Genomic DNA, 56,294 nt, shown 5'->3' on the forward strand with positions numbered 1-56,294 from the left:
GTACCGTCGGTGTAGGGATCAGGCTTGCCAACGCGCGCACCATCGGTGTACGGGTCGAAGCTGCGCGACGGTTGGGCCGAAACACCGCTGCGGTCCAGGCCGGCTACCGTGCGGGCACCGTCGGTGTAGGGATCAGGCTTGCCAACGCGGGCACCATCGGTGTACGGGTCGAAGCTGCGCGACGGTTGGGCCGAGACACCGCTGCGGTCCAGGCCCGCTACCGTGCGGGCACCGTCGGTGTAGGGATCAGCCTTGCCAACGCGGGCACCATCGGTGTAGGGATCGGCCTTGCCAACGCGCGCGCCTTCGGTGAACGGATCAAACTTGCCGGTGCGGGCGCCTTCCGTGAAGGTGTCGAACTTGCCGGTGCGGAAGGTGTAGCCGTACTTGTCGCCGGTGAAGGTGCTGTCCTGCACGCTGGCCGCTTGCGCAACACCGCCCGCGAGCGCGGCGGCAAGGGTGGCGGCGGTAATCAGGGTCTTGGTGATCTTGGTCATGATGGGCTCCAGGGTGCGATGTTTCGGGATCGCGTCAATTCGGTATCAGTGGCTGTGGCAGATCGTTTTTTTCGATCCCGCATCTACTAGTAGATAGATACTCGGCCTCGAAAAAATGACCGCCTCCGGTCATGCAATGGGACCGCCACGTTTTCGCCTTGTCTTGCTTGTTGCCGGCGGTGCAGCGCTTCCATGAGTCAAATACTATCTACTACTAGGTAGATAGTCAAGGAAAAACATTTCTATCGGCCCGATAGCCTATGCCTTTTCTGGCTCTATCTCGTTGTTTTAAAAGCGATTATCACCGATTCCGAAGCGCCGGCGGCCGACCGGCTGTCTGCAAATAAAAAAGCCGCCATGCAGCTTGCGCCACATGACGGCTTCAGACGCGCCACTGATATTGCGCGAAAACCTTAGCCGGCGACGGCGGCCATCAGCGTATCCGCAGCGGCTTCCACCCGGTCGGAGGTCCCGAACAGGCGTGCCGCAATCAGCCCGCTCTGCAGCGAGCCAAACACAACCTGTGCCAGCCGCGCCGGCGGCACCGGGAACGGCGTGCTGCGCTGCGGCTGAGCCCGCTCCAGCAGGCCGGCCAGCCATTGTTCGTTCATCAGGAAGAAACCCTGCAGCAGCTTGTGCACGGACTCCGGCAGGCACAGCGTCTCGGTCGACAACATGCCGCACAGGCAGATCTGGTCCGAGCCGCAGCTGGCGCGGAACGGCGCCAGGTAGATGGCCGCCTGCTCGGTGACCGGCAGGCTGGTGTCGATGGAGCGGATGCGCTCGGCCAGGCGGGCGCTGTATTCCTTCACCGCCTCCAGTACCAGGTCCTCTTTGGACGGGAAGTAATAGTGGATGCTGGAGGTCTTGACCCCCACCAGTTCCGCCAGGTCGCGGTAGCTGAAGCCGTTGAAGCCGCGGCGGCGGATCAGGACGAGGGTGTGCTCGAGCAGTTGCTCGCGTACTGATTGCGTTTTCATGAAAGCAGTTTATCTACGCGAAGATAGGCGCTCAAGCCTAAATGCCCCGGGGCTGGGGTAATTCCCTAGCCCCGGGGCATCTAAGGCATGTGCTTTAACCAGGCAGGACCTGCGCGGCGAAGGTAATCATCGAGCCACTCGTCACGCAAAGCACCAGCCATCCGCCAAGCAGCAGGATACTGTCACGCAAACTCATGATGGACTCCATCGGACGGCAGTCAGCGTGACCGCCGCCGTAAAGTTGTTGGCCGCCGGCCTCAGCCGGCAGCAATCAAGCCAGGGCGCCGTCGGTGTAGGGGTCAGCCTTGCCGACGCGCGCGCCGTCCGTGTACGGGTCGAAGCTGCGGGCCGGCCCGGCCGACACGCCACTACGGTCCAGGCCAGCTACGGTGCGGTACCCGTCCGTGTAGGGATCGGTCTTGCCGACGCGGGCGCCGTCGGTGTACGGATCAAACTTGCCGACGCGGGCGCCTTCCGTGAACGGGTCGAACTTGCCGGTGCGGGCACCTTCCGTGAAGGTGTCGAACTTGCCGGCGCGGTAGCTGTAGCCGTACTTGTCGCCAGCCGAGGTGTTGTCTTGCACGCTGGCGGCTTGCGCCACGCCACCTGCCAGTGCGGCGGCAAGGGTGGCGGCGGTGATCAGGGTCTTGGCGAACTTGGCATTCATGATGGGCTCCTGGGTGCGATGTTTCGGGATCGCGTCAATTCGGTATCAGTGGCTGTGGCAGGGTCACTCTTTCGAGCCGCATCTACCAGTAGATAGATGACAGGTGCTAAAAAAATGACCATGCCGGTCTTGCGATGGGATCGCCACTTTTCCGCCCGTTCTTGCTTGCTTCCGGCGGTGCAGCGGTGCCATGGACTCAATGCTATCTACTACTAGGTAGATAGTCAAGGCAAAAGTTTTCTATCGGGCCGATAGCTGCCTGCCGACGCTGCACGATATGGCTGCGAATCCACTTAAGGCATGCGTGCGAATGAACTTTTCTTCACCCGGACGCCGATGGCCTGCTAGCCTGAAGGGAACGCCATCCCGAAACTCGCCATGCCTGAAGGCCCCCGCCCCGCTCAGCCGGAATCCCGCCACCGCTGGCTCGCCACCGCCGCGGCACTCGCCGTGGCCGCGGGTGTTGCGCGGCATCTACTGTTTCGTGCGGTGGAACGCAAAGCCTTTGTCACGCCGACGGATGAAACAAAGGACGCGGCAGCACCCGACATTTCAGCCCTGACGGTGCGCCCTGCCACGTTCGCCAGCGGCAATCGCATGCTGCACGCCGCCTTCATGCCGGCCGCGGACCCCGAAGCGCCAGCGCTGATGGTGTGCCACGGCGACAATGAGAGCCTGCCCGACTGGGCCCCGGTCCAGGCCATGCTGGCGGGCGCGGGCATCGCCTCCTACGTCTTCGACTACAGCGGCTACGGCCGCAGCAGCGGGCGGCCAAGCGTGCGCCGCCTGCGCGAGGATGCGCTGGCCGCCTACCGGCAATTCCTGGCAGCCACGCCGCAGGCAAAACGGCGCGTGGTGCTGGGGCATTCGCTGGGATCCGGCATCCTGCTGGAGGTGGCGCAGCGCTTCGATCCGCAGCCCGACGGCTATGTCATTGCGGCGGGCTTCAGTTCGGCGCGCCTGGCCGCAGTGCAGACCGGGCGCATACCCGCATGGGCCGCGTGGCTGCTGCCGGATCCGTGGAACAACGCTGCGCGTGCCAGCCGGCTGGAGCGGCCGCTGCTGGTGGTGCACAGCCGGGACGACGCGGTGATCGTCCCACCCCACGCGGAACGCGTGGCCCGTGCGGCCAGGCATCTGCATGCGCTGGTGATGCTGGACGCCATGCCGCATGACGCAGCCATCCTGCCAGAACATATCGAGGCATTCTGGCCGCCGATCCTGCGCTTTGTGCGCGCGCAGGACGGCGATGCCATGCAGGCACTGTTGGCAGGAAACGACGCGAGAGATATGAAGGCGACCCGCCGGGCAACACGGGTCAGGCAGGCACACTGAGGGATTGCACGGGCTCGTTGGCCACAGCAAGTGGCGAGCGCGGGCACCAGGGTCCCGGTACGGCCGACCCTGGGCGGCCAATCTACCGCAGACTTCCGCCACCAGCAATCATCCTTGTGGGCGAGGCGCCACGGCGAGATGCCCGAGAGACTTTTTGCCGGTTTCTTGTCTATATTGGACCCCATGGCACGAGCATCGCAATTTCGCCATTGACAGCACTGGAGGTACTGCCATGCGTTGGCTTGCAAACCTGTTCAGTCCGCCGACCCCGGAGAAAATCGCCGAGAGGGAACTGCAAGACATGAGGCTGACGCTGTTCCAGGCCGAAAGGCGCTTGCTCGAAGCGCAGATGCAGGTGGCCTACTACCGCGACATGGTGGCGTTCCTGGAAGACGTCGCGGCCAAGGGCGTGGAAGACGTGGTCGACAAGCGCCGCGCCACGCCGCCTGCGATGCCGGAGCTGCCGGCACGCACGCCTGGCCTCACCACGGTCCCTATCGTTCCGTCCGCGGCCTGACGCAGCCGGGACAGGCCCCGACCTGTGCGATACTCGCGCTGCCTGGCGCCCGTGCGGCGCGCAGGCGCATATCCACAGGAACCAGCCCCATGAGCGAACTGCTGCCCGCGATCGAATTCGAAACCGCGCCCAATCCCGCCTGCGCCGTCATCTGGATGCATGGGCTGGGCGCCGACGGCAGCGATTTCGCCCCGGTCGTGCCTGAGCTGCGCCTGCCCGCAGCGCCCGGCGTGCGCTTTATCTTCCCGCACGCGCCGGCTATCCCCGTGACCTGCAACGGCGGTTATGTCATGCCGGCCTGGTATGACATTTATTCCCTCGATGAATCCGGGCGACGCGCCGATGAAGCCGGCATCCGCGCCTCTTGCGAAGCCATTCGCGCACTGATTGCGCGCGAGAACGCCCGTGGCATCCCCACGCACCGCATCGTGCTGGCAGGCTTCTCGCAGGGCGGCGCGATTGCCTACACCGCCGGGCTGAGCCATGCCGAGACGCTGGCCGGCATCGTCGCGCTGTCCACCTACATCCCTGCGCCGAAAGCGCTGGCGGCCGAGGTCAGCGCCGCCAACGCCACCACGCCCGTGTTCGCCGCCCATGGCACGCAGGACGACGTGGTGCCGCTGCAGCTGGGCGTCGCCGCCCGCGATTTCGTGCAGGCGCGGCAGCACCCGGTGACCTGGAACACCTATCCGATGGGCCATTCGGTCTGCCTGGAAGAGATCGCTGCCATCGGCGCCTGGCTGGCAGCGCGCTTTGCGCAGGCAGCCACCGCGCAGTCCTGATCCGCTCCCCGACAAGATGATTGCCGGCCGCTGCGCCGCGCATCGCACCACGCCGCAAGCATGACCCTCGCCCCACTCCCCAGGATCGATTTCAATACCCGCAAGGCACTGCTGTTCGCACTCGCTGCCGAACGGCTGTCGGCCTACTATGAACACCGCCAGTGGATGACCGACGCCCAGGGTGCGACGCTGGCCGGCGAATGGCTGTCGCGCTCGAAGCTGCAGTTGCCGCTGTCCGAGCGGCGCCTGTTGTCGGAACTGAGCGACCAGTTTGCACGCCAGCTGGCTGAGACCCTGTCACGCGAGGCCGGCCTGTACGCCGCGCACGAAATGATGGAAGCCCTCGATCCCAACTACCAGTCTGCGTTTGCCTACGACATGCTGGAAGAATGCGAGCGGCTGCTGCATGAAAACGGCGTGACGGAATAGCGGGCCGGACGGCGGCCGGCGTTTGCAAAGATTGACAATTGCATTGCGCGCGGGCGCGTAAACTTCGCGCACTGATGACGCCCCCCTCCCGCCTACCATGGAACGCAAGCACTGCCTGGCCTGGATCGCGCTGAGCATGATCGCAGCAGCCTTGCTGACACTGCTGTGCCTGATCCTGAATGACCACGCCGAGACCCAGGCCGCCAAAAGGGTCGAGCAAATGGCCGTCCGGGTGAAGCCCGCCGGCGCAGGCCTGATCCAGACCCACGCTGCGTCCCCGGCCGCTCAACAGCCGGAGCGGCTGTCGCAGGCCCTGGGCGCGCGGCGCTGAGCCGCATCGGGTGCGCCCCGGCCCGTAACTTCAGAACGACGACCAGTGGTTAAGAAGAACAACAGCACGGGCCGGGGCGCGGGCTTGAGTGTAGGCGCGGTGCCCACCGACGACTGCAAAGAATTGATAAGAGCGCGGTAGCCGCCTACGCGGCTGCCTCTGCAGGGCCTGTGCCGCCACAAACGCCCCGCAGCAGCGCATCGTGCTGCCGCACCGCCTGGCGCAGGGTGGCCTAAGCCCCTGGCAATGCCGGCCACGCCACGCCGGCCAGCGCGGCGAGCGCCGAGTAGGACGTCGCCAGGTGGTACGGCGAGGTCGAAGGCATTTCGGCGCGTACCACGCTGCCCGAGCGCGCCAGGCATTCATGCCAGCCGTGATCGTGCAGGAAGCGGCTGCGGAACTGCTGCGTCCAGGCTTCCAGCGCCGCCAGCGACTCCGGCGCGCCATGCACGGCGAGCGCGCGCGCATATTCGGTCTGCGCCCAGATGCGCTGGGTATCGTCCAGCATGGAGCCATCGGCGTTCAGTGCCGCGCTGACGCCCTGCGTCGACGGCACCACGCCGTGCCGCTGCGCAAAGGCAAAGGCCTGGCGCAGCGTATCGGCCAGCGGCAGGTCGCCGAGCAGCGCCGGCCTGCCTGCCACCAGCGAGAACCACTCGAACTGGTGGCCCGGCTCGATGCGGTTGCCGGGGCTGCCTTGGGGCAGCTCGGCAATGCAGCCGCTGGCCGGATCGACAAAGCGCTCATGCACCGCCATCGCGATCTCGCGCAGGCGTTCCGCATACCATTCGTCCCCGGTCGCATCCAGCGCGGCCAGGTAGGCCTCGGTCAGGTGCATGATGGGGTTCTGCAGCACGCCGGCACCCTTGGGCCGGAAATGCTCGGTAAGCGCGGCGTGGTACAGGCCCTGTTCGTCGCCGAAGAGGTCCTCGACGACATCGACGGTTTCATCGAGCACGTCGAGCGCATCGGGATTGCCGCGCCGCGCATGATAGTTGGCGCAGGCGAAGATCACGAAGGCATGCGTATAGAGGTCGCGCGTGGCATCGAGCGGCGTGCCGGCCGGGTCGACGCTGTAGAGCCACGCGCCCTCGCCATTGCCGAAGTAGGCCTGCAGCGAGCCGAACAGCGTATCGGCATGCGCATGGTTGCCGGCCAGCGAGAACACATAGAGCTGGCGGGCGCATGCCATGGCGCGATAGCGGGCCGGCGCCAACGGCGCGGCACTGGCGCCGTCGAGTGCCTCGTAGGGCAGCAGCAGGTCGCCGTTCCAGCCGCTGGCGGTCCACAGCGGCAGCACGGTGGCATCGTAATGTGCCGTCAGGGCGGCGACCCCTTGGTTGAGCTCAGGCGAGATGGGCATGGTCTGGCGGAAAGTACAGGCGCGGCGAAGGCCGCAAAGGCCGTATCTTGCCATGCCGCGGCCGCAAGACAGTCATGGCATTTGCGGCGACCTCTTGCTAGCATCAATGGCGCCCACCCGCGAACGGGAGACAGCCATGTCGACTTTGCCCCTCACGCTGACTGACGATCACCGCACATTGGTGCTTCACGTCCTTGAAGATGCACCCGGCCAGTTCACCTGGCGCATCGTCATGGAAGAACGCTGTGGCGCCGCCGACGAGGATTGCACCGTCGCAGCGCCATCCACCTACGGTTCCCGCGCAGAGGCCGAGGCCGCCTGCTGGGCCGCCGGCAACGGCATACTGAACGGTCCGCGCGCCGCAGGCGAACTGCACGCCACCTGAAGCCCCCACGGCATCGCGCAACACTTGCACAACGTGCCGCGTGTCCTAGTCTGGAAGCGTGGCAGTGGCAACGCGGGGTATGCATTTACCTGCGGTTTTCCGTTCCGGCCACGCCCGGGCAACGTATGCTGCCCGGGGCGCTTCCTGCCACCTGCCTGTCATATTCCTGGCCTTAACTGACCTGGTCGCCATGCCGCCCCTAGAAACGGGCACGGTGGGCAAGGCCGCAGGAGCATGCAATGGATAAGCCGGTCGTCACTCCCCAGCGCTTCGTTGAACTGATGAACGAGCGCCTCACCAAGCATCCCCTCTTCCGCGAGGGCATGCGCGTCTATGCCATCCCGCAGCACACCGACCATCCGCGCAGCCTGGTCTGCGTGGGGCCGCGCGGCACCGAATGCGTATGCGCCACCATTGAAAACATCGTGCGGGGTGAATGTGAGGTGTTCCCGGACATCGACCAGGACTGGCACCGCCCGCCCAAACCCGGCAACCCCGCCGAGATGCGGGCGCGTTGAGTTGCCCCGGCGCGCCTCACGTCTATGCCCAGTGGATGGCATGACCAGAACGTGACATACCGCGGCCACCGCATCCATGTCGCGGCGCTGCGCTATGGCGGCCAGCATGACGGGTGGTGGACGCTGCGCGCGGAGATCTGGCATCACGGCAGCAAGCTGGCGCTGCCCTGCCCGGCCGCGCAGACGCGCTTTGGCTGCGCCACCGACGCCACGCGCGCGGGCATTGCCTGGGGGCGCGAGGCCATCGACACACACATCGCCGGCCAGCACGATGCCGAAGACGCGGCGCTGCAATAGCGGCGCTGCACCAGCGCCGCTTCAGCCCATCAAACGTCGATCGCCGAATCCGACTTCACCTTGCGGCGCAGCTCGAACTTCTGGATCTTGCCGGTCGAGGTCTTGGGCAGCGGCCCGAAGTAGACCGCCTTGGGCACCTTGAAGCCCGCCAGCAGCGTGCGGCAATGCGCGATCAGTTCTTCCGCGCTGACGCTGGCGCCGTCCTTCAGTTCGACAAACGCGCATGGGGTCTCGCCCCACCTGGCATCGGGCTGCGCCACCACTGCGGCGGCCAGCACCGCGGGATGCCGGTAGAGCGCGTCCTCCACCTCAACGCTGGAGATGTTCTCGCCGCCGGAAATAATGATGTCCTTGCTGCGGTCCTTGATCTTGATATAGCCATCGGGCATGCACACACCCAGGTCGCCGGTATGGAACCAGCCGCCGGCAAAGGCCTCGCGCGTGGCCTTCTCGTTCTTGAGGTAGCCCTTCATGCAGATATTGCCGCGGAACATGATCTCGCCGATGGTCTCGCCATCGGCCGGCACCGGCTGCATGGAATCGGGATCGAGCACCGCCACCTGCGACTGCAGGTGATAGCGCACGCCCTGACGCGCCTTCCTGACCGCGCGGTCTTGCTCGGACAGCGTGCTCCAGTCATCCTGCTCGGCGCAGACCGCGGCCGGGCCGTAGACCTCGGTCAGGCCATAGACATGGGTCAGCTCGAACCCCATCGCCTCCATCTGCGCCAGCACCGCGGCCGGCGGCGGCGCGCCGGCCACCATGCCGCGCACCGGGCCGCGCACGCCCTCGCGCCACGCGGCGGGCGCATTGACCAGCGCGGTATGCACGATCGGCGCGGCGCAGTAGTGGGTCACGCCCTCTTCGCGCATCAGGTCGAATACCAGCCTGGGCTCGAACTTGCGCAGGCACACGTTGACGCCCGCGCGCGCGGCAACGGTCCACGGGAAGCACCAGCCATTGCAGTGGAACATCGGCAGCGTCCACAGGTAGACCGGGTGCTTGGGCAAATCCCACTCGAGGATGTTGGACACGGCATTGATGGCCGCGCCGCGGTGGTGGTAGACCACGCCCTTGGGGTCGCCGGTGGTGCCCGAGGTGTAGTTCAGCGCGATGGCTTCCCACTCGTCGGCCGGCATGTGCCACGCGTAGTCCGGGTCGCCCGAGGCGAGGAAGGCTTCGTAATCGGTGTCGCCGAACGGCGCCTCCTGCGGGCCCAGCACGTCATGCACGGCGATGACCTTCAGGCCGGGGATCTCCAGCGCCATCTGGCGCGCCAGGTCGGCAAACTCGGTATCGGCCAGCAGCACGCGCGCCTCGCCATGGCGCAGCATGAAGACCAGGTTGGCGGCGTCGAGGCGGATATTGAGCGCATTGAGCACGGCGCCCGCCATCGGCACGCCGAAATGCGCCTCCACCATGGCCGGCGTATTGGGCAGCAGCGCGGCCACGGTATCGCCCTTGCCGATGCCGGCACGCGCCAGCGCGCTGGCCAGGCGCCGTGCGCGCGCATAGGTGTCGCGCCAGTTCTGGCGCAGCGGGCCGTGCACGATGGCCAGGCGCTGGCCGTACACCTCGGCGGCGCGGACCAGGAAGTCGATGGGCGTAAGCGGCACGAAGTTGGCCGCGTTGCGGGCCAGGCCGCTGTCGAAATCGGTGGGCATTGCTTGTGTCTCCGCGTATCTGGCGGCGTTGGCGGCAGGGCCGCGCAACAGGCCGCGTGATGCTGTCAATGCGCTGCATGGGTGCAGCGATGTCCGGGGCGAGGTGACCATTGTCCGCGCCATCCGGCGCTGTCACTTTTTCTGGCACAAGGCTATCATCGCACACGCTGGCGCACTGTCGCCGAGACGACAAACCTGCCGCAAACCCGCGCCAGGCAAGGCTTACACGATTCTTACAGGGACCCGGCCCGAGCCGCGCGTCCATGCCATGAGCGAACCTGCAGACCCGATTTCCGCCCCTGCCGCAGTCCTTGCCGGCCATGCCTGGTTCGGTGCCCTGGCGCCGGAACACCAGGCGCTGGCCGCGCGCGAAACGCTGCTCCAGTCCTTTGCCGCGGGCGCCTTCATCGCCCGGCGCGGCGAGCCGTCGCGCCACTGGATCGGGGTGGACAGCGGCCTGATCAAGCTGGCGGTGTACACCCCCGACGGGCGCGGCTGCACCTTCTCCGGCGTGCCCGCCGGCGGCTGGTGCGGCGAAGGCAGCGTGATCAAGCGCGAAGACCGCCGCTATGACGTGATCGCGATCCGTGACTCGCAGGTGCTGCTGGTGCCAGAGCCGGTGTTCAATACGCTGCTGGCGCAGAGCCTGCCGTTCGCCAGCTTTGTCGTGCGCCAGCTCAATGAGCGCATGGGCCAGTTCATCGCCACCGTGCAGAACGACCGCCTGCTGGGCGCCGATGCGCGCGTGGCGCAGGCCATCGCGCAGCTGTTCCACCCGGACCTGTATCCGCGCACCAGCCCCGTGCTGGAGCTGTCGCAGGAAGAGATCGGCCTGCTGACCGGGCTGTCGCGCCAGCGGGTCAACCAGGCGCTGCGCCGGCTGGCCGATGCCGGCATGGTCCACCTGTCCTACCAGAGCATCCGCGTGACCGACCTGCCCCGGCTGCGCCACTTCGGGCTGTCCGAGCTGTAACGCCGCCGTCACCGGGCGCCGTGAACGATCAAACGGACGACGTCCGCGGCCTTGCGCCGCCCGTTGAATCCTGCGACAGTTACCGGCCGCACCCCCGCTCAGCTTCCGGGTTGTCTTCCGCATGCCGCTTGTCAGCCGTCACCACGTCCGCTTTGCCCGCCTGCGCTTCCCCTTTGCCGTGCAGGTACAAGCCCTGCACGGCACGGCCAGCCTGCGCGACGCCAATGCGCGGCGCGAGGTGCGGCCCGGCGACCCGTTCGTGGTCCACGCCTTTGCCCACTTCGACTGCGACCTGCCCGGCACGTGGCAGCACCCTTGCGCCATCGTCCTGAGCGCCGTCCCGGACAGTGAATGCCCGCGCCTGGCCGGCAAGCCCGGCGACAGGCCCTGGTCGCGCCGCTTTGCCGGCCTGGTCTTTTCCCGCCCCGATACCGACTGGAATGTCGAGCGCCTGGCCGCGCAATGGCAGGTGCCGGCCCGCCAGGTGCGCGCCCGGCTCTTCGCCGAAGGCGAGGCGCTGCACCCGCTGCTGCGCGAGCAACGCGCCGCCCATGCCCTGCACGCGCTGGCCGCCGCCGGCCCGGTGTCTTCGCTGGACGTGCTGGCGGCGCATGCCGGCCTGCGTTCCGGCAGCGCGCTGGCGCGCAGCTGGCAGAACTGGTTCGGCATCGATGCGGCGCGCCTGGTGGAAGATTGCCGGGCAGGCAGCCGCACCACAGCGCCCACTGCCACCTGGCCCGGCCTTGTGCCGACGGCTGCCTGACACAGCGGCCTGGGCGTCACATGGCGCGGAGTTTGTCAACCACCGCGCGCAGCAACCAGCAATGCATCGGCAATGATTGCGCTGATCCCGGGCAATACCGCCCTGACCCTCGGCATCGGCGTGAACGGATTGTTCTACGATATTTCGGTCGGCCGCCCGTAACCTCGCCCCCAACCGTGAATCCGGGCACCCCGCGCCCGGACACGAACCAAGCCGGTGCCGCCCTGCGGCACCGGCTTTTCTTTTTTTCCGCCAGACCAATGAATGCAACCACGGCAGCCAGGCACGTGACAGCCATCCTGCAGCGTTGCCGCAGCAGCCTCTGCCCACACACTCCCGACAGTTTGTCAATCGCCTGAACTCGGGTTGGCCCCATCCCCCCTATCACGCAGACTCGCCTCGCGGGGCGGGTCAGCCACCCTGCGGGCGGGGCCTGCATGAGCCGGATATCGACCACCGCAGGACTCCGCCAGAACAAAAACCATACAGGGCGAAACGGGATGAAAACAAAACAACTGTTCTTGACGGGTCTGGCGACGGCGGTCCTGTCTGCATGCGGAGGCGGCGATGGCGGTTCGACCGCGCCGACCACCACCACGGCGGCACCTGCCGCCACCAGGATCAGTGGCACCGCCGCAGTTGGCGCCGCACTGGGCAATGCCGCCGTGCAGGCCAAGTGCGCATCGGGCAGCGGCACCGCCACCACCGCGGCGGACGGCAGCTTCACCATCAGCATCGAAGGCGCGGCGCGCCCCTGCGTGCTCAGCGTCACCGCGCCTGACGGCACCACGCTGCATTCCGTGGTCGAAGCCGGCACCGGCACCACCGCGACGGCCAACATCACGCCGCTGACCGAGCTGGTCACCGCTTCACTGGCACAGGGCAACACCGATGCCTTCTTCGAGCAGTTCGATGCGAACGCGCAAGCCAGGCTCACCTCCGACAACGTAACCAGTGCCATCGGCGCCGTGCGCCTGGTGCTGACGGGCGTGGTCGACCTTTCCAGCATCGACCCGGTCAAGGATCCGCTGGTGGCCGCCAACGGCGCCAACGCGGGCAATGCGCAGGACCAGTTGCTGGACCAATTGGGCGATCGCCTGGAGGCATCCAAGACCACGCTGGCTGAGCTTTCTTCGGCAGTCGCTGCCAATGCCGGCGCAGCGGCAGTCCAGACCGCACTGCAACCGGCAGCGGCCACCTGCGCCGGGTTGAAGACCGGCAAGTACCACGTCGTGGAACTGGGCACGCCGATTGGAGAAGCCGGCGAAATGGACGCCGCCACGTTGCAGTTCAAGCTGGGCACCGACGTGACCACCTTCACCGCCGACGCATCGGAAGCCTGCCGCTTCACCGCAGGCACCGACACCGTGCTGGTCACCAAGTCGGGCCTGAGCGTGGTGCTGCCTCCGGCTGGCACGGTCAACCGCCTGCCCGCCCTGCTGATTCCTGCCCAGGCACTGGCCCTGGCCGACCTGGCTGGCGACTGGAATGGTCTTGGCTATGAGCGCGATGGCCCGTCGCCGTACGCGGCGTCGCGCGTGAACTTCAGCCTGGATGCCGCGGGCAAGGTGACCGCCGGCGCAGATTGCTCGGGCCTGGATTCGTGCTCGGCATGGCTGCCGGATGAATTTCCCACCATCACGCTCAACCCCGATGGCGGGCTGAACCTCACCGAACAGGACGGTGGTGTTGAGCGGGCCTACGCGTTCAAGGGCACCGACGGGCAACTGGTCATCGTCTTCACCCACGGTGACGGATTCACGATGGCCACCAGGCGGATCGCCCGTGCGCTGCCTGCCGTGGGCGCGACCAGTTCGTTCTGGGACACGAGCATTCTTCCGGTGGACAGCAACTCCGCCACGGCCGATGGCATCAGCACGACGACGGCCTCCACGGTCAAGGTCACCGCGGTGGATGCCCAGGCAAACACGTACACGCGCGAGCGCGACGACGGACGGGTGGACACCTGGAAGGTGAACACCCCGCTCGACGGGCTGCGCTACCGTGCCCCGACGCCCAACAACAGCGGCGGTAGTGAGGCCATCAGCATGTCGATTGGCAACACGGGCCTGAATGTGGCGATCGGCGTGAATACGGCTCGCCGGTTCTTCAGCATCTCGGTCAACCGTCTGTAACTCCGCTGCAAGTCGCCGGACTGCTGCGTCCGGACAGCGATTCAAGCCGGTGTCGCCTTGCGGCGCCGGCATTTTTTTTGTTGGGCTGCACAACCGGTGCTACCGCAGGACTTGCCGGCAGCGATCGATACGCTGCCGCGCGACTCGATCACGCAGGGCGAAGGCAACCCCGACCGTCAGGCGGCGGCCGCGGTAGAATCAGCAGAACCCCCGCTCAGCCGGGGGCCGGCGGCATCAGCCGCCCGAGTGCAGCGGGGACAGCGAATAGGCGAGCACCAGCCCCGCAACTATCGCCGGGGAACCCAGCCGGATCGCCGTGCTGCGGGACAGCACGCCCAGATACACATACAAACACACCAGCACCATCGCAGTCACATACAGCAGGCTGTCATAGACTTGCATGGATGTCTCCCTTGCCATTGTTCTTATTGCTTTACTTCGGTGGGCTGCCGACGGGGCGTGATGCGGGGGTCTTGCGGGAATGCGTGGGGGCGCTCCGTCGCCAGCATGCTATGGCTGTCTGTTGAAATGATAGTCACCACTTCGACGGAGCGTGGCAATCATGGAAATCCCTTTGCGGCACTGCACCAGTCATGATGCAGCGCCGCAAGGCAAGGCCTTGATAGAAGGAACAGGGCGTGCGCAAGGCGCGCATCGCGCCGGTCCTCAATCCGCGGGCAACATCTCAGGATTCCAGGCGATTTCCCACAGATGCCCGTCGGGATCCTGGAAATAGCCGGCGTACCCGCCCCAGAACGTATCCTGCGCCGGCTTGACCACGCTGGCGCCCGCGGCCAGCGCCTGGGCCATCACCGCATCCACTTCCGCCTTGTCGCCGACGTTATGCGCCAGCGAGAAATCCGTCTGCGCGCGCGGTGTCAGCTGCAGTCCGGTGTCATGCGCAAGACTGGTGCGCGGCCAGACCGCGAGCTTCAATCCGGCCTGCAGGTCGAAGAAGGCCACGGCGCCGTGCTCGAACTGCTCGCCGACAATGCCTGCGGTGGGCAGTCCCAGGCCGTCGCGATAGAAGCGCACCGCACGCTGCAGGTCATCGACACCCAGCGTGATCAGCGTAATCCGGGGTCTCATGGCGGGTTCCTCCTGTATCGACCCGCAGCCTAGCGCTGCCCGAAAGCCGCATCGGCAAACAGGTCTTTCAGTTCGCGCGGCTGCGACCGCCAGTATTGCTTCGGCGCCTGCACGCTTGCGCCCAGCCGCGCGGCCGCATGCCAGGGCCAGCGCGGGTCATACAGCATGGCACGGGCCAGCGACACCGCGTCGGCTTCGTGGTTGGCGATGATGGCTTCGGCCTGCTCCGGCTCAGTAATCAGGCCCACCGCAATCGTCGGCAGGCCAACCTCGGCCTTTACGCGCTGCGCGTACGGCACCTGGTAGCCGGGCCCGAGCTTGATCGCCTGCTGCGGCGACACGCCGCCGGTGGTCACATGGATCGCCGCGCAGCCGCGCGCCTTGAGAGCCTTCGACAACGCCACCGTGCCTTCGATATCCCATCCGCCCGGCACCCAGTCGGTTGCGGAAATACGCATCCACACCGGACGCTCAGCCGGGAACACCTCACGCACCGCGTCGAACACCTCGATCGGGAACCGCATGCGGTTCTCCAGGCTGCCGCCGTATTCGTCGTCACGATGGTTGGCCAGCGGCGACAGGAACTGGTGCAGCAGGTAGCCGTGCGCGGCATGGATCTCGATCCCGTTCAAGCCAAGCCGCGCAGCACGCCTTGCCGCCGCGACAAAGTCGTCGCGCACCTTGTCCATGCCGGCACGGTCCAGCGCGGCAGGCGCGACTTCTTCCGCGCCATGCGGTACCGCGGAAGGCGCCACCGCATGCCAGCCACCAGGCGCATCCGGCGCGATCTGCTGCCCGCCATCCCATGGCGCCTGGCTCGACGCCTTGCGGCCGGCATGCCCCAGCTGGATCGCAATGGCGATCGGCGAATGCGCGCGCATCGCCTTGACCACGCGGCCAAGCGCCGCCTCGTTTTCGTCCGAATACAGGCCCAGGTCCTGCGGCGTGATGCGCCCTTCGGGCGAGACTGCCGTGGCTTCCACGATCAGCATGCCGGCGCCGGACAGCGCCAGCGAACCGAGGTGGATCATGTGCCAGTCGCCGGCATTGCCGTCCTGCGCGGAGTACTGGCACATCGGGGCGATGATGATGCGGTTGGCGAGGGTGAGATCGCCGATGGCGAGCGGTTCGAACAGAAAGCTCATGCGTGCTGCTCCATGCAGGGATCGGACAGGAAATATCAATTCTAGGCCGGCGCCGGAATTGCTGCCGGCCCGGCCGCGCCGCTACGACGCCGCCAACGGATCGCGCGCTGCCAGGCGCAGCCAGCTCGCGATCGCGGCCAGCCCGGCGAAGCCCGCGCCCAGCGCCAGGGCCAACCCCGGCCCGTGGTCCCCGGCAATGCCAAAACACAGCGCCACCAGTGCTGCACCCGTGGCCTGCCCCAGCAACCGCGCCGTGGCCACCACGCCGCTGGCGCCACCGCTGCGCTCGCGCGGGGCGCTCGTCATCAACGCCTTGAGGTTGGGCGACTGGAAGAAGCCGAAACCCGCACCGCAGATGCACATGCGGATGCCGATATCAAGCGCGCTGGGGTCGGCCGGCAGCATGGCCAGCGACAGCATGCCAACGCTAAGCACCGCCAGCCCCACGCCGCCGAGCACGGCCGGCGGGTAGCGGTCAGACAGGCGCCCGGCAAGCGGCCCGATCAGCGCCACCACGACGGACCACGGGGTCAGCAGGAAACCGGTCTCGACCTGCCCGCGCCCGAGCACGTGCTGGAAGTAGAACGGCAGCGAGACGAAGGCGAGGCCTTGCGCGGCGAAGGAGCACACCGCGGTCAGCGTCGACAGCGCGAACATGGGCCGCCGGAACAGGTCCACCGGCAGCATCGGCGCCGGATGGCCGCGCTCGCGCCACAGCAGCAGGCCGAACGTCACCATGAAGATGCCCGCCGCGGCCAGCGACAGATGCAGCGGCGCGCGCTGCGCACCTTCGCCCAGCGCAAGGACCAGCGCGGCAAAGGCAACCACGCTGAGCCCCGCCGCGACGCGGTCGAACCCATGCGCACTGCGCAGCGTCTGCGGCAAGGAGCCGCGCCCGATCGCCAGCGCGAGCAGGCCGATCGGCAGGTTGACGGCGAACAGCCACGGCCACGTGCCGAATGACAGGATCACCGAGGCCACGGTGGGGCCCACCGCGAACGACACGCCCACTACCAGCGCATTGAGCCCCAGCCCGCGCCCGAGCCGGTGCGTGGGGAAGATCGCGCTGATCAGCGCCGTGTTGACGCTCATGATTGCCGCTGCGCCGATGCCTTGCAGCACACGCGCCGCCGCCAGCGTCGGCAGCGACCACGCCAGCGCGCACACCACGGAGGCGGCGGTGAACAGCACCACGCCGCCAAGGTAGATGCGCCGGTGGCCCACCACGCCGCCCAGCGCCGCGAACGGCAGCAGCGTCGACACCATGGCCAGCTGGTAGGCATTGATCACCCACACCGACGCGGCCGGCGTGGCGCGCAGGTCCGCCGCGATCGACGGCAGCGCCGTGTTGGCGATCGCGGTATCCAGGGTGGCAAGGGCGACGGCGATGAGGATGGCGGCCATGCCGCGGCGCTCGCGCGAAGTCATCGCGGCGTCCGCGGTGGAAGCGGATTGGAGGGGTGCTGTGCTGGACACTGTCTTTACCGGTTGCCGCCATGCCGGGACTAGTGGTGCGAGGGCTGCACACAAGGCATGGTGAACGTCAGGTCAAGACGATACGGGAAAACCCTTCAACGTGCTGAAGGCGCGTTCCTATGTATGCACATTTCGCCCCCGCCCGGCCAATGACACTGAGCATCGGCCGCCCGCCACGGCACGGGGTTACTGCGCCGACAGCCCGCCATCCACGCCGATGCTCTGCCCGTGGATAAAGCGCCCGGCCGGTGCCGCCAGCAGGACGGCAAGACCCGCGACATCGCTGGCCTCGCCGATGCGCCGCATCGGCACGCCCGCAGCCAGCCGCGCCTCGCGCTCCGGATCGCCCCACAGCGCGTCGCGCGAGAACTCGGTGCGCACCGGGCCGGGATTGATTGCGTTGACGTTGATGCCGGACGGCCCCAGCTCCAGCGCCAGGCTGCGTACCGCCTGGTCGATGGCGGCCTTGGTCACGCTGTACATCCCCAGGAAGGCAGAGCCACGCTTGGCGGCAATGCTCGACATGAAGATGATGGATCCGTCATGGCGACCGATCATCTGCGGCGCCAGGGCGTTCACCAGCACCAGGTTGCCGCGCACATTGCCCGCCATGGCCGCATCGAACACCTCGGGTCCCTGGCTCAGCATCGATCCGGGCTGGCCGCTCGCGGCGGCATTGAGCACCAGTGCATCGACGCGCCCATACGCGGCCAGCGCCTGCTCCGCGAAGGCGCGCACGCTGTCGACATCGGCGATATCGCAGGCGATGCCGGTGGCGCGGATGCCCTCGGCCTCCAGCTGACTGGCGGCGTCGCGCGCCGCGCCTGCATCGCGCCCGGACACCACCACGGCGGCGCCGGCCGCGCCAAGCGCGCGCGCCATTTCCAGGCCCATGCCACGGGTGGAGCCGGTGATGACGGCAACGCGGCCGCCAAGGTCGAAGAGGTTCTGCATGACTGATCACTCCTGTGAAGATTGGGAGCCGGCACCTGGACACACATCGGCACAAATGCGGCGAAAGGGAGACTGCACATAGATGATGATCATCATCTATTGAATAAAGTATGGTCATCATCTAAACTCCGGTCAAGGCATAAATCCCGAAGAGGTCTTCAGATGGCACGCGCATCACGCGAACAAACCGACAAGAACCGCGAGGCGATCGAACAGGCGTCGTCGCGCCTGTTCCGCGAACGCGGCCTGAATGGCGTCAGCGTGGCCGAGTTGATGGCCGACGCGGGCCTGACCCATGGCGGCTTCTATGGCCACTTCGCCTCCAAGGACGCGCTGGCCGCGCAGGCCTGCAAGCGCGCGTTTGAAGAATCGACCGCCCGCTGGGAACGCCGCCTGGCCCGCGCCGATGGCGACCGCAAGGCCATGCTGGCCAACCTGGTTGAGCCCTACCTGACCGCCGCGCATTGCGCCAACCCGGGCGTGGGTTGTGCCGCCGCGGCGCTGGCCGTGGACGTGGCCCGCGAGCCGGCCGGCAAGCCCGTGCGCCAGGCCTACGTGGAAGGATTGCGCGTGTTGGTGGACGACATGGCGCAGACCGTTGAATCCGATGACCCCCAGCTGCGCCACGATGAAGCGCTGGTGCGCATGGCCCTGCTGGTCGGCGCCCTTACGCTGGCGCGTGCCGCCGACGGCGATCCGCTCTCCGACGAGATGCTGAATGCGGTGCGGAGCCGCCTGCTGGGCAGCACCGCCTAAACCCCGTTTTCCCCAAGGCTGAGACACCCCGCCGCCGTCAGACACGGCGGGGATGGCTTCGCTTTGCCCTTTGCCAACGCCTTCCCGGACCCTGACAACGAGACCCCCATGTTCGCGCAAGCCCTTTCCAGCCGGCTCGACCGGCGCGGCATCCACTACGCGTGGCTGGTCGCCGCCCTGACCTTCCTGGTGATGCTCACCACTTCGGCCGCGCTTGGCCTGCCTGGCGCCTTCCTTAAGCCGCTGACCAAGGAGATGGGTTGGAACACCGACCAGATCTCATCGATCCTGGCCTTTCGCTTTGCGCTGTTCGGGCTGATGGCACCGTTCTCGGCGCTGCTGATGGATCGCTTCGGGGTGCGCAACGTGGTCTGCGCCGCGCTGGCGCTGATTGCCGGTGGCATGGCGCTGGCCACCGTGACGACCGAGTTGTGGCAGCTCTTTGTCGCCTGGGGCCTGATGCTGGGCGTTGGCTCCGGGCTGACCGCGCTGGTGCTGGCGGCCCTGGTTGCCAACCGCTGGTTCAGCGCGCGGCGCGGGCTGGTGATCGGCATCCTGACGGCCAGCGCGGCGACGGGGCAACTGGCCTTCCTGCCGGTGGCCGCCTGGCTGATCGAGCATATGGGCTGGCGCGTGGCCGTGCTGCCGGTGCTGGCTGCCTGCGCGGCGCTGGCGCTGCTGGTATTCGCACTGATGCGCAACCGACCCGCCGATGTCGGCCTGGCGGCGTTTGGCGATATCCCGGCCCATCCAGCCACGCCGCCCGCCGCACAAACCGTCACGCCGTTCACGCTGCGCGGGCCTTTCCTGGTGCTGCGCGATGCCGCCCGTACCCAGACCTTCTGGGTACTGGCCGGCACCTTCTTCATCTGCGGCCTGAGCACCAACGGGCTGATCCAGACCCACTTCATCGCGCTGTGCGGCGACTTCGGCATGGGCCCGGTGCCGGCCGCCTCGGCGCTGGCGATGATGGGTGCGTTCGATTTCATCGGCACCATCCTGTCGGGCTGGCTGTCGGACCGCTACGACAGCCGCAAGCTGCTGTTCTGGTACTACGCGCTGCGCGGCCTGTCGCTGTTCTGGCTGCCGCATTCGACCTTCACGCTGTACGGCCTGTCGATCTTTGCGATGTTCTACGGCCTGGACTGGATCGCCACCGTGCCGCCCACTATCAAGCTGGCGGCCACCGCCTTCGGGCGCGAACGCGCGCCGATGGTGTTCGGCTGGATCTTCGCGGCCCACCAGATCGGCGCGGCCGTGGCAGCGTTCGGTGCGGGGTTGAGCCGTACGCTGCTGCTGACCTATACGCCGGCGCTGTACGCGGCCGGTGCGGCCTGCATGGTGGCGGCGTTGCTGGCACTGATGGTCAGCCGGACACGCGCTGCGCCGGCAACCGAGGCGGCGCGGGCATAACCTGCGCTGCCTCGGTGCCAGCCTCAGCCTGGATGAAGCGCGGGCGCCGCTGATCCAGACGGCGCAGGCCCTGTCGGTGAACCAGGTAGCGGGAGAGAAGGCGTGAAGGGAAAGCCGCCGGTTCAACCGCCCTTTATAGCCCGCCTTGGCGTCCGAGCTTCCTACTGTGTGACGACCACTTCCACCCGCCGGTTCGCCGCGCGGGCGGCGGGGGTCTTGTTGTCCGTCAACGGCTCGGTGTCGCCTTTGCCGATGGCTTCGAGGCGTCTCTTGGCGACGCCCTGGCTGGCGAGGTATTCGCTGACCATGGCGGCACGCTCCTCGGACAGGACCTGGTTGGACGGGTAGCGGGCGCTCTTGATGGGCTGGTTGTCGCTGTGGCCGATCACCTGCACCTTGCCCTGCAACTTATTGATTTCGCCCGCCACTTTGTTCAGCGTCGGCGTCAGCTTCGCATTGACCTCGGCCCGGCCCGCGCCGAACATGTCGTCGCCGCGAAACACTACGGTGCTGCGGTGGTTGTCGTCCCTGACAGCTACCACGCCGCGCGCGATCTCGTCCTTGAGCAGCTCGGCCAGGCGCAACGCCTTCGGTGCGGGGGGTGGAGTCAGGTTGCCAATGGCCCCGATCTGTTGCACTACGTCACGCTCCTGGAGCATCAGCTGGTACTTGTAGTATCCGGCCAGGCCAGCGACGGCCAGAAGGCCCGCTGCGCAGGTCATCCAGACCGGGATGCCGCTCAGGTGATGGAAGCGGCCAGGCGGGGCGGGCTGCGAGTGGGAAGACAGTTCCTTGGGCACTGGTCCGTTGTGCTTGCTGATCGCATCGAGCAGGCGTCCCCGGATCGCGTGCAGTTGCTGGTCACCGTCCGCCATGCCGCGATACCGCCCCTGAAACCCCAGCGAGAGGATGTGGTAGTAGACCTCGATGGTGCCGATGTTCTCGGCCACCGATTCCACCAACCGGCCCAGGATGAGGAACACCTTGGTGCCGCCCTCGCGGTCCTGGTGGAAGGTCGAGGCCAGGGCGCTGCCAGGCCATGCGCCCAGCGAAGCCGCACTGCCGCCGCCCCACTCGGTATGGCTCACGGCCTCATCCAGCGCGGTGCAGAGTGCGTAGTGCGCGGCGGTGGTGTGTTTGCGGTCGATGTTCAGTCGGTCGCACACCGCCTGGAAGGTGCGCAATTCCTGCTCCAGCAGGGTGCGCAGACGTTCCACCTCACCGCGCTTATCCAGCTTGGGCGGGATGTCTGCCAGTGCGCGCAGCAGCGGCCTGGCGGCTTTCAGCAGGGGATTGCGCGCACCGTTGATCTCGGCAATGCGGACCTCGATGGTCTTGGCTGAAGGGAGAAGCTTCGTGGCGGGTTCCTGAGTCTCCTGACCGGTTACGGCCTGCCTGGCAGAGGAGCCTGGTTTCGGCGGCCGTGTCCGTTGCGGCGCGGGATCATCTTTGTCTAGCCATGCTGTCATGTTGGCGTTCCTTCAAGGATTGACGGATGCGGCAAGAGCGGTGCATTTGCCATCACGCGTCCGTCACAGCCTTGGCATCGGGAATCCCGAGGGGATGACTTTTTCCATGGCCTTCCTGCCTTGATCGATGACTGCATCCCGGGCGGCATCCGCTGCGCGCCCTGCTGCGTCGCCCAATGCCCGCATCACCCTGTCCTTGGCGGCATCGATTTCGCGCTCGACGGCCAGAGCGGTATCTTGCACCTTGTCCAACACGCCCTTTGCGCTCATGCCGAGGTGCCGCACTGCCTTGCTGTCGCCGACAAAGAATGTCCTGGCCCACCCGTAGCCGCCTGGTGCGTATTCGTGGAAATTCGGCACACGGAACCAGGCACGGCTGTCGTGGATGTAGTTATCGAGCAACTCAATGGCTGCCTTCTCACGCAAGGCAAAGTCGTCCACGGCCTTGGCAGCGGTCGTGGCCCTCAGGTAGAGGATCATCTCCGGCGCAGGTTCCACCAATACGTCATCGATGGGCCAATAACCGCGAACGGCAGCGCTTTTGGTCAAGATATCGTCGTCGACCATAACGAGCAGCTTCGAATCCGTGCGTGGACGCTCTGCGCGGGGCATCGCCAGGTACTTGAAACCATTGGCGACCCGTTCCGCTGCCCCGATGGGTGAAAAAGCCGGCCGGGCCATCATTTCCTTCCGCACATTCAAGCCGGGCTGAAGTTCAGGGTGCAGGTATCCCAATAGCAACTGGAATTCCTCAGCCGCCTCCAGCAAGTCGGTGCGGTCATTGGTGACAAAGTCATCGGCACCTTCCCCAGGGCGGCAGTCGGCCGGGTTCTTGCCAACCGCCTCCGCCATCAGCTCATTCTCCCGCGCGGCGATGGCGGCATCGTTCGCGGCAATCTTGGCCTCCAGGGCTCGGCGCTTGGTCAAACCCGCCATGTCCTGCGAAGTCGTCTGGGGAAACATTGCGCGGTCTCTGAGCTGCTGGACCTGAAGCTTCAACTGGATGCTGTCCTGTTCCAGCTTCTGGATTACGGGATCGGCCTTCCTTGCCTTATCCACGTCAGTGCGCAGTTGCTGGGGAGTCTTGCTGTCCTCGCGCTTGTTCGCCGGCTCCGCGCAATAGTGGTAGAACCCTTGGTTGGTAATGTAGGTGCCGGTGTGCCAGCGTGCGCGCAAGGCGCGCCATTGCAGGCTTTGCCGCAGGCCAAATTCGAGGGCCTTCTCCACGCCGTCAATGGCGGGCAGGGTTGCCCGCCAATCGTTGAAGGCCTTGGCGACGGCAGGGTCGATGGCGAAATCCTGCATGTTGTTCGCATCCATCCGGTCTTCGTCGTTCTTGGCATCCACCAGCCGCAGCGGCACACCGACCTTCAGTGCCTCGATGTACATGTCGTGCAGCGGAATCTTGCCCAACCGGTGGCCCTCGCCCTTGACCGACTTGCCCTGATCGCCCGGCGCGTAGCTGCCACCCACGTCCGAGTGGACGCCCGGGTAGGGCACTTCCAGCAGCTTGCTGTCGCCTGCCGGGTAGCTCTTCCCCTTCCGGATGGAATCCAGCGGGAAGCTCATGCGTTGTTCATGCATGGAGAAGAAATGCACGCACCGCCGCACCTGGGCGGGAATGTTCAGGGCGCCGCCCCCTGCCGCCCAGAAATGCCCGTCGAAGTATTCCAGATCCACGGCGGATTGAAACGACTCGGGCGGGCCCACCGACGCGACCGTATCGAACAGCCCCAGGAAGTTGACTTCGTAGTCGATCTTGCCCGCCAGCTTCCCGGCCTTGGCCCAGTAGTTGATCAGCTTGCTGACGAACACTCGGGCGCCCGCCGCGCCGCGCGAAAAGCCAAAAACGTTGACGTATGCCTTCCTGACGAGACGATTGCGTTTGCACTGGCGAACCAGCGAGTCGTATAGGCTGCCGAGGTGCTTCTCCTTGGCAGTGAGTAGGGAGGAACCCAGGTTCCAGTCGAGCTTCGCACAAATCTTGGCAGCTTCGTCATCTTTGATGAGACCATTTTCGTCTCCCGGAACCATAGCTTGGTACACGGCGTTCAGCACGCGCGTGTAACCCCAAGCACAGCGTTTGGCAAAGCCGCTCGCAAAAGCCTTGCCACTACTGCTATAGGTGTGTTCGCCAAATTCGGGAAAGAGCGTACCGACTCCCGCAATGTAAGAACTGAAGATCCCCTGCTGCGGGCGGGTAGGGCAGGCCCGGAACAACCGCGCAACATTGGTATGCGTCTTGTAGGTAGAATCCCGCCAGCGGGCAGGAGTTCTGACATCATCATTGTTGTTGGTGCCATCGAAGAACAGGTTGATGTGAATTGTCTGTTCACAGTCGCCATGGGGATCGTCCACGGTGGTCTTGCCATTCTGGTAGGCGCGCTTTCCCTCGGGAAGGCGACCCTTATCCGTTTCCGGCATGGCAATAGGCAGGCGGAAAGCGGTCATCATTGGAACCTCTTCAGTGCTTGCTGGGTCAGGGCCTCGTCACGTACACCTTGAACGACGAAAGGGTCGTCTTCTGCGGGCTTCGTTCTGACGGAATTGTGACCATTCGCATTGCCGTCCATGACCATCACCTTGACACGATCCCCCGGTAGGAATATCGCCCAGAATCCGTAGGTATCCGGACCGTATTCCGGCACGGTGACCGTTGCGGTCAGCACTGCCAGCCCGCTTCTGTCCTTGTAGTCAAACGGCTTGCGGTCGCGCTCCCATTCGATGCGTAGTTGCGTGCCGGGCTTCCATGGCTGAGGGATGCCGACGCAACACATCTCGCCAGGTTCGGCAGGCCCTTCTTTGTATGCAGGCCCCATGTTTGCGCCGCCACCGTTCATTCCTCGTGGCCCCGTGACGTAATAGCTATAGATGGCATCGGACGAGTAGTTCAGACCGCGAGCGCTGCCGGGACTTACGTGCTCCTTCTCAGCTCCAACCGTGGTTTTTGCCGCCAAGTCAGTCCGCGATTCGCCTGAGCATGCGGAAAGGACACCGAGCGCGCCCAGCAACACCAGTGCGGCTTGCCATCGATGTGCGCGCTTCCGATTCAAGCTATTTCTTGTCATCGTTTCTCTCCGCTTGTTGATCGGCCTGCCTGGCAAGCACGCGCTTCCACACGTAGTCAGGAACATGGGCCATGCAGGCGTTGAAGCTGCAGCCCTCGTGCATCCGTTGTTCCAACGCGCGGTACACGTCTGGATCTTGATCAAAGTCGGCGCCATAGCGGTACGAGTATTGGCAGTACCCAAGGCGGTCGGCGGGCTCGATGAGCCGCCAGGCAGCCACGCGCTTGTAACGCGCAACGAAATCCAGGAAGCGCGGCAGGTAGGGACCATCGCCCGGTACGGTGCCGTCTTCAACGAGGCCCGCCAGCATCTGATCCGGCTCGCAGTGCGCCATGAAGTCATCAACCTGCTGCTCATCGAATGCAATGGCAACAGGTGTCGTCTCGAACTGATTGCCGTTCAGCGGCCCATCCAGTCGCTTCCACTCGGGATCATGGCCGCGGTACTTCCACTGGAGAATGGGTTCCATCAGCTTGTGCGTCGTCTCTTCGCCCCACAGCGTCATGACTGTGCGCAGGTTGCGCGGATCGAAATAACGCACCATGGCGTTCAGCCCGTCGCCGAGGGCGGCGATCAGGAACTGCCGCAGGTGCGTGGCGAGCGCGTCGATTCCGATGCGGCTCCAGATCAGGGTCATGCAGGGGGCGAGCAAGTCCAGTTCATCCAGCCTGGCAAGCCACGGTTCGCCTGCATCTGCAATGTGCGCCAGGAACAGCGAGGCGTCGCCCGCTTCTTCCTCGGGAAGGCCGGCATACACATTACGGTGCTCGGTGGCCTCGCGCATCAGGTCACCAATCAGCAGCGGGTGCTGGGCGCCGTCGGCGAGCGCGTAGATATAGACGGTGTTTGGTTCGGTTGTCATCGTCGGTCTCGGGTCAGCGCAGCAGCAGGCCCGTGTTGCGCCTGGCTGCCTTGAGCAGGCATTCCAGGCAGACCTGCTTTGTGCTCAGTTCCGTCGGGATGCTGTTAGGCCCGGTCAGCAGCTTGCTGGCGGCGTGGACGGTGAACCTGCCGTTGGTGCCATGCTCGATGTTGCCGTCCAGTCGCAGGTAGCTGCCGCCGCCTGCCAGCAACAGTTTCTGCCTGGCCTGAATGGTGATCTCGTCGGCGGTCAGGGTGATCTTGAGCTTCGCCAGCAGATTGATATTGTTCTTCAGGGCTTGCAGGTCGATATCGCCCATGTTTGCAACCAGCTTCATGCCAGCCTCATAGGCGAACATGCGCAGCGCCTTGCGCACGCTGGCAAAGAAGCCGCCACCGGCGGTGACGGACAGGTGTTCCCCCGTGGTCAGTGCGGTGTCGCCACCGCTGGCGATGTGGGTCGAACCCGCTGCCGTGGAGACGATGCCGGCGGGGCTGGCCGATACCAGATGGGGGGCGGTAAATTCCTTCAGTTCGCCTCCGCCCTGGATTTGCTCGAGCTGCTTCTCCAGCAGTTTTGCAATGTCGGTCTGTTCGCCGTCCTGGGCCTGGGCTTCAGTCGCCTTCTCTCCCATGGTGGCGGCAATGCCCTGTGCCTGTTCGAGCAACTGGACGACATCCCGCACATTCATCGCGTTGCCTTCAGCGTTCAGGCGCGAAAAGGTGGTGATAAGCAGGCCAAGTGCGGCGCGCAGCGCGCCATGCGCGTCGGTGCGCAGTTCGAACCCTTCTCCCCGCTTGTCCTTGCGTCCCTCCCAACCCCTCACCCGGACAATGTGGCCCAGGGCCAGCAGGCTGTTCTGGTAGTCCGACCCGACTTGCACCTGCTGCTGGCCCTGCGTGTCGTCGTAGAGGGTCTGGTTGCGGCCTTCGCCGAACAGTTCCTTGCTCTGGTAGCCGGACAATGCATGCTGGCTGGGCAACTGCCACGGCGGCAGGTTCAGCCGGTTATTGACAGGCCCGATGATGATTGGCCGATCCGGGTCTCCGCCCTCGTATATGACAATGACTTCCTGGCCGATGCGCGGCAGGTGCGTGTTGCCGAAACGACCGCCCGATGAAAAACCGGTTACGCGAATCCAGCAGGAGCTATTCTCGTCAAAACTACCGTAACGATCCCAGACAAACTGGCAGCGCACCCGTCCCAGATCATCGCTCCAGATTTCCTGATTGGCCGGGCCGACGACCCTGGCGATGTGATGCCCGCCGATGTAAGGCTTCTTGACCGACTCGGGCCGGAAGATTTCGCTGGTGGGCTGGGCTTCGAATTCCACCTCGCAGCGCCATTGCTGGTCGCTACCCGCGAACTCGCCCACGTCCTCGATTAGCAGGCGCGTAGCGAAAATCAGGTACTCGCGGTTGGCCTTAGCACGCAGGAAGCGCTTCAGCGTAAAGGTGTGGCCCGGCGCCATTGCGCGCACGTTGCCCTGGCCGCGCACCCGCACGCCGTGTTGCCGCAGGCGTTCCATATTGATGCGCGCCAGCATGTCGCCTTCCTTGCGGGCGTCATTGCCGGACTTGGGCTGAACGTAATCGCCTGGCCAGCTGTACAGTTCATAGGTGGCATGGCTGGTCTCGCGGGGGTCGTCAACGGAGACATTCAGGTCGGCGCGGGGCTGGTTGTAGTCGTAATCCCCGTGCGCCCACGAGCCTGTAATCAGGCAATCGCGTACCTCGAATTGGTGGAGGTGTTCTTCGTCCACCCGGTCCGAGGATGGATACCAGTTGATGGTGTGATACGCGGGGCTGGGGATGTTCTGGAAGGCGCCATTGCCATCCGTCAGCACCATGCGGTGATGGCCGTTCGTGTGCTCCCAATGGAAATTCAGGCCCCACTCTGCGAGCAGCCGGCGCACGAACTGGTAGTCGGTCTCGCCGGCCTGCAATTGATACTGGCGCTTGGGATACTCGATGAGTGAAAGCCGGCGCTCGACCGGAAATGTATATCTGCTCAGCACCACTTCCACGATTTCCAGGACATTCATGTTCTGGAACCGCTTGAAGGTGGAGGTGAGCGTGCCGAGCCAAAACCAGGGGCGCAAGGTCAGGCGATAGCGAATGCGCTCGTTTTCGTGGTAAGGGCCGCGCACATCGGTGACGATCCCTGTTATCTCGCGCTTGCCCCTGCCGAGGCCGCCGTCCAGGCCGCTGCCGGAGCCGTCCAGTTCGATACTGACTGTCAGCTCCTTGCCTTGCATGGCTTCCAGGTCGAAATCGCCCGCCGGACCGTACAGGACATTGCGGTCGTCCGGCGTCTTGAGTTCCAGCTCATACTCGAACAGCGAATTGATACCCTCGGTGCCGGACAGCCTGGAAAATACTAGCAGCGGCTGTCCCAATAGTTCCGGCAACCCATCACCGGATACGGTAACGGTACGGGAGGAAAACGGTAATCGGCTACCCATGCGAAGCACTCCGTGGAGTTGAACGCTTTCGTGCCGAAAAAAACTAGTGACTGGATACGCTGCGTCTCGCGGCACGCTGTCGCTGCGGCGGTCATTGAATGACGGCGCTGCAACTCAAGATGGATAGTAAAAATGGTGCTGTCGAAAAAATAAATCAGGCGATTCTGATTTTGCTCTTCAAGAAAAATGAAGCCAGAATTCAAAAAAACCGAATTCACCAGGGACAGCCTGCTCGCAACGGCATGCAAGCCGCGCCGCCGCCGTAAAGAAATGCGACAGCTGCTGGTCGGCCACGAAGAACATGGCGAAGAACACCGACCCCATGCCGTATCCACGGCCACGCGGGGCTCCGCAAGCAATGTTTCACCTCGGAACCTGAAAGCGCGGGTTCCGCCCCCTTCAGCCTTTGCCCTTGCCCCTGGTCGCGGCGGCTTTCCCCTGCGTGCGCCCGACCGCCCGTTTTGGCACCGCCTCCGGCTTCGCCGCCTGGGCCGACTTCATCAAGTTGCTTTCGCTGGTGGTCACACCCACGATCCGGGCGAGTTGCCGGCTTACGCTGATGTAGGCGTGGCCCATGCGGGCATCGAAATACAACGCATCGCCCCGCGCCAGGTGCAGCTTCTCGCCGTTGTCGAAATGGATTTCGATCTCGCCGCTGAGCACATAGACAAACTCCTCGCCGGGATGGCGCGAGAAGTCACCGGGGCCCTCGATGCGGCGCGCATGCACGGTACCGACCACCGGGCTCATCTGCTTGCCGACGGCCTCTGTGCCAAGAAACTCATAGGTCAGCGACGATCCCCGGTAGGTCACGCCCGCGCCGGCCCGGGTCACGACCGGCCCCTGGAACGGTGACGTCTTCGTGCCGGCACCCGCGAACATCGAGCCCATGTCCATCTGCAGCGCCTGGCCCAGCGCGGCAAAATTCTCGTAGCCCAACGCCAGTTGCCCGCGCTCCGCGCGCGAGATGGTGGTGATCGAGACTCCCGACAGTTCGGCGAGGTGCGCCAGCGTCCAGCCAAAGGCCTTGCGCGCCGCGCGCAGGCGCTTGCCAAAGGTTTCACGGTCGAGCGTGCGCGACTCGCCGTCATCGGTCCCGATGCCGCTGCCGCGCCCGTGGGCGGTGTGTGGTTTCAAGCCTGCTTCCTTTTTTCCGTTGGACGGAATGCTAACAGAGCAGACCGCGCCAAGGCTTATCCCCTTGCCGCCCACCTTAGCGCAAGATTTGCGTATCCGCAATTTGCATATACGCAAATTCTTGCCTACACTCACTCCCATTCCGAATGCATGAGCGCCCCGCAGGCGCTCTCCTGCCACCTGATCCATGCACCCGACTCACGCTGCCTCACCGATTCCAGCCGACTATCTCATCATCGGAGGCGGCATTGCCGGTGCTTCCGTCGCGTACTGGCTCGCGCCCCATGGCCGCGTCATCCTGCTCGAACGCGAAGCCCAGCCTGGCTACCACTCGACCGGCCGCTCGGCGGCGTTGTTCATGGAAAGCTACGGCACCACGCAGGTCCGCGCGCTGACGATGGCAAGCCGCGCCTTCCTGCAGGATCCGCCGCCGGGTTTTGCCTCGCACCCGCTGCTCACGCCGCGCGGCGCGCTGATGGTCGCCGGCCCCGGGCAACAGCATTTGCTTGACGCGCACTGGGACGTGGTGCGCGCCGTCGATCCCGACGCCCGCCTGCTGAGTGCCGCGCAAGCGTGCGAGCGCGTACCAGCGCTGCGCGCGGAGCAAGTGATCGGCGGCGTTTATGAGCCCGGCGCCGCGGACATGGATGTGGACGCGATCCACCAGGGCTACCTGCGCGGCATGCGCCAGGCCAGCGGCAAGCTGGTGTGCGATGCCGAAGTCACGGCCATGGCACGCGTGCGGGACCACTGGCGCGTGGAGGCTGGCGGGTCGGTATATACGGCACCGGTGGTACTCAACGCCGCCGGCGCCTGGGCCGACGTCATCGCGCGGCTGGCCGGCGTGCAGCCGCTGGGGATTGAACCCCGCCGCCGCTCTGCCTTCGTCTTTGCTCCGCCCGCGGATATGGACACCAGCGGCTGGCCCATGGTCTTCGGCGCCGACGAGGACTGGTACATCAAGCCCGATGCCGGCATGTTGCTGGGCTCCCCGGCCAATGCCGACCCGGTCGAGCCACAGGACGTCCAGCCCGAGGAAATGGATATCGCGCTCGCCATCGACCGCATCGAGACCGCGACCTCGCTCAGGATCCGCCGCCCTGCGCGCACCTGGGCCGGGCTGCGCTCCTTCGTCGCCGACGGCGACCTGGTGGGCGGGTTCGACGACGCCGTGCCGGGCTTCTTCTGGGTGGCGGGCCAGGGCGGCTACGGCATCCAGACCTCGGCGGCCATGGGCGAGACCTGTGCCGCGCTGGCGCGCGGCCTGCCGGTGCCGGCGCATCCTGCTTCGTTCGGCCTGAGCGCCGGGATGCTTGGGCCGGGGCGCCTGCGCCGCCTGGCCGCCTCGGCCTGAATCGCGCTTTCCCCCAACCGCTAATCCCCGACTGACCAGGAGCCAACCATCGTGCGTGTCTTCAGTGCCTCCCTCGCTACCGAAACCAACACCTTTGCGCCGATGCCCACCGGCCTGGCGTCCTTCAGGGATCGCGGCTACTTCGCGGCCGGCCAGCATCCTGACCAGATGACGTTTTTCTCAGGGCCGCTGTGGGCAGCACGGATCCGCGGCAAGGAGCGCGGCTGGCAGCTGTGCGAAGGCATGGTGGCCGGCGCGCAGCCCAGCGGCACCACCACCCGCCATGCCTACGAAACCCTGCGCGAGGAACTATTGGCCGACCTGCGCGCGGCGCTGCCGGTGGACATGGTGCTGCTCGGCCTGCACGGCGCGATGGTGGCCGATGGCTATGACGACTGCGAGGGCGACCTGCTGCAGCGTGTGCGCGCCATCGTCGGCCCGGACGTGGTGATCGGCGCGGAGCTGGACCCGCACTGCCACCTGACGCCCGAGATGACGGCATACGCCGACGTGATGGTCGCCTTCAAGGAATACCCGCATACCGACGTGCTGGAACGCGCGCTGGAACTGGTCGACCTGTGCGCGGCCACGGTGGCAGGCAAGGTTCGCCCGGTGGCGGCGGTGGTCGATTGCAGCATGATCGTCACGGTCCACACCTCGCGCGAGCCGGCGCGCGGCTTCATCGACCGCATCCAGTCGCTGGAAGGGCGCGACGGCGTGCTGTCGATCTCGCTGGCGCATGGGTTTTCATGGGGCGATGTGCCGGCGATGGGCACCAAGGTCCTGGTCTACGTCGATGGCAACCAGGCCAGGGCCGATGCGCTGGCGCGGCAACTCGCCGACGAACTGATCGCCATGCGCGACGGGCTCACGGTGCGCTACCCGGACATCGACACCTCGCTTGACGAGGCGCTGGCCTGCGACGGCGGGCCAGTGGTGCTGGCCGACGGCGCCGACAATCCCGGCGGCGGCGCAGCCAGCGACTCCACCTTTGTCCTGCGTCGCATGATCGAGCGCGGCATCGGCAATGCGGCGGTCGGCCCGATGTGGGACCCGATCGCGGTGCGCATCGCCTTCGATGCCGGCGTGGGCGCACGCCTGCGGATGCGCATCGGCGGCAAGATCAGTCCGCTATCGGGCGACCCGCTGGACCTGGACTGCACGGTCAAGGCTCTGCTGCCCGACATGGTGATGACCGGGCTGTCCGACGCGCCGGTGCAGATGGGCGACTGCGCGCTGGTGGAAGCCAACGGCATCGACATCGTGCTGAACACGCTGCGCAACCAGGCCATGGGCACGGACATGTTCACCCAGCTGGGCTGTGACCTGGCGCGCAAGCAGATCATCGTGGTCAAGTCCTCGCAGCACTTCTACGCGTCCTTCTCGAAAGTGGCAAGGCACGTGATCTACGCAGGCGCCCCGGGGGCCGTCACGCTTGACCTCACGACCCTGCCCTATCGCAAGATCCAGCGGCCCAAGTGGCCCCTGGACAGCGCCGCGGCCTGAGCGCCGGCCGCCTGGCTGCGATCACGACAACAACGACAACGAAGAAAGCGGAGACTGCACATGACACCAAACCGATCCCTGTCCGCCGCGCTCGCGGCGGGCGCCCTGGTCCTGGCAGGCGCCAGCCTTCCCGTGCTGGCACAGACCAAGACGCTCAAGGTCGTGGCACATGCCGACCTGAAGATCCTCGATCCGACCTTCACCACGGCCTACATCACGCGCAACTTCGGCTACATGGTCTACGACACGCTGTTCGCGCAGGATGCCAAGGGCAAGCCGCAACCACAGATGGTCGAGAAGTACAGCAGCTCGAAGGATGGCCGGCAGTGGAGCTTCACGCTGCGTCCCGACCTGAAGTTCTCGGATGGCAGCGCGGTTACCTCGGCCGACGCGATCGCCTCGCTGCAGCGCTGGGGCGCGCGCGACAGCCTGGGCCGAGCCATGGGCGAAGCCGGCGCCGAGTGGAAAGCGGTCGACGCGCGCACGTTCACGCTGACGCTCAAGGAGCCCTTTGGCATGGTGCTCGATGCGCTGGCCAAGCCCTCGGGCTTTCCCCCGGTGATCCTGCCGGAGCGCCTGGCCAGGATGCCCGCCACCGCGCCGCTGCCCGAGGTGCTGGGCTCCGGCCCCTTCATCTTCAAGCGCGACGAATGGGTGCCGGGCAACAAGGCGGTGTTCGTGCGCAACCCGCACTACGTGGCACGCAGCGAGCCCGCGAGCGGTCTCGCCGGCAGCAAGCAGCCCCGCGTGGACCGCGTCGAATGGCTCTACCTGCCGGACGCCAACAGCGCCATCGCGGCGCTCAAGCGCGGCGAGGTCGACCTGATCGAACAGGTACCGCCGGACTACATCACCCCGCTGCGCGGCGACGCCAGCATCAAGATCGGCTCGGGCGGGGCCTACCAGGGCGTGCTGGTGATGAACCAGCTGCATCCGCCATTCAACAACCCGAAAGTGCGCCAGGCCTTCCTGCAGGCGGTCAGCCAGGAACGCTTCACCGCGGCCATGGGCTATCCGCTCGACATGCGCATCAACTACTGCGCCACCTTCTTCATCTGCGGCGGCCCCAACGATACCGCTGCCGGCGCCGAACCGTACCGCAAGGCCGATCCGGCGCGTGCCAGGCAGTTGCTGGGTGCGGCGGGCTACAAGGGCGAAAAGGTGGTGCTGCTGGTGCCGACCGACATTCCCCAGCTCAACGCTGAAGCCCTGATGGCGGCACAGACCATGCGCAGCATGGGCATGAACGTCGACATGCAGAACATGGACTGGGCCTCCATCGGCGCGCGCCGCGCCAAGCGGGATGCGCCCGAGGCCGGGGGCTGGAATATGTACGTGACCGTCGCGGGCGAGTTCGATGCCGATTCCCCGATCACCAATGCCTACCTCAGCGCCCCCTGCGGCACCAGCCTGCCCGGCTGGCCCTGCGACAAGCCGCTCGACGCACTGCGCACGGCCTGGGTCCGCGAGACCGTGCCCGCCAAGCGCAAGGAACTGCTCGATGCCTTCCAGAAGCGCGCCTATGAGGCGGTGCCCTATGTGAACGCCGGCCAGTACTCGTCGGCGTTCGCGGCGCGTGCCAGCCTCAAGGGCATCGACAAGATGTGGGCCGGCATGCCCACGGTCTGGATGCTCGACAAATAACCACGAAGCACGAACCACCGGGGGAAACACGACAATGGGCTACCTGCTCAGACGCCTGGCCGCGACGCTGCCCGTGATGGCAGTGGTGGCCGTGGTGGTCTTCCTGCTGATCCACTTGTCGCCGGGCGATCCGGCGGCGCTGATCGCAGGCGACCTCGCGACCGTTGACGACATCGCCAGGCTGCGCGGCGTGCTGGGGCTGGACCAGCCGCTGTGGCGGCAGTTCTTGCTGTGGCTCGGCCGGCTCGCCACCGGCGACCTCGGCACCTCCATCTTCACCCAGGTGCCGGTGGCGCAGTTGCTGGCACAGCGGCTGGAGCCGACCATCTCTGTCGCCGCGCTGACCATGCTGCTGACCTTGCTGGTCGCGGTGCCACTGGGAACGCTGGCCGCGTACCGCGCCGGCAGCTGGGTCGACCGGCTGGTAATGCTGTTCGCGGTGCTGGCATTCTCGCTGCCGGTGTTCCTGGTGGGCTACCTGCTGGTCTACGCCTTTGCCATCCAGTTGCCGTGGTTCCCGGTGCAGGGCTATGCGCGCCTCGCCGACGGCGCCGGCGCATGGCTGCGCAGCCTGGTGCTGCCCTGCGTCAACCTGGCGCTGGTCTATATCGCGCTGGTGACGCGCATGACGCGCGCCACCGTGCTGGAAGTGCTGCATGAGGACTACATCCGCACTGCGCGCGCCAAGGGCCTGGGCGTGCTGCCGGTGCTGGGCCACGCGCTGCGCAACGCGGCGATCCCGATCGCCACCACCGTCGGCATGGGCATCGCGCTGCTGATCGGCGGCGTGGTCGTGACGGAGACCGTGTTTGCGATCCCGGGTGTCGGCCGCCTGGTGGTCGACTCGGTGCAGCGCCACGACTACCCGGTGATCCAGAGCGTACTGCTGGTCTCCGCCGGGGTCTACGTGCTGATCAACCTGATGATCGACCTCAGCTACCGGCTGTTCGATCCGCGCATCAAGTACTGATGGCCTTCGCCGCGAGACACTGCTGACATGACCACTTCCCTGCCCGCGAACGAACCTGCCGTACCGGCACCCGACCATGCGCCTTTCGTGCTGCCGCGCTGGCACTGGGCGCGCAAGCACCCCACGCTGATCCTGGGCGCGCTGTTGCTGGCGGTGATCGCCGTGCTCTCCCTCGGCGCGCCCTGGATTGCCACCGTCGACCCGCAGGACATCGACCCGCTGGCGCGCATGCAGCCGCCATCGGCCGAGCACTGGTTCGGCACCGACGCGCTCGGCCGCGACGTATTCAGCCGCGCGGTCTGGGGCGGCCGCGTCTCCATGATCGTGGGCCTGTCGGTCGGGCTGCTGGCAACCGTGTCCGGCGTGCTGCTGGGCCTGGTCGCAGGCTTCGTGCGCCGGGCGGACTCCCTGGTGATGCGCGTGATGGACGGCCTGATGGCAATCCCGGGCATCCTGCTGGCGATCGCGCTGATGGCCGTTACGCAGGCCAGCCTGGGCGCGGTGATCATCGCCATCGCCATACCCGAGGTCCCGCGCGTGGTGCGGCTGGTGCGCTCGCTGGCGCTGACCCTGCGCGAGCAGCTCTACGTCGAGGCGGCGCATGCGGTCGGCACCCGCCTGCCGGTGATCCTGGTGCGCCACGTGGTGCCCAATATGGTGGCGCCGCTGATCGTGCAGGCCACTTTCGTGGCCGCCACCGCCGTGCTCACGGAAGCCGCGCTGTCGTTCCTCGGCGTCGGCGTGCCGGCCCAGATGCCGAGCTGGGGCAACATGATGGCCGAGGGGCGCAATTTCGTGGCCGTGGCCTTCCACATCATCCTGTACCCGGGCATCCTGCTGGCCGCGACGGTGCTGGCCATCAACCTGCTCGGCGACGGCCTGCGCGACGCGCTCGATCCGCGCCTGGCGCGGCAACTCTGAATCCGGGAGCGCAACCATGACCATCACGATGTCGCGCGCGATGTCCCATGTCAGGCCGGCCACGGGCGAGCCGCTGCTCGAAGTGGAGGACCTCCATACGCATTTCGACACGCTCACTGGGCCGGCCCGCTCGGTCAACGGCGTCTCGTACACCGTGCGTGCCGGCCAGACGCTGGGCGTGGTGGGCGAGTCAGGCTGCGGCAAGAGCGTGACGGCGCTGTCCATCATGCGGCTGCTGCCCACGCCGCCGGCACGCATCCGCGGCGCTGTGCGGCTGCGCGGCACGGACCTGTTGCAGCTCAGCGAACGCGAGATGCGCCGCATCCGCGGCAATCGCGTCTCAATGATCTTCCAGGAACCGATGACCTCGCTGAACCCGGTGCTGACGATTGGCCGCCAGATTGGCGAAACCGTGCAGCTGCACCAGGGCGCGAGCCGCTCCGAGGCGCTCAGGCGCGCGGTGGAAATGCTGCGGCTGGTGCAGATCCCAGAGCCCGAACGCCGCGTCAACGAGTATCCGCACCAGCTTTCGGGCGGCATGCGCCAGCGCGTGATGATCGCGCTGGCGCTGGCCTGCAATCCCGAGGTGCTGATCGCCGACGAACCCACCACGGCGCTCGACGTGACCATCCAGGCGCAGATCCTGGACCTGATCCGCCGCCTGCAGCAGGAACTGGGCATGGGCGTGGTGATGATCACGCACGACCTGGGCGTGGTGGCCGAATGCTGCGACCGCGTGATCGTGATGTACGCCGGGCTCAAGGTCGAGGAAGCCAGCGTCACTGAGTTGTTCGACCGCCCGCTGCACCCCTACTCCCGCGCGCTGATGGCATCGATGCCGTCGATGAACACCAGCAGCCGCCGCCTGGCCGAAATCCCCGGCCTGGTGCCCTCGCCACAGGAAGCGCGGCGCGGTTGTGCCTTCGCGGCACGCTGCGCGCATGCCAACGCGCGCTGCGCGCGCGAGCTGCCGCAGCTCACACGCCACGGTGGCGACCATGCGGTGGCCTGCTTCGCCGTCGAGGAAGGCCGCATCGAATGCAACCCGCAAGCCCAGGAAGCCATCGCATGAGCACAATCTCCACCACGCCAGCGCCCCTGCTCAAGGTCGACCGCCTGAAGAAACACTACCTCGCACCGCGGCGCTGGCTGGCACCGGGCAGCCCGCCGATCCAGGCTGTGGACGGCGTGTCCTTCACCGTGGAGCACGGCGAGACGCTATCGCTGGTCGGCGAATCCGGCTGCGGCAAGACCACCACTGCCAAGTCGGTGCTGCGCCTGATCGAGCCGACTTCAGGCTCGGTGCAGCTCGACGGCGAGGAACTGCTGGGCCTGCCGGCAAGCGCCATGCGGCAGCGCCGGCGCGACCTGCAGATCATCTTCCAGGACCCCTATGCCTCGCTCAGCCCGCGGCTGACGGCGGGCGAGATCGTGGGCGAGCCGCTGCGCAACTTCGGCCTGCAGTCGCGTGCCGAGCGCAACGAGCGCGTGCAATGGCTGTTCAGCAAGGTCGGCCTGCGGCCCGAAGCCGTGCGCAAGTTCCCGCACGAGTTCTCCGGCGGCCAGCGCCAGCGGCTGGGCATCGCGCGCGCGCTGGCACTCAACCCGAAGCTGATCGTCTGCGACGAGCCGGTATCGGCGCTCGATGTTTCCGTCCAGGCGCAGGTGGTCAACCTGCTGATGGACCTGCAGGCCGAGTTCGGCATCGCCTACCTGTTCGTCGCGCACGACCTGGCCGTGGTGCGCCATATCAGCCACCGGGTCGCCGTGATGTACCTCGGCCAGATCGTCGAACTGGCCGACCGCGACACCTTGTTCTCGGCGCCGCGCCACCCCTATACCGAGATCCTGCTGTCCGCCGTGCCGGTGCCCGACCCGCGCAGGCCCGCGCGGCGCCTGCTGCTGCAGGGCGATCCGCCCAGCCCGGCCAATCCGCCGGCAGGCTGCCGCTTCCACACGCGCTGCCCGCATGCGCAAGCCCGCTGCAAGGAGCAGGCCCCCTTGCTGACCGAACGTCCCTCCGCCACCGGCATCCACCACGTGGCCTGCCATTTCCGCTGACCGCCACGCTCCAGTCCAGGAAAGGAATCCCATGTCCGACCCCACCTCTGCACACGCCCCGCACTATGACCTGCTGATCGCCGGCGGCACCGTGATCGATGGCAGCAAGGCACCCCGCTTCAGCGCCGATATCGGCGTGCGCGACGGCTGCATCGCTGCGATCGGCGACCTCGCCGGGCACACGGCCGACCGCGTGCTGGATGCAACGGACCTGATCGTCGCCCCAGGCTTCATCGACGCGCACACGCATGATGACCAGGCGGTGCTGTCGCAACCCACCATGCCGTTCAAAGTCTCGCAGGGCGTCACCACCGTGATCGCCGGCAACTGCGGCATCAGCGCCGCGCCGCTGCGCGCCGACATGGATCTGCCGATGCCGCTGAGCCTGATCGACACACCGGCGCAAGGCCGCTTCACCACCTTCGCCGCCTACCTCGACGCGCTGCGTACCATGCCGAGCTCGGTCAATGTAGCCGCCATGGTCGGGCATTCGACCTTGCGCGCGGTCACCATGGCGGCGCTGGACCGGCCAGCCGATGCCAAGGAGATCGCCGCCATGCAGGCGCTGGTCGAGGAGGCCATGCAGGCCGGCGCGATCGGCCTGTCGACCGGCACCTTCTACCCGCCCGCCGCCATGGCGACGACCGAGGAGATCATCGAAGTCTGCCGGCCGCTCAGTGTGCGCAAGGCGCTCTACGTCACCCATATGCGCGACGAGTCCGACCACGTCATGGCCTCGCTCGATGAGACCTTCCGCATCGGCCGAGAGCTCGACGTGCCGGTGGTGGTGTCGCACCACAAGGTGCAGAGGCAGGCCAATTTTGGCAAGAGCCAGGTAACCCTGCCCTTTATCCGCGAGGCTATGAAGCACCAGTGCGTGTCGCTCGACTGCTACCCGTACACGGCCGGCTCCACCATGATCCGCACTGACCGCGGCATGCTCGACGGCCGGGTGCTGATCGCCGCCAGCGAACCGCACCCCGAATGCGCGGGCCGCGATCTCGACGACATCGCCAGGGAATGGGGCGTGCCCAAGGACGAAGCCGCGCGCCGCCTGCAGCCGGGCACCGCGATCTACTTCCAGATGGACGAGGACGATGTCCAGCGCATCCTTGCCTTCGACGAAACCATGATCGGCTCCGACGGCATCCCCGTCGGCGCCAGCCCGCATCCGCGCCTGTGGGGCACCTTCCCGCGCGTACTGGGGCACTACTGCCGCGAGGTCGGCCTGTTCCCGCTGGAGACGGCGGTCTGGAAAATGACCGGACTGACGGCGCGCAACTTCGGCCTGCACCGGCGCGGCACGCTTACCGTGGGCAACCATGCCGACATCGTCGTTTTCGATGCGGCCAACGTGCGCGATGCCGCCAGTTACGAAACCCCCACCCGGCCAGCCGAAGGCATCGACACCGTGATCGTCAACGGCACCATTACCTGGCAGCACGGCGCGCACAGCGGGGCCCGCGACGGGCAGGTCATCACGCGGCCAGCAGGTCCCGAGGCGGGAAATGCGGCGCCTGCCTGAGGCCCGCAGCAAGGGGCCGCCAGAAGCGAAGCCGCCAGCGGCTCAGAACTTGGGAATGCGCAGCGTCTTGCTGACCATCAGCGTGCCCGACAGCGCGAACAGCAGCACCAGCGGATGCAGCACCGCCGGGCCCAGCACCCACGCGCCGCCCGGCAGTTCGCCGCCAAGCTGGCCTTGCCAGGCGCACCATGCCAGCACCGCGGTCAGCAGCACGCTGGTCGGGATCGGCGTGCCTTCGAAGTAGGCGACCTTGCCGCTGTCGCTGCCCTCGGCCAGGGATTCGGCGGTGACGTTGAAGCGCGCCAGCCGGCTGACACCGCAGCAGACAAAGTAGATCAGCACGGCCAGGTCCCAGCCGCCGCGCATGCCGGCGGCAAAGGCCAGCGTGGCCGGCCCGACGCCGAACGAGATCACGTCGGCCAGCGAATCCAGTTCGCGCCCCAGCGCCGAATGCGCATGGCGCCAGCGCGCGATGCGGCCGTCAAGCACGTCGAAAATAAAGGCCAGCGGCGCCAATGCCGCCGCCGTGTAGAAATGCGACAACTGCTGGTCGGCCACGTAGAACATGGCGAAGAACACCGACCCCATGCCGCAGGCCGCATTGCCCAGCGTAAAGACATCGGCCAGCTGCAGCTCGCGCAGCATCGAGAAATGGCGGGGACGTTCCGGCCGGGTGCTCATGGCGTGCGCTTACAGGACCTTGGCCACGTGGTGCACGTCAGGCGGCGCGGCAAAGGTTTCACCGACCAGGGCGCGCCATTGCTGGAACTCGGGCGATTCGCGGAAATGGACCATATGGTCGTCCACCGTCTCCCATTCCACCACTAGCGTGTATTGTTCCGGCTGCTCGATCGAGCGGAACAGCTGCACGCCGTGGCAGCCGCGCGAGCGCAGGAACAGCGGCGTGGCCTGGCTCACGCCCTGCTCCAGTTGCTTGTCCATGCCGGGCTTGATGGTGAGTTGTGCGATTTCCTTGATCATGACGGTTTTACCAATGGAGTAGATGCCGGGGCACCGGCGGGTGTCTGCTACCTTAGCACGATCGCGGGGCCACATGCCTGCTGCAAGCATTCCGTTACACGCGGCGGTTAGCATCGTCCACCCTGCCACTACCTGCCGATAACACCATGCGAATGTCCCTGCGCAAGCGCCACCTCGCCCGGGCCGTCTTGCCCGCCCTCGCCTTGACCTGCCTGGCGGGCGCGCATGCTGCATCGCAACCATGCGGCACGCCGGCGACGTCGATCGCCGAGATCCAGGGTGCCGCGGCGGCGTCGCCGCTCGCGGGCAGCGTGGTGGAGGTAGAGGCAGTCGTCACCGCGGCCTTCAGCGGCGATGGCAGCCTGCGCGGCTTCTTCCTGCAGACCGCGGACGCGCAACGCCTGCACCGGCCCGGCGTGTCGGAAGGCCTGTTTGTTTATGCGCCACGCACCACGGCGCGCGCCGGCGACATGGTGCGCGTGTCCGGAAGGGTCGAAGAGAAATTCGGGCAGACGCAGCTGGTGCTGTCCGGTGCGCTGGCGGTGTGCGCACGCAGCATGGCGGTGACGCCGCAGACGCTGGCCTTGCCGGTCGCGGGCGAATCCGATCTTGCCGCGCGTGAAGGCATGCTGGTGCGCCTGCCCCAGACGCTGACGGTTGCCGATACCCATGAGCTTGGTCGCTATGGCACTCTGGCGCTGAGCGACGGCCGGCCCATCGCGCCGACGCAACAGGCACTGCCGGGAACGGCCGCGCGGCAAGCCGCCGCCGCCAACGCCCGCAACCGGCTGTTGCTTGACGATGGCTCGACGCGGCAGTATCCCGCCGTGGTGCCCTACCCGCCACCGCGCCTGGCCGCGGACCACCCGGTGCGTGCCGGAGACACGGTCAGCGGCGTGCAGGGGGTGCTGGAAAAACGCCACGGGCAGTGGCGCCTGCAGCCGGTGCCCGGAGCGAGCGCGCCGGTATTCCAGGCCACCAACCCGCGCCGCGGTGCCCCGCCGCGGCATCCGGCCACCACGCTGCGCGTGGCCGCCTTCAACCTGCAGAACTACTTCAATGGTGACGGCCAGGGCGGCGGTTTCGATGCCCCCGGCAACCGCGGCGCGCAGGACGCCGCGGCGCTGGCACGCCAGGAAGCCAGGCTGCTCGCCGCGCTGCGGGGACTGGATGCGGACGTGATCGGCGTGATGGAGGTAGAAAACGACGGCTACGGCCAGTACAGCGCGATCCGCCAGCTGGCCACGCGGCTGGGGCCGGACTGGCGCGTGCTCGATCCCGGCACGCCGGCGCTTGGCAGCGATGCCATCGCTGTCGGCCTGCTGTACAACGCCCGCACCGCCGTGCCCGCCGGGCGCGCGGCCACCACCTGGCTGGGCGAGCGCAGCCGCCAGCCGCTGGCCGGCACCTTCCGCGCGGCGGCTGGCGGCACGCCGGTCACGGTCGTGGTCAATCATTTCAAGTCCAAGACGTGCACCGAGGCCACCGGCGCGCAAGCCGACCAGGGTGATGGCCAGGGTTGCTGGAATCCCGCGCGCGTGCAGGCAGCCCAGGCGCTGGCCGAATGGCTGGGCACAACGCCGACGGGCGTGGCCGGCGCGGGCGTGCTGGTGATCGGCGACCTGAACAGCTATGCCATGGAAGACCCCGTGCGCGTGCTGGCGCACCGCGGCTATGCCGACATGGTCGCGGAATTCGCCGGGAAGCCGGCGTACAGCTACGTCTACAACGGCCAGGCGGGCTATCTCGATCATGTGCTTGCCGATGCCGCCGCGGCCCGCCATGTCATGGCCGTGCATGCCTGGCATATCAATGCCGACGAGCCTCCGGCCTTCTCCTACGCCCCGGCGCCGGGTGCGCCTGCGGTGCCGGGCCACTACGCGCCCGGCCCCTACCGTTCATCGGATCACGACCCCCTGGTGGTCGACTTCGCCAGCAGCCCCCGCGCCAGGTAAAGCACCACCAGCAGGTTGGCTGCCGCCAGCGTGCCATGCAGCCAGCTGGGGTGGACCAGGGCCTCGTACAGTTCCAGCGGAATGTAGATGCCGCCGGACCACACCCCGATCCAGTTGCCCCATGCAAGCCCGCGCCAGAGCCCGTATGCTTCGGCAAAGCGCATCAGCGTATAGACCACGGCAGAGCCGCCGATTGCCCACAGGCGGGCGTTGTCGGGATGCGCAAGCAAAGACAGGAAGATGGTGGGATAGCGGCTGGCCGGATTGACATGCAGGCGCTGGATGATGGCTTCCGCGAGCGCCTGGGCGTCGCGGTGCAGCAGTGCGGCCAGGCCCAGGCCGGCCACGATCACCAGCAAGCCCTTGGCGGCCTCGAACAATGCGATACCTCTCAGCCCCATTGCGCCCTGCTTTGCCATGCGGTGTCCCCGGTCGATGCAAGAATTGCAAAGCCGGTATTGTGCAACACCGGCAGGCAATGCCGGCATTGCGTGGCGCCGGTGCGCGCTGTCAGCGCCCGTATTCGCGCTCGCGCATGGGCCCGTCGGCATCGATGCCGCCGCTGGCGGCAATGGGGCCGTCCACGGTCAGCGGGCCGGCCACGCTCAGGTCGCCCCTGACCACCATGTCGCCATGCACCGTCACCGGGCCGTTGAAGACCTTGAGATAGCCGCCGCCGTACGGCAGCCCCCGTGCGGTGGCTGGCCCGGTGAAATACGCGGCGGTGAGCGGGCCGCTGGCATAGACGTGGCCGGCGACAACCAGCTTGCCGTGCACCGTCAGCGGCCCCTGCACCTGCGCCGAACCGCCGATGGTGATCGGGCCGGATTCATGCGGCTGGGCACGCAGCGGGCCGGCCACGGCCAGCAGTGACAGCGCCCCGGCCGCCGCCAGCCGCCACCACGGCCAACGAACATCAAGGCGGAGCATTCGGTACGACATGACGTAGCCTCCGGCCGCACCGCGCCTAGCGCTGCAGCTTCTGGTAAGTGCCGATCAACTCTGCGGTGGCCAGGATATGGCCCCGCATCGCCCGCTCCAGCGCCTCCTTGTCAGGCATCCCCAGGTCCGGCAACGCCACGTCCAGCGCATACAGCTTGAAGAAGTAGCGGTGCCGGCCGATCGGCGGACACGGGCCGCCATAACCAGCGCGGTGCCAGTCGTTCAGCCCGTCGCGCGTGCCCGCGGGCAGCCCGGCCTTGCCGATATCCGCCGGCAGCGCCTCGGCATGGGACGGCAGGTTATAGAGCAGCCAGTGGACCCAGGTCATTTTCGGCGCGGCGGGGTCGGGTGCGTCGGGGTCGTCGACGATCAGCGCCAGGCTGGCCGTGCCGGGCGGCAGGCCGGTCCAGGCAAGCGGCGGGGAAATATCGGCGCCTTCGCAGGTGTGCTCTGCGGGAATCTCGCCACCCGGGGCGAATGCGGTCGATTGCAGCTGGAACGGCATACGGGCCTCGCTGGACGCACTGAGGGATGGCTCCAACTTAGGCCGGATCGGTGTCCCACGCAAGGCGTCGCCGCGCGCTATGGCGGCTGCGTCTCCAGCAGCGCCTTGAGCCGGCGCACGGCTTCGGTGGACTCGGCCTGGACGCGCTCGCGCAGCGTCAGGCGGTTGATCAGGGCAAAGAGCAGCGTAGGCGACCGGTAGCGGAATTCCCGCTCAATGCGCGTGCGTTCGGCCGACGGGGTCAGCGACGGCGTCATGGCGGGCGTAAGCCGGTAGGTGATGGTGCCGACCCTGCGCCCTTCGGCCACGCCTTCGATCGACCATGTGCGCGGCCGCTGGCTTTCGATGACGGTCCAGACCACCGCGCCACCGCGCTGCGCCACCATGAAGGTCTCGGTCACGCGCTCGCCCTGCCCCAGCGGATGGTCGGTCGCTCCCGCCACGCCGAGCGAGGCCGGATGCCACTTGGGCCAGTGCAGCGGCGTGGACACGTAGTCGAACACCTGCGCTGGCGGGCGCGCAATCACCACCTCGTCATGGATGGCGGTGCGGTCGGACCATGGCAGCGGCGCCAGCAGCATGCCTACGGTGATCGCGGCGAAGATCAGTCCCCAGAACGGTTTCCTGTGTCGAACAAGCATGGCGGCGGGACAGGATGCATCCGGGGCGCCCCCGTGCATCCTGTACGCATGGCGCGATGCTTCCAGTGTAGTGACTGGGAAGCATCGCGCCAGTCCCGCGCTGCTTAGCGGGCCTGGGATGCCGGCGCGCCCTCGGCCGCCGGCGCCGGCACGGCCGCCACCGTCTCCGGCAGCGGGCCCCAGCCGCCGCCCAGCCGGCGGATCAGCGACACCGTTGCCGCGGCGCGCAGGCCGGCCACCTGGTTGGCCTCGCGCTGCGACTGCAGCACGGTACGGTCGGCATCGATCACCGTCAGGTAATCGACCGCGCCGGCATCGTAGCGGCTACGCGAGATCCGCGCCGCGCGCCGGGCGCCGCCAAGTGCGCCGTCCAGCGCGCCGGCCTGCTGGCTGAGCCAGCGCACGTCCGCCAGGCTGTCTTCCACCTCGCGGAACGCCACCAGCACGGTCTGCCGGTAGCCGGCCACGGATTCCTCGTGCGCGGCACGGGCACCGGCGAGGTTGGCGCTGTTGCGGCCGCCATCGAACACGGTCTGTGCGATGGTGGAGCCGATCAGCGGCCCCAGCGCCCAGGTGCGCGACGACCACTTGAACAGGTTCGACAGGTCCGCCGATTCAAAGCCGAACAGCCCCGTCAGCGTGATGCGCGGGAAGAACGCCGCCTTGGCCACGCCGATGCGCGCGTTGGCCGCGGCCATCTGGCGTTCCGCCGCGGCGATGTCGGGGCGGCGCTCCAGCAGCTCGGACGGCAACCCGGCGGGAATCGCGATCGGCGCCGCGTCGAACGGGCGCGCCGGCAGCGAGAATGCCGCCGGCGGCACGCCGGTCAGCACCGCCAGCGCATGCTCCTGGTTGGCGCGGCGGCGTTCGATGCCGGCCAGGTCCGCGCGCGCGGTGCCGAGTTCAGCTTCGGCACGGGCGGGATCCAGGTCGGTGGTCTCGCCGGCGTCATAGCGCTTCTTCAGCAATGACAGCGCATCCTCGCGCAGTTTGATGGTGGCATTGAGCAGGTCGCGCTCGCTGTCCAGCGTGCGCAGCGCGAAGTACGCCTGCGCCACGTCGGCCTGCAGCGCCAGCTGCACCGAGCGGTACAGGTCCTCCGCGGCCTCGCCTTCAGCCCGGGCGGCGTTGACGCTGGACGCGACGCGGCCGAACAGGTCGAGCTCATAGCTGGCGAACGCGCGCGCCTTCAGCACCGTCTGCGGCGGCACCCGCGTGCCGTCAGGCAAGCCTTGCGAGGCCGCCGACGGCTGCGCGCGTGTCGGGTCCAGCCCCACGCTCAGTTGCGGGTACAGGTCCGCCTCAGTGGCACCCGTGAAGGCCCGCGCCTGCTTCAGGCGGGCAGCGGCAATCGCCAGATCCTGGTTGGAGCTGCCAGCCGCGTCGATCAGGCGGTCCAGTTCGGCATCGCCAAAGATCTTCCACCAGTCGCCGCGATGCTGGCCTTCGGCCGGCGTCGCGGTCTTCCATTGCGCGCCTTCGGCCTGGGCGGCCTCGGCCTCCTTGAAGGCCGGCACGGTGGCCGTTTCGGGCACCTTGTAGGTCGGGGCCAGCGAGCAGCCCGCAAGGATCAGCGCTGCCGCCAGGGTCGCCAGCTTAGGCAGCCAATTTGTTGTCGAAAATGCAGGGGCATTCATGTTGATCACCATTATTCAGCCGATGCCGTCAGTTGCGCGCCCTGCTCTTGCGTGGCCGCGCGGCGCTGGCCGCGCGTGGCCAGCAGGCGCAGCGCCACATAGAACACCGGCGTCAGGAACAGCCCGAAGAAGGTCACGCCGAGCATGCCCGCGAACACTGCCACGCCCATGGCATGGCGCATCTCGGAGCCGGCGCCGGTGGAGATCACCAGCGGCACCACGCCCATGATGAAAGCGAACGAGGTCATCAGGATCGGGCGCAGGCGCAGGCGGCTGGCTTCGATCGCGGCCTGCACCACGGTGCGGCCGTGATGCTCCAGTTCGCGCGCAAACTCCACGATCAGGATCGCGTTCTTCGCTGACAAGCCCACCAGCACGATGAAGCCGATCTGCGTGAAGATGTTGTTGTCGCCCTGCGTCAGCCACACCCCGGTCATCGCCGCCAGCAGGCTCATCGGCACGATCAGGATCACCGCCAGCGGCAGCGTCAGGCTTTCGTACTGGGCAGCCAGCACCAGGAACACCAGCAGCACGCACAGCGGGAAGATCCACACCCCCGCATTGCCGGCCAGGATGTCCTGGTAGGTCAGCTCGGTCCATTCGAACTTCATGCCCTTGGGCAGGGTCTCGGCGGCAATGCGCTCGGCCGCGGCCTGGGCCTGGCCCGACGAGAACCCGGGCGCGGGCCCGCCGTTCATGTCGGCGGCGGTAAAGCCGTTGTAGCGCACCACGCTGTCCGGACCAAAGCCCTGCCTGACCTGCACCAGCGACGACAGCGGCACCATGTCGCCGGCGGCGTTGCGCGTCTTCAGCTGCAGGATGTCCTCGGCATGGGCGCGGAACGGCGCGTCTGCCTGCACCTTGACCTGGTAGGTCCGGCCGAACTTGTTGAAGTCGTTGACATAGGCCGAGCCCAGGTAGGTCTGCAGCGTGTCGAACACCTCGGTCACCGGCACGCCCAGCTGCTTGGCCTTGACGCGGTCCAGCCTGACGTCGAGCTGCGGCACGTTGACCTGGTAGTTGCTGAAGATGCCGGTCAGCTCGGGCGTGGCGCGCGCCTTGTTGGCAAACGCGTTGGTGGCCTCGAACAGCGCGTCATAGCCCAGCGCCGCACGATCCTCGATCATCAGCTTGAAACCGCCGATGGTGCCCAGGCCCTGCACTGGCGGCGGCGGGAACACCGCGATAAAGGCATCCTGAACGGCCGCGTACTTCTGGTTCAGGTCGGCCGCGATCGCCGCGCCGGACAGCTCCTTGGTCTTGCGCTCCTCGAACGGCTTGAGCGTGGCGAAGACGATGCCGGCGCTGGGGCTGTTGGTGAAGCCGTTGATCGACAGGCCCGGGAAGGCCACCGCCGATTCCACGCCCGGATGCTTGAGCGCGATATCGCTCATCTTGCGGATCACGTCCTCGGTGCGGTCCAGCGTGGCGCCGTCCGGCAGCTTGGCAAAGCCCACCAGGTACTGCTTGTCCTGCGCCGGCACAAAGCCCTTGGGCACCAGCTGGAACACGCCCCAGGTCAGCGCCAGCATCACCGCGTAGACCCCGAATACCGAGCCCTTGCGGCGGATCACGCCCTTCACCCCACGGCCATAGCTTTCAGCGCTGCGGCCGAAGAAGCGGTTGAAGCGCTTGAAGAAACCGCCGAACACGCGGTCCATCCAGCGCGACAACCAGTCCTTGGGCGCGTCATGGCTCCTGAGCAGCAGTGCCGACAGCGCCGGCGACAGCGTCAGCGAGTTGAACGCCGAGATGATGGTCGAGATCGAGATGGTCAGCGCGAACTGCTTGTAGAACTGGCCGGTCAGGCCCGTCATGAAGGCCAGCGGCACGAACACGGCGATCAGCGTCAGCGCGATGGCGATGATGGGGCCGCTGACTTCGCGCATGGCCTTGTAGGTGGCCTCCTTCGGCGTCAGCCCCTCTTCGATATTGCGCTCGACGTTTTCCACCACCACGATCGCATCATCGACCACGATACCGATGGCCAGCACCAGCCCGAACAGCGACAGCGCGTTGATCGAGAAGCCGAACGCATGCATCAGCCCGAAGGTACCGACGATCGACACCGGCACCGCCAGCAGCGGGATGATCGACGCGCGCCAGGTCTGCAGGAACAGGATCACCACCAGCACCACCAGCGCGATGGCCTCGAACAGCGTATGCGTCACCGCCTCGATGGAGTGGCGCACGAACTGCGTGGGGTCATAGACGATGCTGTAGTCGATGCCGTCCGGGAAGTTCTGCTTGAGCTCTTCCATGGTCTTGCGCACGTCATCCGAGATCTGGATGGCGTTGGAGCCCGGCGCCTGGAAGATGGGAATGGCCACCGCCGGCTTGTTGTCCAGCAGCGAGCGCAGTGCGTACTCAGACGCGCCCAGCTCGATGCGGGCAACGTCCTTCAGGTACGTGACGGCACCGTCTGCGGAAGTGCGCACGACGATATCGCCGAACTCCTCCACCGTGCTCAGGCGGCCCTGCGCATTGACCGACAGCTGCAGGTCCGCGCCCGGCAGCGCCGGCGACTGGCCGATCACGCCGGCCGCCACCTGCACGTTCTGCTCGCGGATGGCTCTGACCACGTCGCTGGTGGCGAGCTGGCGCTCGGCCATCTTCTCCGGATTGAGCCAGACGCGCATGGCGTAGTCGCCCGAGCCGAACAGCTGCACCTGGCCCACGCCCTGCAGGCGCGCCAGCCGGTCCTTGACGTTGATCACCGCGTAGTTGCGCAGGTAGGTCATGTCATAGCGGTCGTTGGGCGAGACCAGGTGGACCACCATGGTCAGGTCCGGCGAGCTCTTGACCGTGGTGATGCCCAGCCGGCGCACGTCTTCCGGCAGGCGCGGCTCGGCCTGCGAGACGCGGTTCTGCACCAGCTGCTGGGCCTTGTCCGGGTCGGTGCCCAGCTTGAAGGTCACGGTCAGCGTGAGCAGGCCGTCGCTGTTGGACTGCGAAGACATGTACAGCATGTCTTCGACGCCGTTGATCTGCTCTTCCAGCGGCGAAGCGACGGTCTCGGCAATCACCTTGGGGTTGGCGCCCGGAAACTGCGCGCGCACGACCACCGACGGCGGCACCACTTCCGGGTACTCCGAGATCGGTAGCTTGAACATCGATATGGCGCCAATCAGGAAGATCAGCACCGACAGCACCCCCGCGAAGATGGGGCGGTCGATAAAAAATTTAGAGAGATTCATCTTGGTCTCTGCAAAAACGCTCCCCTGGCGGCCCGCCATGGCGGGCACCATCAACTGCTTTGGGAGCGAAAAAAACTAGGGGCGCTGGGTGTGCGGGTTCACGTGGTTACCATAAGCGACGGAATCAAACATCGCTCAGGCCGGCTCCCTCTCCCCTCAGCGGGAGAGGGGAGCAAACCATCGGCTCGCATGACTCAGCTCACCGGCTTCACGTCGGCTTCGCCCTTCTCGCTCGCAGCCTGCTTGCGGTCAGGCGTAGTGCCGCGTGGTTCCAGTTCGCTGCGGAAGGCCATCGCCACCGGCTTGGGCTGGACCGTGTCGCCCGGCCGCACGCGCTGCAGGCCATTGACGACGATGGTCTCGCCCGGCTTCAGGCCCTTGCGCACCACGCGCAGGCCGTCATGGTTAGGCCCCAGTTCCACTTCGCGGTAGACCAGCTTGTTGGTCTTGTCGACCACCAGCACGAACTTCTTGCCCTGGTCGGTGCCGATGGCGCGGTCATTGACCAGCACCGCCGCATGCGGCGCGCCGCCGCCCAGCTTGACCTTGGCGTACAGTCCCGGCAGCAGGCGCCCGTCTTCGTTCTGGAACACCGCGCGCACGCGGATGGTGCCGCTGCGCGGGTCCAGGCGGTTGTCGACCGACTGGATCTTGCCCTCATGCGGATTGCCGTCCTCGTTGGCCAGGCCCAGGTAGACCGGCAGGTTGGGCTGGCCACCGCCGGCACCCGGCGCGGTGTAGCGCAGGTAGCTCTGCTCGTCGATCTCGAAACTTGCATAGATCGGCGACACCGACACCACCGTGGTCAGGGCCGGCGAGCCCGTGCCCGCAGCCACCAGGTTGCCGACGGTGATCTCGGCGCGCGACACGCGCCCGGCGACCGGCGCGGTGATGCGGGTGTAGGCCAGGTTCAGGCGTGCGGTTTCCAGCTGCGCCTGGGCAGCCCGCACGTTGGCACTGGTTTCGCGGGCCGCGTTGATGCGCTCGTCGAACTCGCGCTTCGAGATCGCGTTGTCGTCCAGCAGCCGCTGGGCGCGCGTCTGTTCGCTCTGCGCATGGGCGGCGCGCACCTGCGCCGCGCCCAGCGCGGCGTCGGCACGGGCGACTTCCGCGGCATAAGGACGCGGGTCAATCGTGAAGAGCGGGTCGCCCTTCTTCACCAGCGCGCCCTCGCGGAAGTGCACGGCGTCAATGGTGCCGCCGACACGCGGGCGGATCTCGACGCGCTCCACGGCCTCGACCCGTCCGGAGAACTCATCCCACTCGGTGATGGTCTGGCCGACCACGGCGGCCACTTCAATCGCCGGCGCGGGCGGCGGGGTGTTGGCATGGGCTTCGCCGCCATGCCACGGGCGCAAGATCGAGCCGGCCACGCCGGCGCCCAGCACCACGACGATGGCGAGGGCAATCAAAGTACGTCGTTTCTGCTGCTGCATTTCTCAAACTCCTGGATCGGGTTTTCTTCAACCGGAAAAGCAAATGGCCGAACGCCGCCTGCCGGTGCGCGTGGGCGGACCGGAACCATGGCCAAACTGATGGTCGGACTTAGGACCGCTTGCGTGTCGCGGCGGTCCTGGCTCTGGCCGAAACAGAGCCGGCTGGCGGTTGTCTGGAGCGGCTCAGCCGGCGGGCTTGACTCCAGGCCGGCTGGCGTTGGCGTCAGCGCGGCGTTCAGTCAGGGATGAGGTATCGTCGGCCGCGGCCAGACATCGCCGCAGGAACCGCGCACCTTCGTCGACCCATGCCTGACAGCTGTCATGGGCCTCTTCCACGCCGTCGCCGCAGGCGCCGGGCATGATCATGGCCTGGGCCGGCACACCGGCCTTGGCCAGGCGCCCGGCGAAGGCTTCGCCTTCGGCACGCAGCGCGTCGTATTCAGCCACCTGGACCAGCGTGGGCGGCAGCCCGGCCAGGCGCGAGGCCAGCGCCGGGGCGGCATACGGATGCACCGTATCCGCCGGCGTCGGCAGGTAGTCGCGATAGTTGTCGGCCAGGCGCCGCAGGGTGTCCATCGGCACCTGCCCGCCGTCGAACCCCGCGCAGGACGCATGCTGCAGGCACGGGTCCGTCACCGGGCGGATCAGCCATTGCCCGCGCGGTTGCGCGGTGCCGCGGTCGCGCAGCATCTGCGCCAGCGCGATCGCCAGGTTGCCCCCGGCCTCCTCGCCCACCAGCGCAAAGCGGGTCTTGTCCAGCTTCAGCCGCCGGGCATTGCGCAGCACCCACTGCACCGTGCTGTGCGCGTCCTCCGGCGCCGCCGGGAACGGATGGTCCGGCGCCAGCGAATACGCCGGCGTTACCACCACCGCCGGCACCGTGGTGGCCAGGTCCTGCACCAGATGGCATGCGTGTTCCAGGCCGCCTTCGACGAAGCCGCCGGCATGCAGGTACACCAGCCAGGGCAGCAGCGCGGCGCCCTCGGCGCCCGGCGCCGGATAGCCCGCCGGGTAGCACACCCGAACCAGGATCTCGCGCCCGTCACTGGTCACCGTATGCTCGGCCACGCGCACCTGCCCCTGCCCGGCTGCCGTGGGGGCAGAGGCGGCGCTGGCTGCATCAGGGCGTTGGCCTGGCTTCTCGGACATGGCGTTGGCGCACGGCGGAAACAATGCGCTTGAGTGTTGCGATGCAACGGATTATGGTGATTGACGAGGATGGGATAAAGCGAGAGATCGCCAATGCACTGTTCCGGGATTGGAATAATCGCAAACCGCCCCGTCATGCCACTGAAACCGCATATCCCCACGCATGACAAGGTCTTGGATTTTGTGATTCACTGCGGCTCTCGGCACGCGCGGCGGTCTGCCAGGCCGGTGCGCGCCCGATCAGAAATCCATGCCGGAACCCGCGCCCAGCCAGCGCGCAGTCCCTGTACCAGCCAGCCGGCAGACTCCCCACAACAACAACCAGCATGGCCACGTGCGTCACGAGCGCGCGCGGCACGCCGTTCGGATCTATCGTCGGAACCTCATCATGGACCGTCTCGTATCAATGCAGGCATTCACCCGGGTCGTGGACGTCGGCAGCTTTGCGCGCGCCGCGGAATCGATGGACTTGCCCAAGGCCACGCTGACCCGCCTGATCCAGAACCTGGAAACCCACCTGGGCGTCAAGCTGCTGCACCGGACCACGCGCCGCATCAGCGTGACCAACGACGGCGCGGCCTATTACGAACGGTGCGTGCGCATCCTGGCCGATGTCGAGGAAGCCGAGCAGTCGCTGACGCGGCAGAACAACTCGCCACGCGGCACGCTGTCGGTGGACACCACCGCGGGGCTGGCGCAGCTGGTGCTGGTGCCCCACCTGCACGAATTCTTCCAGGCCTACCCGGACCTGAAGCTGGACCTGACCATCAACGGCAAGCCGATCGACCTGCTGCAGGAAGGCGTGGACGTGGTGCTGCGCGTGGGCACGCCGGTCGAGGAATCCATGGTGGCCCGCCGCATCGGCCATGTACAACTGGCGTTCTACGCCTCGCCGATCTACCTGAACCGCTTCGGCACCCCGCACGACCTGGCCGAACTGGCCCAGCACAAGGCGGTCAATTTCCTGTCCAACCGCACCGGCCGTGAGATGCCGTGGCCCATGGCGCGCGGCATGGAGCGCAGCGAGGTGCTGCTGCCGTCGGCCATTTCCACCAACGATGCCGATGTCTACATGGGCTGCGCCCTGGAAGGCCACGGCGTGGCACGGGTCTCGCGCGCCATGGCCGAGCCCTATGTGGCCAGCGGCCGGCTGGTGGAGGTCATGACCGACTGGCAGACCGAAGAACTGCCGATCTCGGCGATGTATCCGCAGAACCGGCACCTGTCGGCCAAGGTGCGGGTGTTCGTCAACTGGGCAGCGGACCTGTTCTCGCGCCACCCGCACTTTGGTGCGGCACAGCAGCGGCTGGCAGCCGCAGCCTGATGGCGTGATTGGCTAGTGTCCTGTTCCGTATCTACGGAACAGGACACTAGTGCACTCAGTCTAGTGCGGCATGTAGGACAAAACCGGAAATCGGCCTGGCGCCGGCCAGCCTATACTGTTTCTTCCGAAATCATGACAAGAAGAGGAGTCCGATGAAACAAGTGCTTACCCCCCTGGCGGCCTGCGTCGCCGCGACCATTGCACTGGCCGGCTGCGCCGGCTCCGGCATGAGCTCCTCGTCTGCGGCCAGCGCGTCCGGCACCAGCGCCAGCAGCAGCGCCACCGGCAGCGCCAGGGCGGCGGCCACGCTCCAGCCCAAGAGCGGCAGCAATACCGGCGGCACCGTGACCTTCCAGCAGCAGCCCGGCGGCGTGATGATGACTGCGGCGATCACCGGCCTGCCGCCCAACTCCGTGCACGGCTTCCACGTCCATGAGAAGGGCGACTGCTCCGCGCCTGACGCGATGAGCGCGGGCGGCCACTTCAACCCGACCGGCAAGCCCCACGGCCAGATGACCATGCCTGACCACCATGCCGGCGACATGAACAACGTCACCGCGGACGCCAGCGGCAACGTTCGCGTCAGCATGCTGCTGCCGGACCTGACCGTTGGCACGGGCGCCAACGGGGTGATCGGCCGCGCGGTGGTGGTACACAAGGATCCGGACGACTACAAGACGCAGCCGACCGGTAATGCGGGCGGGCGGGTTGCTTGCGGGGTTGTCGCGGCTTCGTAAGTCGTAGGCTCACTACCGGCGCGTCCAGCGACTGCGGGTGGACTCCCTCTCCCGCTTGCGGGAGAGGATGGGGAGAGGGCCGGAGTATCAACGATGTAGGGGCACTGCCCTCTCCCCTGCCCCTCTCCCGCAAGCGGGAGAGGGGCGCAGACCGTCGGCATGGAAATTCTTCCGTGCCTCAATACCCCTTGAAATTCGCATTCACCCGCTGCCGCAGGTAGTCCCCCGCGCTGATCGGCGGATACTTGCCACCCGGCCCTTCGATCATCGCACCTCGGTTGGCCTGGCAGAAGAACGCCATGCTGTAGCGCGGGCCCATGTATTCATCCGGCGCGGGATTGCGCACGCGGTGGAAGTTCGACGGCAGCCGGTCGTCGCTCCAGCGCATCAGCATGTCGCCAATATTGCAGGTGATGACTTCCTCGTCCGGCTCGATCGGGGTCCATGCCTGCGCCTCCATCTCCTTGCCGGGGCAGACCTGCAGCCCGCCCTGGCCGGGGCGCTGGAACAGCAGCGTCAGGCAATCGAAATCCGTATGCGCGCCGGCGCGCCAGAGCTCCAGCTTGTCGCGCAGTTCGGGCGGGATCGCGTAGTAGTGCAGCAGCCGCAGCGTGCTCTGGTAGTCCGGCGCCCGCGGATCGTGCGCCTGCGTGAAGAAGTCGCTGGCAAAGCCGAGCTTGCCGGCGAAGCATGACAGCACCTTCATGCCCACCTCCCAGCATTGCGCCTCGAAGGCAAGCATGGTGGCGCGAAAGCCTTCCAGTTCGTCATCGCCGGGCCACAGCCCGGCCATGTGCGGGCGCGTGATCTGGTAGGACTCCTTCTGGTCCGGGGTGCCGGTCGAGGGGCGCACCTGCGCGCGGCTTTCCCAGCCGGCGTTGTTGGCCTTCTGCAGCGGGTATTGCGCCTTGACGGCGTCAGGCAGCGCGAAGAAGCGCTCGGTCATGGCAAAGGCTTCGCGCACGCTGGCCAGGTCGATGCCGTGGTTGGCGATCTGGAAGAAGCCGACGTCGACCGATGCCTGCCACAGTTCGTTGGCGATCTGCGCCTTGCGCCGCGCGTAGTCGGACAGGTCGATGCGGCGGATCTCGCGCTGGCGGGTTTCCGAACCGAACGCGCCCATGCGCGATTCGCGGTGGAGTTCGGCCAGGGCGTAGGCGGTGTCTGGTTGACTCATGGTGTTCCTTGTGCAAAGCGGGTCAGGGATTGGCCCCTCGCCGGCACAGGCAGACCACCATGGCAACGCACGCCGGGACAACGCGCTCCTGAGGTCGCCTGTGCCAGCCTGCGCGATGGCGAGAGGCACGGACTTCAAGAGCAATTCCCGGCCATCCGGCGTGCGTCTGCGACGCGCCGCGCGGATGGTGAACGCTTCTACTCTTGCCCGAGGTTATGCAGGTTCCGGGCCAGGGGTTTTTGCACCGGGATCGCAGCGATTGCGCCGGGGCTTGCGCCGTGATGGCGCATGCCGGGCAACGGCTTGGTGCATGGCGCCGCGCAGCGCCCGGCACGGATCCTGCTGAAACCGCAGCGGAGTAGAAGCGTTCAGCGGCACGCCGCCCGGAAATTGCTCCCGATGATGTGCACGGTCCCCGCGCATGCCCTGGCCGCATGCCGGCGCGGCGTGGTGCCGGCGTCCCGGGAGGCCACGCTCTCCTTCCGCACCCGCGCCACCGGCCCGCGCACGCATCGTCCAGTGACATTCGTTCCGGAGAAAGACATGCGTCGCCGTTCCTTCCTGCGCGCCACTGGCGCCACCGCCCTGCTTGCCGCCGCCCCGTTCGCGGTGCCCCATGTCCGCGCGGCGGGCTCGCTGCAGAAGTTCAAGTTCAATCTCGGCTGGAAGGTGGAAGCCTCGGGCGCGGGGTTCCTGCTGGCGCACCAGCGCGGCTACTACAAGGACGCCGGGCTGGACGTCACCATCGATACCGGCAACGGCTCGGCCTCGGCCATCAGCCTGGTCGCGGGCGGCGCCTATGACTGCGCCTCGGCCGACCTCGCGGCAATGATCGAATTCAACACCACCAATCCGTCCGCCGCGCTCAAGGCGGTGGCCATCCAGTATGACCTGAATCCGAACGCGATCCTGGTGCGCAAGGGCAGCGGCATCGTCAGGCCAGCGGACCTGGCCGGCAAGTCCATCCTGGGCCAGCCGTTCAATGCCTCGCGCAAGCTGTTCCCGGTCTTCGCCAGGGCACAGGGTTTCGACCCCGGCGGCGTGAAGTGGGAGAGCGTCACGCCCGATATCGGCGACACGCGCTTCGTCAAGGGCGACTTCGATGCCGCCGCCTACTTCTTCTTCACCGGCCTGGTGAACCTGAAGGCGCGCGGCATGGGGCC

The 56,294-nt window shown here is 66.9% G+C and carries 53 protein-coding genes (1 of these 53 cut by a window edge); 26 read left to right on the forward strand and 27 right to left on the reverse strand.

Annotated features, from left to right (window positions below; all coding sequences use genetic code 11):
• From AC1Q6V_RS13255 to AC1Q6V_RS13265, 3 genes are all read right to left on the reverse strand, one after another.
• The coding region (locus tag AC1Q6V_RS13255; protein ID WP_492363701.1) for a copper resistance protein CopQ at positions 1-497 on the reverse strand (497 nt) is incomplete at its 3' end.
• 413 nt (positions 498-910) lie between these two features.
• Positions 911-1,477 (reverse strand): TetR/AcrR family transcriptional regulator, encoded by a 567-nt coding sequence (locus tag AC1Q6V_RS13260; RefSeq protein ID WP_058697051.1) that lies wholly within the window; start codon positions 1,475-1,477, stop codon positions 911-913.
• A gap of 271 nt (positions 1,478-1,748) precedes the next feature.
• A complete protein-coding gene (locus tag AC1Q6V_RS13265; RefSeq protein ID WP_010812502.1) occupies positions 1,749-2,144 on the reverse strand; it encodes a hypothetical protein in 396 nt (131 codons plus the stop codon).
• Positions 2,145-2,522: 378 nt separating this feature from the next.
• On the opposite strand from AC1Q6V_RS13265, the gene AC1Q6V_RS13270 reads away from it, so the two are divergent.
• From AC1Q6V_RS13270 to AC1Q6V_RS13290, 5 genes are all read left to right on the forward strand, one after another.
• On the forward strand, positions 2,523-3,479 hold the full coding sequence (locus AC1Q6V_RS13270; RefSeq protein WP_454750173.1) for an alpha/beta hydrolase: 957 nt from the start codon (positions 2,523-2,525) through the stop codon (positions 3,477-3,479).
• A 232-nt stretch (positions 3,480-3,711) separates the two neighbouring features.
• Positions 3,712-3,996 (forward strand): hypothetical protein, encoded by a 285-nt coding sequence (locus AC1Q6V_RS13275; protein WP_010812500.1) that lies wholly within the window; start codon positions 3,712-3,714, stop codon positions 3,994-3,996.
• 89 nt (positions 3,997-4,085) lie between these two features.
• Positions 4,086-4,778, forward strand: coding sequence for an alpha/beta hydrolase (locus AC1Q6V_RS13280; RefSeq protein WP_010812499.1), 693 nt, complete (start codon positions 4,086-4,088; stop codon positions 4,776-4,778).
• 60 nt (positions 4,779-4,838) lie between these two features.
• The gene (locus AC1Q6V_RS13285) at positions 4,839-5,207 is read left to right on the forward strand and encodes a hypothetical protein (protein ID WP_010812498.1); all 369 of its coding nucleotides are present in this window, start codon (positions 4,839-4,841) and stop codon (positions 5,205-5,207) included.
• Positions 5,208-5,304: 97 nt separating this feature from the next.
• The gene (locus AC1Q6V_RS13290; protein WP_010812497.1) at positions 5,305-5,538 is read left to right on the forward strand and encodes a hypothetical protein; all 234 of its coding nucleotides are present in this window, start codon (positions 5,305-5,307) and stop codon (positions 5,536-5,538) included.
• A gap of 232 nt (positions 5,539-5,770) precedes the next feature.
• On the opposite strand, the gene AC1Q6V_RS13295 is transcribed toward AC1Q6V_RS13290, so the two are convergent.
• Positions 5,771-6,901, reverse strand: a complete 1,131-nt coding sequence (locus AC1Q6V_RS13295; protein ID WP_010812496.1) for an AGE family epimerase/isomerase — start codon at positions 6,899-6,901, stop codon at positions 5,771-5,773.
• 136 nt (positions 6,902-7,037) lie between these two features.
• Between AC1Q6V_RS13295 and AC1Q6V_RS13300 the strand changes: the two genes are divergently transcribed.
• The 3 genes from AC1Q6V_RS13300 to AC1Q6V_RS13310 all read left to right on the forward strand — a co-directional run bounded on the left by AC1Q6V_RS13300 (position 7,038) and on the right by AC1Q6V_RS13310 (position 8,101).
• Positions 7,038-7,286, forward strand: a complete 249-nt coding sequence (locus AC1Q6V_RS13300; protein WP_010812495.1) for a hypothetical protein — start codon at positions 7,038-7,040, stop codon at positions 7,284-7,286.
• 239 nt (positions 7,287-7,525) lie between these two features.
• Positions 7,526-7,804 carry a hypothetical protein gene (locus tag AC1Q6V_RS13305; RefSeq protein ID WP_010812494.1) on the forward strand — a complete coding sequence of 93 codons (279 nt, stop codon included), beginning with the start codon at positions 7,526-7,528 and terminating at the stop codon, positions 7,802-7,804.
• A gap of 51 nt (positions 7,805-7,855) precedes the next feature.
• On the forward strand, positions 7,856-8,101 hold the full coding sequence (locus AC1Q6V_RS13310; protein WP_234788137.1) for a DUF6566 family protein: 246 nt from the start codon (positions 7,856-7,858) through the stop codon (positions 8,099-8,101).
• A 29-nt stretch (positions 8,102-8,130) separates the two neighbouring features.
• On the opposite strand, the gene AC1Q6V_RS13315 is transcribed toward AC1Q6V_RS13310, so the two are convergent.
• A complete protein-coding gene (locus AC1Q6V_RS13315; protein ID WP_454750174.1) occupies positions 8,131-9,765 on the reverse strand; it encodes an acyl-CoA synthetase in 1,635 nt (544 codons plus the stop codon).
• A gap of 268 nt (positions 9,766-10,033) precedes the next feature.
• On the opposite strand from AC1Q6V_RS13315, the gene AC1Q6V_RS13320 reads away from it, so the two are divergent.
• The 3 genes from AC1Q6V_RS13320 (at position 10,034) to AC1Q6V_RS13330 (ending at position 13,636) form a co-directional block, all read left to right on the forward strand.
• Positions 10,034-10,738, forward strand: a complete 705-nt coding sequence (locus tag AC1Q6V_RS13320; RefSeq protein WP_041688066.1) for a Crp/Fnr family transcriptional regulator — start codon at positions 10,034-10,036, stop codon at positions 10,736-10,738.
• Positions 10,739-10,859: 121 nt separating this feature from the next.
• Positions 10,860-11,501 (forward strand): AraC family transcriptional regulator, encoded by a 642-nt coding sequence (locus AC1Q6V_RS13325; protein ID WP_454750175.1) that lies wholly within the window; start codon positions 10,860-10,862, stop codon positions 11,499-11,501.
• 500 nt (positions 11,502-12,001) lie between these two features.
• Entirely contained in the window at positions 12,002-13,636 is a 1,635-nt protein-coding gene (locus AC1Q6V_RS13330) for a hypothetical protein (RefSeq protein WP_454750176.1), read from the forward strand.
• Between the two features lie 234 nt (positions 13,637-13,870).
• On the opposite strand, the gene AC1Q6V_RS13335 is transcribed toward AC1Q6V_RS13330, so the two are convergent.
• The 5 genes from AC1Q6V_RS13335 to AC1Q6V_RS13355 form a co-directional block, all read right to left on the reverse strand.
• Positions 13,871-14,038, reverse strand: a complete 168-nt coding sequence (locus AC1Q6V_RS13335; protein WP_010812488.1) for a hypothetical protein — start codon at positions 14,036-14,038, stop codon at positions 13,871-13,873.
• Between the two features lie 264 nt (positions 14,039-14,302).
• Complete coding sequence (locus tag AC1Q6V_RS13340; protein WP_011617040.1) at positions 14,303-14,725, reverse strand: VOC family protein; 423 nt, start codon at positions 14,723-14,725, stop codon at positions 14,303-14,305.
• 29 nt (positions 14,726-14,754) lie between these two features.
• Positions 14,755-15,870 (reverse strand): NADH:flavin oxidoreductase/NADH oxidase, encoded by a 1,116-nt coding sequence (locus AC1Q6V_RS13345; protein ID WP_439669947.1) that lies wholly within the window; start codon positions 15,868-15,870, stop codon positions 14,755-14,757.
• A gap of 81 nt (positions 15,871-15,951) precedes the next feature.
• Positions 15,952-17,298, reverse strand: a complete 1,347-nt coding sequence (locus tag AC1Q6V_RS13350; RefSeq protein WP_058697046.1) for an MFS transporter — start codon at positions 17,296-17,298, stop codon at positions 15,952-15,954.
• 234 nt (positions 17,299-17,532) lie between these two features.
• Positions 17,533-18,300, reverse strand: a complete 768-nt coding sequence (locus AC1Q6V_RS13355; protein ID WP_010812484.1) for an SDR family NAD(P)-dependent oxidoreductase — start codon at positions 18,298-18,300, stop codon at positions 17,533-17,535.
• 162 nt (positions 18,301-18,462) lie between these two features.
• On the opposite strand from AC1Q6V_RS13355, the gene AC1Q6V_RS13360 reads away from it, so the two are divergent.
• Together AC1Q6V_RS13360 and AC1Q6V_RS13365 are read left to right on the forward strand one after the other, a co-directional pair.
• Positions 18,463-19,056, forward strand: coding sequence for a TetR/AcrR family transcriptional regulator (locus AC1Q6V_RS13360; protein ID WP_010812483.1), 594 nt, complete (start codon positions 18,463-18,465; stop codon positions 19,054-19,056).
• A gap of 108 nt (positions 19,057-19,164) precedes the next feature.
• Entirely contained in the window at positions 19,165-20,469 is a 1,305-nt protein-coding gene (locus tag AC1Q6V_RS13365; RefSeq protein WP_010812482.1) for an MFS transporter, read from the forward strand.
• 161 nt (positions 20,470-20,630) lie between these two features.
• On the opposite strand, the gene tssL is transcribed toward AC1Q6V_RS13365, so the two are convergent.
• The 5 genes from tssL to AC1Q6V_RS13390 form a co-directional block, all read right to left on the reverse strand.
• Complete coding sequence (gene tssL, locus AC1Q6V_RS13370; RefSeq protein WP_439672660.1) at positions 20,631-21,938, reverse strand: type VI secretion system protein TssL, long form; 1,308 nt, start codon at positions 21,936-21,938, stop codon at positions 20,631-20,633.
• A 63-nt stretch (positions 21,939-22,001) separates the two neighbouring features.
• On the reverse strand, positions 22,002-24,392 hold the full coding sequence (locus AC1Q6V_RS13375; protein ID WP_454750177.1) for a T6SS phospholipase effector Tle1-like catalytic domain-containing protein: 2,391 nt from the start codon (positions 24,390-24,392) through the stop codon (positions 22,002-22,004).
• Positions 24,389-25,006, reverse strand: coding sequence for a DUF3304 domain-containing protein (locus AC1Q6V_RS13380; RefSeq protein ID WP_454750178.1), 618 nt, complete (start codon positions 25,004-25,006; stop codon positions 24,389-24,391). The genes AC1Q6V_RS13375 and AC1Q6V_RS13380 overlap by 4 nt, the downstream gene beginning before the upstream one ends.
• Positions 24,993-25,868 (reverse strand): DUF4123 domain-containing protein, encoded by an 876-nt coding sequence (locus AC1Q6V_RS13385; protein ID WP_454750179.1) that lies wholly within the window; start codon positions 25,866-25,868, stop codon positions 24,993-24,995. The genes AC1Q6V_RS13380 and AC1Q6V_RS13385 overlap by 14 nt, the downstream gene beginning before the upstream one ends.
• A 13-nt stretch (positions 25,869-25,881) precedes the next feature.
• Positions 25,882-28,332, reverse strand: a complete 2,451-nt coding sequence (locus AC1Q6V_RS13390; RefSeq protein ID WP_011617031.1) for a type VI secretion system Vgr family protein — start codon at positions 28,330-28,332, stop codon at positions 25,882-25,884.
• 98 nt (positions 28,333-28,430) lie between these two features.
• Between AC1Q6V_RS13390 and AC1Q6V_RS13395 the strand changes: the two genes are divergently transcribed.
• Positions 28,431-28,598: a hypothetical protein gene (locus AC1Q6V_RS13395; protein ID WP_161940220.1), complete on the forward strand. Its 168-nt coding sequence runs from the start codon at positions 28,431-28,433 to the stop codon at positions 28,596-28,598.
• 133 nt (positions 28,599-28,731) lie between these two features.
• Here AC1Q6V_RS13395 and AC1Q6V_RS13400 read toward each other — a convergent pair whose 3' ends face one another.
• On the reverse strand, positions 28,732-29,469 hold the full coding sequence (locus AC1Q6V_RS13400; protein WP_010812475.1) for a helix-turn-helix domain-containing protein: 738 nt from the start codon (positions 29,467-29,469) through the stop codon (positions 28,732-28,734).
• 187 nt (positions 29,470-29,656) lie between these two features.
• Here AC1Q6V_RS13400 and AC1Q6V_RS13405 point away from each other — a divergent pair, with 187 nt between their 5' ends.
• The 8 genes from AC1Q6V_RS13405 to AC1Q6V_RS13440 are packed head-to-tail and all read left to right on the forward strand — an operon-like array spanning position 29,657 to position 39,450.
• A complete protein-coding gene (locus AC1Q6V_RS13405) occupies positions 29,657-30,823 on the forward strand; it encodes an NAD(P)/FAD-dependent oxidoreductase (RefSeq protein ID WP_010812474.1) in 1,167 nt (388 codons plus the stop codon).
• Between the two features lie 51 nt (positions 30,824-30,874).
• The gene (locus AC1Q6V_RS13410; protein ID WP_454750180.1) at positions 30,875-32,329 is read left to right on the forward strand and encodes a M81 family metallopeptidase; all 1,455 of its coding nucleotides are present in this window, start codon (positions 30,875-30,877) and stop codon (positions 32,327-32,329) included.
• Positions 32,330-32,389: 60 nt separating this feature from the next.
• The gene (locus tag AC1Q6V_RS13415) at positions 32,390-33,973 is read left to right on the forward strand and encodes an ABC transporter substrate-binding protein (protein ID WP_010812472.1); all 1,584 of its coding nucleotides are present in this window, start codon (positions 32,390-32,392) and stop codon (positions 33,971-33,973) included.
• A gap of 34 nt (positions 33,974-34,007) precedes the next feature.
• Positions 34,008-34,943, forward strand: a complete 936-nt coding sequence (locus tag AC1Q6V_RS13420; protein WP_439672652.1) for an ABC transporter permease — start codon at positions 34,008-34,010, stop codon at positions 34,941-34,943.
• A 27-nt stretch (positions 34,944-34,970) separates the two neighbouring features.
• Entirely contained in the window at positions 34,971-35,864 is an 894-nt protein-coding gene (locus AC1Q6V_RS13425; protein ID WP_454750181.1) for an ABC transporter permease, read from the forward strand.
• A 16-nt stretch (positions 35,865-35,880) separates the two neighbouring features.
• Positions 35,881-36,936 (forward strand): ABC transporter ATP-binding protein, encoded by a 1,056-nt coding sequence (locus AC1Q6V_RS13430; protein WP_454750182.1) that lies wholly within the window; start codon positions 35,881-35,883, stop codon positions 36,934-36,936.
• Complete coding sequence (locus tag AC1Q6V_RS13435) at positions 36,933-37,925, forward strand: ABC transporter ATP-binding protein (RefSeq protein ID WP_454750183.1); 993 nt, start codon at positions 36,933-36,935, stop codon at positions 37,923-37,925. Before AC1Q6V_RS13430 ends, AC1Q6V_RS13435 begins: the two co-directional genes overlap by 4 nt.
• A gap of 31 nt (positions 37,926-37,956) precedes the next feature.
• On the forward strand, positions 37,957-39,450 hold the full coding sequence (locus AC1Q6V_RS13440; protein WP_011617024.1) for an N-acyl-D-amino-acid deacylase family protein: 1,494 nt from the start codon (positions 37,957-37,959) through the stop codon (positions 39,448-39,450).
• Positions 39,451-39,492: 42 nt separating this feature from the next.
• Here the strand turns inward: AC1Q6V_RS13440 and AC1Q6V_RS13445 are convergent, their stop codons facing one another.
• Complete coding sequence (locus AC1Q6V_RS13445; protein ID WP_011617023.1) at positions 39,493-40,131, reverse strand: CDP-alcohol phosphatidyltransferase family protein; 639 nt, start codon at positions 40,129-40,131, stop codon at positions 39,493-39,495.
• A 9-nt stretch (positions 40,132-40,140) separates the two neighbouring features.
• Positions 40,141-40,431 carry an antibiotic biosynthesis monooxygenase family protein gene (locus tag AC1Q6V_RS13450; RefSeq protein WP_010812465.1) on the reverse strand — a complete coding sequence of 97 codons (291 nt, stop codon included), beginning with the start codon at positions 40,429-40,431 and terminating at the stop codon, positions 40,141-40,143.
• Between the two features lie 146 nt (positions 40,432-40,577).
• On the opposite strand from AC1Q6V_RS13450, the gene AC1Q6V_RS13455 reads away from it, so the two are divergent.
• Positions 40,578-42,386, forward strand: a complete 1,809-nt coding sequence (locus AC1Q6V_RS13455; protein ID WP_058697031.1) for an ExeM/NucH family extracellular endonuclease — start codon at positions 40,578-40,580, stop codon at positions 42,384-42,386.
• On the opposite strand, the gene AC1Q6V_RS13460 is transcribed toward AC1Q6V_RS13455, so the two are convergent.
• The 8 genes from AC1Q6V_RS13460 to AC1Q6V_RS13495 all read right to left on the reverse strand — a co-directional run bounded on the left by AC1Q6V_RS13460 (position 42,338) and on the right by AC1Q6V_RS13495 (position 51,893).
• The gene (locus AC1Q6V_RS13460; protein ID WP_011617021.1) at positions 42,338-42,805 is read right to left on the reverse strand and encodes a DUF2127 domain-containing protein; all 468 of its coding nucleotides are present in this window, start codon (positions 42,803-42,805) and stop codon (positions 42,338-42,340) included. The two genes, AC1Q6V_RS13455 and AC1Q6V_RS13460, sit on opposite strands and share 49 nt — an antisense overlap.
• 91 nt (positions 42,806-42,896) lie before the next feature.
• Complete coding sequence (locus tag AC1Q6V_RS13465) at positions 42,897-43,328, reverse strand: hypothetical protein (RefSeq protein WP_011617020.1); 432 nt, start codon at positions 43,326-43,328, stop codon at positions 42,897-42,899.
• 25 nt (positions 43,329-43,353) lie between these two features.
• Complete coding sequence (locus tag AC1Q6V_RS13470; protein WP_010812461.1) at positions 43,354-43,833, reverse strand: YbhB/YbcL family Raf kinase inhibitor-like protein; 480 nt, start codon at positions 43,831-43,833, stop codon at positions 43,354-43,356.
• Positions 43,834-43,910: 77 nt separating this feature from the next.
• Positions 43,911-44,474, reverse strand: a complete 564-nt coding sequence (locus AC1Q6V_RS13475; protein ID WP_010812460.1) for an SRPBCC family protein — start codon at positions 44,472-44,474, stop codon at positions 43,911-43,913.
• Between the two features lie 104 nt (positions 44,475-44,578).
• Positions 44,579-46,111, reverse strand: a complete 1,533-nt coding sequence (locus AC1Q6V_RS13480; protein ID WP_037025558.1) for an efflux transporter outer membrane subunit — start codon at positions 46,109-46,111, stop codon at positions 44,579-44,581.
• A gap of 11 nt (positions 46,112-46,122) precedes the next feature.
• Positions 46,123-49,308 (reverse strand): efflux RND transporter permease subunit, encoded by a 3,186-nt coding sequence (locus AC1Q6V_RS13485; RefSeq protein ID WP_037025560.1) that lies wholly within the window; start codon positions 49,306-49,308, stop codon positions 46,123-46,125.
• A gap of 194 nt (positions 49,309-49,502) precedes the next feature.
• Positions 49,503-50,744 carry an efflux RND transporter periplasmic adaptor subunit gene (locus AC1Q6V_RS13490; RefSeq protein WP_011617018.1) on the reverse strand — a complete coding sequence of 414 codons (1,242 nt, stop codon included), beginning with the start codon at positions 50,742-50,744 and terminating at the stop codon, positions 49,503-49,505.
• Positions 50,745-50,927: 183 nt separating this feature from the next.
• Positions 50,928-51,893: an alpha/beta hydrolase gene (locus AC1Q6V_RS13495; RefSeq protein WP_454750184.1), complete on the reverse strand. Its 966-nt coding sequence runs from the start codon at positions 51,891-51,893 to the stop codon at positions 50,928-50,930.
• Positions 51,894-52,281: 388 nt separating this feature from the next.
• Here AC1Q6V_RS13495 and AC1Q6V_RS13500 point away from each other — a divergent pair, with 388 nt between their 5' ends.
• A complete protein-coding gene (locus tag AC1Q6V_RS13500; RefSeq protein ID WP_011617016.1) occupies positions 52,282-53,217 on the forward strand; it encodes a LysR family transcriptional regulator in 936 nt (311 codons plus the stop codon).
• A gap of 152 nt (positions 53,218-53,369) precedes the next feature.
• Positions 53,370-53,954 (forward strand): superoxide dismutase family protein, encoded by a 585-nt coding sequence (locus AC1Q6V_RS13505; protein ID WP_454750185.1) that lies wholly within the window; start codon positions 53,370-53,372, stop codon positions 53,952-53,954.
• 178 nt (positions 53,955-54,132) lie between these two features.
• Here the strand turns inward: AC1Q6V_RS13505 and AC1Q6V_RS13510 are convergent, their stop codons facing one another.
• Positions 54,133-55,131 (reverse strand): isopenicillin N synthase family dioxygenase, encoded by a 999-nt coding sequence (locus AC1Q6V_RS13510; protein ID WP_454750186.1) that lies wholly within the window; start codon positions 55,129-55,131, stop codon positions 54,133-54,135.
• Between the two features lie 543 nt (positions 55,132-55,674).
• Here AC1Q6V_RS13510 and AC1Q6V_RS13515 point away from each other — a divergent pair.
• Positions 55,675-56,294, forward strand: the 5' portion of a protein-coding gene (locus AC1Q6V_RS13515) for an ABC transporter substrate-binding protein (RefSeq protein ID WP_070940808.1). The gene runs 421 nt beyond the window's last position; the window shows 620 of its 1,041 coding nt (coding positions 1-620); the start codon lies at positions 55,675-55,677; its stop codon lies beyond the right edge, outside the window.

The organism is Cupriavidus sp. GW823-FHT07B10 (assembly GCF_058794355.1).

Coding starts and splice junctions, on each gene's coding strand:
- AC1Q6V_RS13260 (WP_058697051.1), bottom strand. CDS start 1,477: ATGAAAACGCAATCAGTACGCGAGCAACTGCTCGAGCACACCCTCGTC.
- AC1Q6V_RS13265 (WP_010812502.1), bottom strand. CDS start 2,144: ATGAATGCCAAGTTCGCCAAGACCCTGATCACCGCCGCCACCCTTGCC.
- AC1Q6V_RS13270 (WP_454750173.1), top strand. CDS start 2,523: ATGCCTGAAGGCCCCCGCCCCGCTCAGCCGGAATCCCGCCACCGCTGG.
- AC1Q6V_RS13275 (WP_010812500.1), top strand. CDS start 3,712: ATGCGTTGGCTTGCAAACCTGTTCAGTCCGCCGACCCCGGAGAAAATC.
- AC1Q6V_RS13280 (WP_010812499.1), top strand. CDS start 4,086: ATGAGCGAACTGCTGCCCGCGATCGAATTCGAAACCGCGCCCAATCCC.
- AC1Q6V_RS13285 (WP_010812498.1), top strand. CDS start 4,839: ATGACCCTCGCCCCACTCCCCAGGATCGATTTCAATACCCGCAAGGCA.
- AC1Q6V_RS13290 (WP_010812497.1), top strand. CDS start 5,305: ATGGAACGCAAGCACTGCCTGGCCTGGATCGCGCTGAGCATGATCGCA.
- AC1Q6V_RS13295 (WP_010812496.1), bottom strand. CDS start 6,901: ATGCCCATCTCGCCTGAGCTCAACCAAGGGGTCGCCGCCCTGACGGCA.
- AC1Q6V_RS13300 (WP_010812495.1), top strand. CDS start 7,038: ATGTCGACTTTGCCCCTCACGCTGACTGACGATCACCGCACATTGGTG.
- AC1Q6V_RS13305 (WP_010812494.1), top strand. CDS start 7,526: ATGGATAAGCCGGTCGTCACTCCCCAGCGCTTCGTTGAACTGATGAAC.
- AC1Q6V_RS13315 (WP_454750174.1), bottom strand. CDS start 9,765: ATGCCCACCGATTTCGACAGCGGCCTGGCCCGCAACGCGGCCAACTTC.
- AC1Q6V_RS13320 (WP_041688066.1), top strand. CDS start 10,034: ATGAGCGAACCTGCAGACCCGATTTCCGCCCCTGCCGCAGTCCTTGCC.
- AC1Q6V_RS13325 (WP_454750175.1), top strand. CDS start 10,860: ATGCCGCTTGTCAGCCGTCACCACGTCCGCTTTGCCCGCCTGCGCTTC.
- AC1Q6V_RS13330 (WP_454750176.1), top strand. CDS start 12,002: ATGAAAACAAAACAACTGTTCTTGACGGGTCTGGCGACGGCGGTCCTG.
- AC1Q6V_RS13335 (WP_010812488.1), bottom strand. CDS start 14,038: ATGCAAGTCTATGACAGCCTGCTGTATGTGACTGCGATGGTGCTGGTG.
- AC1Q6V_RS13340 (WP_011617040.1), bottom strand. CDS start 14,725: ATGAGACCCCGGATTACGCTGATCACGCTGGGTGTCGATGACCTGCAG.
- AC1Q6V_RS13345 (WP_439669947.1), bottom strand. CDS start 15,870: ATGAGCTTTCTGTTCGAACCGCTCGCCATCGGCGATCTCACCCTCGCC.
- AC1Q6V_RS13350 (WP_058697046.1), bottom strand. CDS start 17,298: ATGACTTCGCGCGAGCGCCGCGGCATGGCCGCCATCCTCATCGCCGTC.
- AC1Q6V_RS13355 (WP_010812484.1), bottom strand. CDS start 18,300: ATGCAGAACCTCTTCGACCTTGGCGGCCGCGTTGCCGTCATCACCGGC.
- AC1Q6V_RS13360 (WP_010812483.1), top strand. CDS start 18,463: ATGGCACGCGCATCACGCGAACAAACCGACAAGAACCGCGAGGCGATC.
- AC1Q6V_RS13365 (WP_010812482.1), top strand. CDS start 19,165: ATGTTCGCGCAAGCCCTTTCCAGCCGGCTCGACCGGCGCGGCATCCAC.
- tssL (WP_439672660.1), bottom strand. CDS start 21,938: ATGACAGCATGGCTAGACAAAGATGATCCCGCGCCGCAACGGACACGG.
- AC1Q6V_RS13375 (WP_454750177.1), bottom strand. CDS start 24,392: ATGATGACCGCTTTCCGCCTGCCTATTGCCATGCCGGAAACGGATAAG.
- AC1Q6V_RS13380 (WP_454750178.1), bottom strand. CDS start 25,006: ATGACAAGAAATAGCTTGAATCGGAAGCGCGCACATCGATGGCAAGCC.
- AC1Q6V_RS13385 (WP_454750179.1), bottom strand. CDS start 25,868: ATGACAACCGAACCAAACACCGTCTATATCTACGCGCTCGCCGACGGC.
- AC1Q6V_RS13390 (WP_011617031.1), bottom strand. CDS start 28,332: ATGGGTAGCCGATTACCGTTTTCCTCCCGTACCGTTACCGTATCCGGT.
- AC1Q6V_RS13395 (WP_161940220.1), top strand. CDS start 28,431: ATGACGGCGCTGCAACTCAAGATGGATAGTAAAAATGGTGCTGTCGAA.
- AC1Q6V_RS13405 (WP_010812474.1), top strand. CDS start 29,657: ATGCACCCGACTCACGCTGCCTCACCGATTCCAGCCGACTATCTCATC.
- AC1Q6V_RS13415 (WP_010812472.1), top strand. CDS start 32,390: ATGACACCAAACCGATCCCTGTCCGCCGCGCTCGCGGCGGGCGCCCTG.
- AC1Q6V_RS13420 (WP_439672652.1), top strand. CDS start 34,008: ATGGGCTACCTGCTCAGACGCCTGGCCGCGACGCTGCCCGTGATGGCA.
- AC1Q6V_RS13425 (WP_454750181.1), top strand. CDS start 34,971: ATGACCACTTCCCTGCCCGCGAACGAACCTGCCGTACCGGCACCCGAC.
- AC1Q6V_RS13430 (WP_454750182.1), top strand. CDS start 35,881: ATGACCATCACGATGTCGCGCGCGATGTCCCATGTCAGGCCGGCCACG.
- AC1Q6V_RS13435 (WP_454750183.1), top strand. CDS start 36,933: ATGAGCACAATCTCCACCACGCCAGCGCCCCTGCTCAAGGTCGACCGC.
- AC1Q6V_RS13440 (WP_011617024.1), top strand. CDS start 37,957: ATGTCCGACCCCACCTCTGCACACGCCCCGCACTATGACCTGCTGATC.
- AC1Q6V_RS13445 (WP_011617023.1), bottom strand. CDS start 40,131: ATGAGCACCCGGCCGGAACGTCCCCGCCATTTCTCGATGCTGCGCGAG.
- AC1Q6V_RS13450 (WP_010812465.1), bottom strand. CDS start 40,431: ATGATCAAGGAAATCGCACAACTCACCATCAAGCCCGGCATGGACAAG.
- AC1Q6V_RS13455 (WP_058697031.1), top strand. CDS start 40,578: ATGCGAATGTCCCTGCGCAAGCGCCACCTCGCCCGGGCCGTCTTGCCC.
- AC1Q6V_RS13460 (WP_011617021.1), bottom strand. CDS start 42,805: ATGGCAAAGCAGGGCGCAATGGGGCTGAGAGGTATCGCATTGTTCGAG.
- AC1Q6V_RS13465 (WP_011617020.1), bottom strand. CDS start 43,328: ATGTCGTACCGAATGCTCCGCCTTGATGTTCGTTGGCCGTGGTGGCGG.
- AC1Q6V_RS13470 (WP_010812461.1), bottom strand. CDS start 43,833: ATGCCGTTCCAGCTGCAATCGACCGCATTCGCCCCGGGTGGCGAGATT.
- AC1Q6V_RS13475 (WP_010812460.1), bottom strand. CDS start 44,474: ATGCTTGTTCGACACAGGAAACCGTTCTGGGGACTGATCTTCGCCGCG.
- AC1Q6V_RS13480 (WP_037025558.1), bottom strand. CDS start 46,111: ATGAATGCCCCTGCATTTTCGACAACAAATTGGCTGCCTAAGCTGGCG.
- AC1Q6V_RS13485 (WP_037025560.1), bottom strand. CDS start 49,308: ATGAATCTCTCTAAATTTTTTATCGACCGCCCCATCTTCGCGGGGGTG.
- AC1Q6V_RS13490 (WP_011617018.1), bottom strand. CDS start 50,744: ATGCAGCAGCAGAAACGACGTACTTTGATTGCCCTCGCCATCGTCGTG.
- AC1Q6V_RS13495 (WP_454750184.1), bottom strand. CDS start 51,893: ATGTCCGAGAAGCCAGGCCAACGCCCTGATGCAGCCAGCGCCGCCTCT.
- AC1Q6V_RS13500 (WP_011617016.1), top strand. CDS start 52,282: ATGGACCGTCTCGTATCAATGCAGGCATTCACCCGGGTCGTGGACGTC.
- AC1Q6V_RS13505 (WP_454750185.1), top strand. CDS start 53,370: ATGAAACAAGTGCTTACCCCCCTGGCGGCCTGCGTCGCCGCGACCATT.
- AC1Q6V_RS13510 (WP_454750186.1), bottom strand. CDS start 55,131: ATGAGTCAACCAGACACCGCCTACGCCCTGGCCGAACTCCACCGCGAA.